Origin of the sequence: Pseudomonas sp. L7 (assembly GCF_046605565.1) — a bacterium.
In the GTDB taxonomy this organism is placed as follows: domain Bacteria; phylum Pseudomonadota; class Gammaproteobacteria; order Pseudomonadales; family Pseudomonadaceae; genus Aquipseudomonas; species Aquipseudomonas wayambapalatensis.
The window spans coordinates 113,168-169,049 of sequence record NZ_CP176784.1 but is presented as its reverse complement, the minus strand read 5'-3'; the positions used below and the strand labels follow the sequence as shown (position 1 = coordinate 169,049).

The window sequence follows — 55,882 nt, the reverse complement described above, 5'->3', positions numbered from 1 at the left end:
AGGCGGTGCGCGCCAGCAGGTAGACATAGGGATAGAACACCAGCACCAGCACGATGATGACCCCACCGGTCGAACGTACCCGGGGCAGGCGCATCGGCCCGAACACCTCGCGCAAGGCACTCTGCACCGGGCCGGAGAAGTCCAGCAGGCCGACGAAGACGAAGGCCAGTACATAGGCGGGAATGGCAAAGGGCAGCATCAGTGCCCAGTCGAGCCAGCGTCGGCCGGGAAACTCGCAGAGACTGGTGAGCCAGGCCAGGCTGACCCCCAGCACGGTGACGCCGACACCCACGCCCAGCACCAGGGTCAGGGTGTTGCCCAGCAGGCGGCTCATCTGGGTGTCGAGCAGGTGCGACCAGATCTGCGTGTCGATCGACTGCCACGACAGCACCAGTACGCTCAGGGGCAGGAGCACCAGGGCGGCGACAAGGCTGACCGGAAGGTACCAGCGGCGTTGGGGGGAGTGGGGCAAGACAGGTATCTCGGTTGCAGGTTGCGACCGCTGTGCGGTCGTTCGCGGCCAAAGCCACTCTCACTGTGTGGGAGTGGCTTCAACTGCGAAGGGGCCTTGAACGGCCCCGAAAGGATAAGCGCTGAAACTCAGTTCCAGCCAGCCCGATCCATCAGGCGAATGGCTTCGGCCTGGCGCTTGCCCGCCACTTCCACCGGCAGGCTGTCGGCCTTGAAGCTGCCCCAGGCCGCGACTTCATCCGACGGTTTGACCTTGGGGTTGGCCGGGAACTCCTGGTTGATATCGGCAAACAGTTTCTGCGCTTCCTCGCCCGTCATCCACTCGACCAGTTTCTTCGCCGCTTCCGGGTGCGGGGCATGCTTGGTCAGGCCGATGCCCGAGAGGTTGACGTGCACGCCACGGTCGCCCTGGTTGGGCCAGAAGATCTTCACCGGCAGCTTCGGGTCGGCCTTGTGCAGGCGCCCGTAGTAGTAGGTGTTGACCACACCCACGTCGCATTGCCCTGCGGCAACGGCCTGAATCACGGCGTTGTCGTCGGAGAACACGTCGGTGGACAGGTTGCTGACCCAGCCCTTGACCAGCTTCTCGGTCTCGGCCTCGCCGTGGGTCTCGATCAGGGTGGCGGTCAGCGACTGGTTGTAGACCTTCTTCGCGGTGCGCAGGCACAGGCGGCCTTCCCACTGCTTGTCGGCCAGGGCTTCGTAGGTGCTCAGCTCCGAGGGCTTGACCCGCTCGGTAGAGTAGATGATGGTCCGCGCACGCAGGCTCAGGCCGGTCCAGTCGTGGGACGAAGCGCGGTACTGCGGCGGAATGTTCTTGTCGATGATGTCCGACTTGATCGGCTGCAGAATGCCCATCTGCTCGGCCTGCCAGAGGTTGCCGGCATCCACGGTGAGCAGCAGGTCGGCGACGCCGTTCTGGCCCTCGGCCTTGATGCGCTGCATCAGCGGCGCTTCCTTGTCGGTGATGAACTTGATCTTCACCCCGGTCTTGGCGGTGTAGGCATCGAATACCGGCTTGATCAGCTCGTCGATGCGCGAGGAGTACACCACCACTTCATCATCTGCCGCCTGGACGGAACCGGCAAACAAGGTCAGGGCCAGGGCGGCCAGTAGGGGCTTGCGGGGCGACATGGTGGATGCTCCTCGGGGTTAGAGAGGTGCAAATGGTAGTGAATCCCATTTTCCCACTCACCCTTGGAGCCGTTACCAGATGTTGCAAAGCAATCGCGGGGCAAGCCTGCCCCTCTAGGACCACCCCGCTCTTCAGGAAGGTGATGTACCTGCAGGAGCGGGCTTGCCCCGCGATAGGGCCCTCAAGCCTTGGCCAGGTCTGGCAGGTCGCCGCTCAAACCCAAGGCCTGGCGCACGAACACCGCCTTGGCCTCGGGCATCCCTTCCACCAGCTTCAACCCGGTATTGCGCAGCCAACGCAGCGGCAGCGGATTAGCCTGGAACAGGCGCTCGAAGCCCTCCATCGCCGCCATCAGGGCAAGGTTGTGCGGCATGCGTCGGCGCTCGTAGCGACTCAACACCCTCACATCCGCCAGGCGCTCGCCACGCTCGCACGCGTGCACCAGCTCCTCGGCGAGCACTGCCGCATCGAGAAAGCCCAGGTTGACGCCCTGCCCCGCCAGGGGGTGGATGGTGTGGGCAGCATCGCCGATCAACACCAGGCCTTCTTCCACATAGCGCTTGGCATGACGCTGGCGCAGCGGCACGCAGACGCGGCGGTCGGCATGCAGCACCTGGCCCAGGCGGCCTTCGAAGGCGCGCTCCAGTGCCTGGCAGAACGCCGCATCATCCAGCGCCATGGCCTGCTCGGCCTGCTCCGGCGTGGTGGACCAGACGATCGAACACCAGTGCTGGCCGTCATCGCGCGACAACGGCAGAAAGGCCAGCGGACCTTCGTCGGTGAAGCGCTGCCATGCCGTGGCGCGGTGCGCCTCGCTGCAGCGCACGCTGGTGACGATGGCGTGGTGCAGGTAATCCCACTCGCGCGTCTCGCAGCCCGCCAGGCGCCGCACCGCCGAATTGGCGCCATCGGCAGCGACCACCAGCGGCGCACGCAGGCGACGGCCATCGGACAGGGTCACCAGCCACTCATCGCCAGAGCGGCGCAGCTGTTCCAGCCGCGCATTGGGCAGCAGCCCGACGTCACTGTCGTGCAGACGGTCCAGCAGGCCGTCCTGCACCACACGGTTCTCGACGATGTGGCCGAGCACCTGGGCATGCACACTGGCGGCTGAAAAATGAATCTGACCGGTGCCGCTACCGTCCCAGACCTGCATGTCCGAATAGGGCGTCACGCGGCGCCCGGCAATGCCGTCCCAGGCGCCAAGACGCTCGAGAATGCGCTGGCTGGCGGCCGACAGGGCACTGACCCGCGGCTCGAAGGGCGCGGCGTCATCGAAAGGCTTGACCGACAGCGGCCCGCCATCGAGCAGCAGCACCTGCAGGCCACTGTGGCGCAACGCCAGGGCCAGGGCGCTGCCGACCATACCGGCACCGACAATCAACAGATCCGCGCGCATGTCCATGCCTTACGCCTGCCTCGCTTGCGGCTTGAGCCGCACGTATAGGGTTTTGTCGACCCGCGCCACCAGCTCGCCGGCGCCGTCGCGGATATCGACCTGCAGACGCGGCAGGCACTTCTTGCCACCGGCCGTCTGCTGGCGGATGTCGTCCAGCAGTGCGTCGTCGATGTGGAATTCGGCGAACACCGGGCCCTTGCCCGGTGCGATGAAGTCGATACTGGCGGCCTTGTCCCAGACGATGTACTCGCGGCCCAGCTGCTCGATCAGCAACAGCATGTAGAACGGATCGACCATCGAGTAGAGGCTGCCACCGAACTGGGTGCCGACGTAGTTGCGGTTCCAGCGGGTCAGGTTCATGCGCACCTTGACGCTGCGCATGTCGGGGCTGATGTGCTGCACGCGGATACCGGCCCCCAGGTAGGGCGGGTAGAAATTCAGCAACCAGCGCAGCATGCGGGCCCGGCGCGCGAGCTTGCGGGCGTCTTTCATGCGCGGCCTCGCGGGTCGGGGCGGGTTCCCAGGCCCATGGCCTGGCGGGCGAACCAGCTCTTTGCCGGCGGCAGCAGGTCCAGCCCCAGCAGGCCGAGGTTGCGCCCGGCGGCCAACAGCGGTTGGGCGCTGCCGAACAGGCGGGTGACCTGGTCGGAGAAGCCGATGGTCAGACTCTGGTCCAGGCGCTGGCGCTGGCGATAGCCCTGCAGCGTTGCCAGGTCGCCCGGCTGCTGCGGGCCTGCGAGCAGGGCCTCGGCCAGCGCCTGCACGTCACGCAGCGACAGGTTGAAGCCCTGGCCTGCGATCGGATGCAGGCTGTGCGCCGCGTTGCCTAGCACCACCAGGTGCGGGCGTACCTGCTCCTCGGCTTCGACCAGCGCCAACGGGTAGAGATGCCGTGCGCCGACCTGGCGCAGAGCGCCGAGGCGGTAGCCGAACGCGTCCTGCAGTTCGCGCAGGAAGGCGCGCTCGTCGATATCGGCCAGACGCCGCGCGTCCATGCCCTGGCGGGTCCAGACCAGCGCGCAGCGGTTTTCCGGCAGTGGCAGCAAGGCCATCGGGCCTTGTTCGGTGAATCGTTCGAAGGCCTGGCCACGGTGGGCCTCGCCTGGAGAGATGTTGGCGATCAGCGCGCTCTGGTCATAGGGCGTGCGGCGCACATGAATGCCCAACTGCTCGCGCAGGCCGGAGCGGCCACCATCGGCGAGAATCGCCAGGTCGCACTCAAGGCTGGTGTCATCGTCGAGTTGCAGGCGATAACCGCCCTCGACGGGCTGCATGGCCCTGACTTCGGCCGGGCAGCGCCAGCTCACCACCTCGCTGTCCAGCCCCTGCCACAGGCACTGGCCGAGCCAGGCGTTCTCCACCACATAACCCAGCGCAGGCACACCTTCTTCCTGGGCATCCAGCCGGGTGGCGCCAAAGCGGCCGCGGTCGGACACCTGGATCTGCCGGATCGGCTCGGCGCGGCGCTCGATGCCCTGCCACAGGCCAAGCTGGTCGTAGATCTGCCGAGTGCCGAAGGACAGCGCCGAGGAACGTGCGTCGTAGCTGGGCTGGAAGCTGTCGCCGGGGGCGAACGGCTCGATCAGCAGGATCTTCCAGCCACGCACCTTGGCCCCGGCCTGCAGCGCCAGCGCGAGGCTGGCACCGACCAGGCCGCCGCCGATGATCGCCAGGTTGACCCGGCTCATGCCACGTCCTTGCGCGCGTCGAGCATCAGTGCCTCGATTTCGTCGACTGTCTTCGGCACACCCGAAGTGAGAATTTCACAGCCCTTTCTGGTGACCACCACGTCGTCCTCGATCCGCACCCCGATGCCGCGCCACTTCTTCGCCACGCTCTGGTTGTCGGCGGCGATGTAGATACCTGGCTCTACAGTCAGCGCCATGCCCGGTTCGAGCACCCGCCACTGACCGCCGACCTTGTATTCACCCACATCGTGCACATCCATGCCCAGCCAGTGTCCGGCGCGGTGCATGTAGAACGCGCGGTAGGCTTCGCTGTCGATCAGCGCCTGCACCTCACCCTTGAGCAGCCCCAGCTCGACCAGCCCTTGGGTGATCACGCGCACCGTCGCTTCATGGGCGTGATTCCAGTGTTTGCCCGGCGCGATCTCGGCAAAGGCGGCTTCCTGGGCCTTGAGCACCAGTTCGTAGATCGCCTTCTGCTCGGGCGAGAACCGCCCGCTGACCGGGAAGGTGCGGGTGATGTCGCTGGCGTAGCAGTCGATCTCGCAACCGGCGTCGATCAGCACCAGGTCACCATCCTTGAGCGGCGCATCGTTCTGCTGATAGTGCAGGATGCAGGCATTGCGCCCGGCGGCGACGATCGAGCCGTACGCTGGCATCTTCGCGCCACCCTTGCGGAACTCGTAGTCCAGTTCGGCCTCCAGGCTGTATTCGTGCAGACCGGCGCGACAGGCCTGCATGGCCCGCACATGGGCGCGCGCGGAAATTGCCGCAGCCTCGCGCATTACCTTCACTTCCGCTGCCGACTTATACAGGCGCATGTCGTGCAGCAGATGATCCAGGGCAACGAACTCGTTCGGCGGTTGCGCACCGAGGCGCGCCTTGGAGCGGATCACATTGATCCAGTCCATCAGCCGGCGATCGAACTCGGGGTTGCTGCCCATGGCGCTGTAGACCCGCTCGCGACCTTCGATCAGGCCAGGGAGGATCTCGTCGATGTCGGTGATCGGGAAGGCATCGTCGGCGCCGAAGTCGCGTATCGCGCCCTCCTGGCCGGCACGCAGACCCTCCCAGAGCTCACGCTCGGGGTTGCGCTCGCGGCAGAACAGCACGTATTCGCCGTGCTCGCGGCCGGGGATCAGGGCGATCACCGCCTCGGGTTCCGGGAAGCCGCTCAGGTACTGGAAGTCGCTGTCCTGGCGATAGACGTGCTCGACGTCGCGGTTACGAATCGCGACCGCCGCCGCCGGCAGGATGGCGATGCTGTCGGGGACCATCTGCGCCATCAGCGCCTTGCGCCGACGGGCGTACTCCGCCTTGGGTATGTGGCTCATGGGCAAACGACCCCCGGGTCGATCAATGCAGCGATGGTTTTGGCGCCGGCGCGACAGGCGCGGCCAGTTCCGTGTACAGCAGCAGCGGTGCGACGCGCAGGTACTCCATGACTTCCATGTAGTCGCTCTCGCCGTCCTCGGACTCTTCCAGCGCTTCTTGCACCTGGGAGATGGCGACCAGGTCCTGGAGCACTTCCTTGGCATCGGTGGACAGGTCCTTGCCACCGGCGTTCAAGCCAAAACCGGTAATGAAGCCCTGGCACCATTGGCCCAGCGCCGTGGCGCGATCGCTCAGGGCGGCATCGTCGGTCGGCAGCAGCAGCACGATGGCGACGTCTTCGCCGGTCAGCTCGGCCTTGACCATCTCCTGCAGGCCGATCAGGGCGTTGCGGACAGTGTCACCGGGCTCGGTCTCAAGCAGTTGGGCGGCGTCGGCCAGCCAGGCATCGGCATCGAAGCCGGCACCGGCGCAACTGCGACCGATCAGCAGGCCGTGCAGCTCGGCAGGAGTGGCGGGATGGCCATTGCTGGAGAGCAGCATGGCGAAGGCGATGTAAGGCGATTGGGTATTGGGCATGGGCGGCTAGGCGCCAGACGGCGCATATGACTAGAATGAAGACCTTGTATCCTAGCACCGGCAGGCGCGCCAAGACCATCTGCGCTGGCCGTCGCGGCTCGGGCAGAGGCATGATCGCCAGGCGATCGACGAAGGAGCGGATCGAGTGCAACCCATGCAAGACAATGACCTGCAAGCGCTGATGAGCCGATTCGAGTTGCTGATCGAGCGCGTCGAGCAACTAAAACGGCAAAATGCACTCCTAGTAGCTCAGGAAAAATCCTGGCGCGAAGAGCGCGCCCACCTCATCGAAAAGAACGAGATCGCCCGGCACAAGATCGAGTCGATGATCTTGCGTCTGAAGGCCCTGGAGCAAGACTCATGAGTTCAAGCAATAGCGTCACCGTCCAGATTCTCGACAAGGAATACTCGATCATCTGCCCGCCGGAAGAACGCAACAACCTGGTGGGTGCCGCGCGCTACCTGGACGGCAAGATGCGCGAGATCCGCAGCAGCGGCAAGGTGATCGGCGCCGACCGCATCGCGGTGATGGCGGCGTTGAACATCACCCATGAACTGCTGCACCGCCAGGAGCGCCCTGACGTCGCCAGCGGCGGCACCACCCGCGAACAGGTGCGCGACCTGCTCGAGCGCGTCGACCAGGCGCTGTCCGACGACGCGGTTAGCAAAAACGATTGAGATTGGTATACTGGCGCGACTCCCTGGGGGATGCGCCAGTCGGTTATGTCCCTGAGCCGATACGCACAACCACGGGGGTTGCACGTGGGGCAGGTGTGCATGTCCGCTCGACGGAAAGCCTTAACGCCTCCTGCAATCTCCACCTTGAACTTTCGGGTTCAAGGGCTACACCGATAGCGGTCTTGTCGGGGAGCCTGAATTCTCAATGCCCGCCTTTACCGGCGGGCATTTCGTTTGTGCCGCCGTCGGCGGCCAGCATCCGGGATCGCCTGTGCCATGACCGACACCGTGCCGCTCACCCGTCCGCAACTTCGCCGCGTGCTGCGCAACGCACGACGCGCGTTGACGCCCGCCCAGCAACGCCAGGCCGCCGTCGGGCTGTACCGGCAACTGGCCCAGCACCCGCTGTTTCGCCGCGCGCGGCATATCGCCCTGTACCTGCCCAACGACGGTGAGATCGACCCGCGCCTGTTGCTGCGCGAAGCCCAGCGGCGCGGCAAGCGCACCTACCTGCCAGTGCTGCATGCCTGGCCACGCACGCGCATGGTGTTCCAACGCTTCGAACAGGGCGAAAAACTGCGACGTAATCGCTTCCGCATCCCTGAACCAGTCATCGAGCGCAAGCGTCAGCGGCCGGTCTGGTCGCTCGATCTGATCCTGCTGCCACTGGTGGGTTTCGATGAAGTGGGCGGACGGCTGGGGATGGGCGGCGGCTTCTATGATCGCAGCCTGGCCTATCAGGGGCGGCGCAAGGCGTGGAAGAAACCGCTGCTGCTGGGGCTGGCACATGAATGCCAGAAGGTGGAACGACTGGCGCAGGCCAGTTGGGACGTACCCTTGCGCGGAACGGTCTCGGACCGTGACTGGTACCTGGCGCCGGCCTGAACGTTAGGCCGCGCGCCGCGAAACTTCAGCGCTGCTGTTGGGCGGATACGGCCGGCGCCTGATAGGCGGCGTCGAGCTTTCGCTCCCACAGACCCTGCGCATAACCGGTGGTGACGACACCCAGACCGAAGATGAAGGCCAGGATCCACAGCAGGTCCGGTTTGCGTTTGTTCATCGTTGCCCCCCTAGGCAAACTGTTCAGGCTCGGCAGCCTTCTTGGTGCTACCGGAGCGTATAGCTTTAAAATCGGCGCATTTTCCGACAACGTGACGCGCCACGCAAATGTTGACGCCAACCGGCTGTCGGTTTGATGCAACATCTTATTTCAAACCTTGTCAGGAGCAGCATCCATGGCCTATTGGCTGATGAAATCCGAGCCCGACGAACTTTCCATCGAAGGCTTGGCCCGCCTCGGCCAGGCGCGCTGGGACGGGGTGCGCAACTACCAGGCACGCAATTTCCTGCGGGATATGAGCGTAGGCGACGAATTCTTCTTCTACCACTCCAGTTGCCCGCAACCGGGTATCGCCGGGATCGCCCGGATCAAGGCCGGCGCCTACCCCGACCCGACGGCGCTGGACCCGCAAAGCCACTACTTCGACGCCAAGGCCAGTGCCGAGAAGAACCCTTGGAGCGCAGTGGATGTCGAGCATGTGCGCACGTTCGGTCAGGTGCTTGGACTCGGCTTGCTCAAGCAGCAGACGGCGCTCGAAGCACTTGCACTGGTGCAGAAAGGCAGCCGCCTGTCGGTGATGCCAGTGACCCCGGAGCAATGGCAGGCAATCTGCGCGCTGGCGAGGTGATCCAGACAGCCGCTGTGCGGGAGCGCGCCGAGGAACTCACTGCACGATCAGGTTGTTGAACAGCAGGTCCTCGACGATCGGCTTGCCTTCTTCGGTTTCCATCACCTGCTGAACCTGCTTCAAGGCTTCCTGACGCAACGCCTCCTTGGCTTCGACATTGCTCATGTTATCCACGCCTTGCTGGGTGAACAGCGCCACCAGCTGGTTGCGGATCAGCGGCTCATGGTGCTTGACCGCCGCGGCAGCAGCATCGCCGGTCACGCGCAGGGCCACGTCGGCCTTGTAGACGCGCAGCCTGGGGCCGCCATCGAGGGCATAGTTGCCGACCAGAGGCGGGGTCAGGTTGATGTAGGCAACCTTTGGCTCGCCTTCCTTGCCCTCTTCGGCCATGGCCGCCACCGGCAGCATCAAGGCCAGCACCATCAAGATCCACGCTTTCACGAAATCGCTCCTCAATACAATTGGCGCCAGCTTACCCAGCGCGTCGCTCAAACCCAAGCCCGGGCTTATGCCGGCTTATCAGAGCAGGCCATGCTCGTTGACCCGCCCCTTCGCCCTCCTACACTTATCGGCCATCACCCGCAAAGGAATAGCCCGATGAAAGCTGTGTTGTGCAAAACCCTGGGCCCGGCACGGGACCTGGTGCTGGAAGAGGTCGCAGACCCCGTGCCGAAGAAGAACGAGATCCTACTCGAGGTGCATGCCGCCGGGGTCAACTTCCCCGACACCCTGATCATCGAGGGCAAGTACCAGTTCCAACCGCCTCTGCCCTTCTCGCCCGGCGGCGAAGCGGCCGGTGTGGTGGCGGCAGTCGGCGAGAAGGCCGGGGCTTTCAAGGTCGGCGACCGGGTCATGGCCCTCACCGGCTGGGGCGCCTTCGCCGAGCAGGTCGCGGTGCCTCACTACAATGTGCTGCCCATTCCGGCAGGTATGGATTTCACCACGGCAGCCGCCTTCGGCATGACCTACGGCACCTCGATGCACGCACTTACCCAGCGTGGCCAGCTCAAGGCGGGCGAAACCCTGCTGGTGCTCGGTGCATCAGGCGGCGTCGGGCTGGCAGCGGTGGAAATCGGCAAGGCGTTGGGTGCACGGGTCATCGCGGCGGCCAGCAGCGCCGAAAAGCTCGCCGTGGCCAAGGCAGCCGGCGCGGATGAGTTGATCGACTACAGCCAGGCCAGCCTCAAGGAAGAGATCAAGCGCCTGACCAACGGCCAGGGTGTGGACGTGATCTACGACCCGGTCGGCGGCGAGCTGTTCGACCAGGCAGTGCGAGGCCTGGCCTGGAACGGTCGGCTGCTGGTGGTGGGCTTTGCCAGCGGCAGCATTCCGCAGATGGCGGCCAACCTGGTGCTGCTCAAGGGCGCTGCAGTGCTGGGGGTGTTCTGGGGCGCGTTCGCCCAGCGCCAGCCAGAAGACAACGTTGCCAACTTCCGTCAGCTGTTTGCGTGGCATGCCGAGGGCAAGTTGAAACCGCTGGTGTCGCAGACCTACGCGCTGGGCGAGGCCGGGGCGGCTATCGAACGGCTGGGGCAGCGGCAGGCGGTGGGCAAGCTGGTGGTGTTGGCCAGGTGATTCGGTGATGACTTCTTCGCAGGCAAGCCCGCTCCTACAAACTGTACCGTCTCTGCAGGAGCGGGCTTGCCCGCGAAGAGGCCAGCGCAGTCAAACCTCGCGCAGGTTATGGCAGCGCTGAAACCGCGCCTCCAGCCCCCGATCAGGCATCTGGTGGCTGCGCAAGGCGTTGAGCGTCTGCTCCACATACTCCCGCGTGGTGCCGTAACGCCCCTTGGCACTGGCCAGAATCTGGCTGAACAGGGTGTCCGGCAGGTTGCCGGCATAGCACGGCAAGTGACGCTCGAGCACAAAGCCCAAGGCCTGCACCTTGCTGCCGTCATCGAGTCGGCAGGTCAGCCAATGCGGGCGATAGGCCGGATAGGGCATCTCCCGCTGCCACAGAGCCATCAGCGAGTCGTCCAGGCAGCTCTCGTCCAGGCGGTAAGCAAAGCCGCTGCACGACCCTCCACGATCCAGGCCGAACACCAGCCCCGGGCATTCCGGTGTACCGCGGTGCTCATGGGACCACAGGTAAAGCCCACGATGATAACCGTGCACCCGCGCACGCTGGCGCTCTACCGAGTTGCACTCCGGACGCCAGATCAACGAACCATAGGCGAACAACCACACAGGCCCACCGTCATGACGGGACATGGTCGTTGTCATGGAGTGCTGCAATTGCTCAGGGGTCAGTTGTTGACCGAAGTCGAGCGACGGAGGATAGGAAACCTGCCACGAAGAACTTTCAAGTGCCGACATAGGCTGCCGCCATTATTTCCTGTGTAACTACCGGAGAGCTGTGTTGCGATCGACGCCTTCGCCTGCGAGCCCGCACCCAATGCTGCGGGGCCTGTACCGCAAGAGGTTGAAGACGATGTGCCTACCGTAAGACATATGACGGCGAAACCTCAACCCCTTTTGGCAAAGTTTCACGCGCGATACCGACGACTGGAAAGTGTTGTTATAAGCATAGTAAAAGTTATTAACCCGGCGAGTAATAATTCACCGCTTATAATCGACGACGATAACTTTGGTTATTAATCACGGCGCGCCATTGCAGCGCGCCGCAGGCGCTCATGAAGACCTAGTTACTCAGCCGCGTGGAGCGTAGGCAAACACGTCGGCGCGCATGCGGTGTGCATCCATGCCCGCCTCGACCAGCGCATCGAGCGTGCCATAGACCATGTTCGGTGAACCGCTGGCATAGACATGCACACTGTTCAGGTCGGCGATATCCTCGCACACTGCCTCGTGCAAAAGGCCGCAACGCCCCTCCCAGCCACACAGGTCGCTGACCACCTTGTGCAGGAACAGGTTGGGCAGACGCTCCCATTCGGCCCAGTGCTCGAGGGTGTAGAACTCCTCGGGCCGACGCACACCCCAGTACAGGTGCACCGGATGCTTGAAGCCGTTGGCGCGGCAATGCTCGACCAGGCTGTGCATCTGGCCCATGCCGGTCCCGGCAGCAATCAGCACCAGCGGCCCGTCCGGCAGCTCGGCCAGGTGTGCGTCACCGAATGGTAGCTCGATGCGGGCCATACCGTTGCGCTGCAACTGCTCGATCAGCTTTACCGCGCTGCTTTCGCGGGCCAGCACATGCAGCTCGAGATCACGGCCCGAATGCGGGGCAGACGCCAGCGAAAAGGCTGCCTTGTCGGCGCCCTCACGCTCGATCATCAGGTATTGCCCGGCGTGGTAGCGCGGCGGCTTGCCGGCGGGCGCGCGCAGACGCACGCGCCAGACATCCCCGCCGACCTCGACGCACTCGCTGACGGTGCAGGCCAGCTTGCGCACGGGCAACTCGCCCAGGGCCAGCACGCCATCCCACAGCAGCACGCAGTCTTCCAGCGGTTCGGCGATGCAGGTGAACAGTTCGCCGTGATCGCGGACCTCACCGTCCTGCCGCACCCGCCCCTCCACCAGCAACGCCGCACACACATGGCAATTGCCGTTGCGACAGCTGCTCGGGCACTCGTAGCCCAGGCGCCGCGCGGCATCCAGAATCCTCTCGCCCGGCTCGATGGACAGCACCGCGCCGGACGGCTGCAAGGTCACCTGCATCAATCTATTCCCAACTGGTCCCACAGCTCATCGATACGGCGGGTAACGGCCTCGTCCTTGACGATGACCCGGCCCCATTCGCGTGTAGTCTCGCCCGGCCACTTGTGCGTGGCGTCCAGGCCCATCTTCGACCCCAGGCCCGATACCGGCGACGCGAAGTCGAGGTAGTCGATCGGCGTGTTGTCGATCATCACCGTATCACGCTTGGGATCCATGCGCGTGGTGATGGCCCAGATCACGTCGTTCCAGTCGCGGGCGTTGACGTCGTCGTCGGTGACGATAACGAACTTGGTGTACATGAACTGTCGCAGGAACGACCACACACCCAGCATCACGCGCTTGGCGTGCCCCGGATATTGCTTTTTCATGGTCACCACCGCCATGCGGTAGGAACAGCCTTCCGGTGGCAGGTAGAAGTCGACGATCTCGGGGAACTGCTTCTGCAGGATCGGCACGAACACTTCGTTCAGCGCCACGCCGAGGATCGCCGGCTCATCTGGCGGCCGGCCGGTGTAAGTGCTGTGGTAGATCGGCTTTTGCCGATGGGTGATGCGTTCGATGGTGAACACCGGAAAGCTGTCCACCTCGTTGTAGTAGCCAGTGTGGTCGCCGTAAGGGCCTTCCGGGGCCATTTCACCCGGATGGATCACACCTTCGAGGATGATTTCGGCGGTGGCCGGCACCTGCAGGTCGCTGCCGCGGCACTTGACCAGCTCGGTGCGGTTGCCGCGCAGAAGCCCTGCGAAAGCGTACTCGGAGAGGGTGTCGGGCACCGGCGTCACGGCGCCAAGGATGGTGGCCGGGTCTGCACCCAGCGCGACGGCCACCGGGAACGGCTGGCCCGGGTGCTTCTCGCACCATTCGCGGTAATCCAGCGCGCCGCCACGATGGCTCAGCCAGCGCATGATGACCTTGTTGCGGCCGATGACCTGCTGGCGATAGATGCCCAGGTTCTGGCGATCCTTGTTCGGACCACGGGTGACCGTCAGGCCCCAGGTAATCAGTGGCGCCACGTCACCTGGCCAGCAGTGCTGGATCGGCAATTGCGAAAGGTCGACATCGTCACCCTCGACCACCACCTCCTGGCACACCGCATCCTTGACCACCTTGGGTGCCATTGACACGACCTTCTTGAAGATCGGCAGTTTCGACCAGGCATCCTTCAGGCCCTTCGGCGGCTCGGGCTCCTTGAGGAAGGCCAGCAACTTGCCGATTTCACGCAGTTCGCCGACCGACTCGGCCCCCATGCCCATGGCCACACGCTCGGGAGTACCGAACAGGTTGCCCAGTACCGGAATGTCGAAACCCGTGGGTTTTTCGAACAGCAGCGCCGGGCCCTTGGCCCGCAGGGTGCGGTCGCAGACTTCGGTCATTTCCAGGACGGGCGAGATAGGAACCTGGATGCGCTTGAGTTCACCGCGCTGCTCCAGGCCACGGATAAAGTCGCGCAAATCGCGATACTGCATGCGTGAGCCTCGTGTTGGCTGTATCGGTCGGGGTGCAGAGTGTAGCGCCGATCGGGCTTTGATAGCCAAATGGCAGAGTGCAATGCGCTCTTTACTGGCGCGTATCAATGAGTTGGGGCCGCTTCGCGCCCCTTCGCGGGCAAGCCCGCTCCTACAGGATCTGTGCGATATCTGTGGGAGCGGGCTTGCCCGCGAAGGGGCGCGAAGCGGCCCCAAATGCTTCCTGAAAGTTGCGCTTACTTGCGCTTCATCGACAGGAAGAACTCATCGTTGGTCTTGGTCTGCTTGAGCTTGTCGATGAGGAACTCGATGGCCGCCACTTCATCCATCGGGTGCAGCAGCTTGCGCAGGATCCACATGCGCTGCAGCTCGTCGTCGGCAGTCAGCAGCTCTTCGCGACGGGTGCCGGACTTGTTGATGTTGATGGCCGGGAACACACGCTTCTCGGCGATGCGGCGGTCCAGCGGCAGCTCCATGTTGCCGGTACCCTTGAACTCTTCGTAGATGACCTCGTCCATCTTCGAGCCGGTCTCGACCAGCGCGGTGGCGATGATGGTCAGCGAGCCGCCTTCCTCGATGTTACGGGCAGCACCGAAGAAACGCTTGGGCTTTTCCAGGGCGTGGGCGTCGACACCACCGGTCAGGACCTTGCCGGAGCTCGGGATCACGGTGTTGTAGGCACGCGCCAGACGGGTGATGGAGTCGAGCAGGATGACCACGTCCTTCTTGTGCTCGACCAGGCGCTTGGCCTTTTCGATCACCATTTCGGCAACCTGCACGTGGCGGGTCGGCGGCTCGTCGAAGGTCGAGGCGACCACTTCGCCGCGCACGGTGCGCTGCATCTCGGTCACTTCTTCCGGGCGCTCGTCGATCAGCAGGACGATCAGGTGGCACTCGGGGTTGTTACGGGTGATGTTGGCCGCAATGTTCTGCAGCATGATGGTCTTGCCCGCTTTCGGCGGAGCGACGATCAGGCCGCGCTGGCCTTTGCCGATAGGCGCGCACAGGTCGATGACACGGCCGGTGAGGTCTTCGGTGGAACCGTTACCGGCTTCCATCTTCAGGCGATGGTTCGGGAACAGCGGCGTCAGGTTTTCGAACAGGATCTTGTTCTTCGCGTTTTCCGGACGGTCGAAGTTGATGGTATCGACCTTCAGCAGGGCGAAGTAACGCTCCCCTTCCTTCGGCGGGCGGATCTTGCCGACGATGGTGTCGCCGGTGCGCAGGTTGAAGCGGCGGATCTGGCTGGGCGAGACGTAGATATCGTCAGGGCCGGCCAGATACGAGGCATCTGCCGAACGCAGGAAACCGAATCCATCCTGGAGAATCTCCAGCACGCCGTCACCCGAGATCTCTTCGCCGCTCTTCGCGTGTTTTTTCAACAGGGCGAAAATCACGTCCTGCTTGCGCGAACGGGCCATGTTTTCGATGCCCATCTGTTCGGCCATTTCCAGCAGATCGGTAATCGGCTTTTGCTTGAGTTCTGTCAGGTTCATAAGGGGAGTGACGTAATCATGTAAGAAGGGGGGAATTAAGCTTCTGGCTTAATGAGGTCGCGCCGCTAGATTGGCGACAGGATCGCGTACTGATTCGAATTGGGAGTGCGTCGCGACGGCGTGCAGAGGGCACTGGAGAAGCAGTGCGAGGCCGAATGTAACACTTGCTTTTTTCGACGTCTAGTGGTTTTGACAGGGGAAATCGAGCCTCAGGGGCAAAAAAAGCCCCGCATTCGCGGGGCTTTTTCACATCACAGGTGGGCGTCGAGGAACGCAGCCAGCTGGGACTTGGACAGCGCGCCGACCTTGGTGGCCTCGACGTTGCCGTTCTTGAACAGCATCAGCGTCGGGATGCCGCGCACGCCGTGCTTGGCCGGGGTTTCCTGGTTATCGTCGATGTTCAGCTTGGCGACGGTCAGCTTGCCTTCGTAGGTGGAGGCGATGTCGTCCAGGACCGGAGCGATCATCTTGCATGGACCGCACCATTCAGCCCAGTAGTCGACCAGCACCGGGCCTTGAGCCTGCAGCACTTCGGCTTCGAAGGTGGCGTCGGTGACGTGTTTGATCAGATCGCTGCTCATGGAGTTCTCCAGGTCGTAAGCATAAAAAACGTTGCCCATCATAGCCGCACCCACGCCCTACAGGAAGCCACGGCCGATTGAGTGTAACTATAGTTGTGCAAGACGCCACGAATCGAAACCGTCATACAAGCGTCATAGGATTTGTCCGAGGCCTTTGTTGATCAGTCATCAAGGCCACCCGCACATTGCCCTGCATCAATCCTCGCCATGTCGCGCGTTGGCGTATGCCCGCGATCATGGCAGGATTGCCGGGTTATCGACCGAGAACATCCAGATCATGCCGCAAACCACCGCGAAGAACCTGTCTCTGATCGCCGCCATCGACCTTGGCTCCAACAGCTTCCACATGGTCGTGGCCAAGGCCCACCATACCGAGATCCGCATTCTCGAACGGCTGGGGGAGAAGGTTCAACTGGCTGCGGGCATCAACGAAGACCGCCAGCTCAGCGAAGAAGCCATGCAGCGGGGCCTCGAATGCCTCAAGCGTTTCGCCCAGCTGATCAACGGCATGCCGGCCGGCGCAGTGCGCATCGTCGGCACCAACGCCCTGCGTGAAGCGCGCAACCGCAATGACTTCATCCTGCGTGCCGAAGCCATCCTCGGCCATCCGGTCGAGGTCATTTCAGGCCGTGAAGAGGCGCGCCTGATCTACCTGGGTGTGTCGCACACCCTCGCCGACACGCCCGGCAAACGCCTGGTCGCCGATATCGGCGGCGGCAGCACCGAGTTCATCATCGGTCAACGCTTCGAGCCACTGCTGCGCGAGAGCCTGCAGATGGGCTGCGTAAGCTTCACCCAGCGCTATTTCCGCGACGGCAAGATCACCCCGGCACGCTACGCCCAGGCCTACACCGCCGCACGCCTTGAGCTGATGAGCATCGAGAACGCCCTGCACCGCCTGACCTGGGACGAGGCCATCGGCTCGTCGGGCACCATCCGCGCCATCGGCGCCGCGATCAAAGCCAACGGCCATGGCAACGGCGAAGTCAACGCCGAAGGCCTGGCCGTGCTCAAGCGCAAGCTGTTCAAGCTGGGCGAAGTCGACAAGATCGACTTCGACGGCGTCAAACCGGACCGGCGCACCATCTTCCCTGCAGGGCTGGCGATTCTCGAGGCGATCTTCGACGCCCTCGAACTGCAGCGCATGGACCACTGTGACGGCGCCCTGCGTGAAGGCGTGCTGTTCGACCTGCTCGGCCGCCATCATCACGAGGACGTGCGTGAGCGCACGCTGAACTCGCTGATGGAGCGCTATCACGTCGACCAGGGCCAGGCCGCACGGGTGGAGCGCAAGGCGCTGCACGCCTTCGACCAGGTGGCCAAGGCGTGGGATCTGGAAAACGGCAACTGGCGCGACCTGCTGGGCTGGGCGGCGAAGGTGCATGAGGTCGGGCTGGACATCGCCCACTACCACTACCACAAGCACGGCGCCTACCTGATCGAGCACTCCGACCTGTCGGGCTTCTCCCGCGAGGACCAGCAGATGCTGGCCCTGCTGGTACGCGGCCATCGCCGCAACATCCCCAAGGACAAGTTCGCCGAGTTCGGCGACGAAGGCGTCAAGCTGATCCGCCTGTGCGTGCTGCTGCGCTTCGCCATCCTCTTCCACCACATCCGCGGCACCCAGCAAATGCCCAAGGTCGAGCTCAAGGCTGCCGACGACAGTCTGGAAGTGGTGTTCCCTGAAGGCTGGCTGGAGCAGAACCAGCTGACCCAGGCCGACTTCGCCAACGAGGCTGAGTGGCTGGCGCGGGTCGGGTTCGTGCTGAGCGTGCGTTGAAGGTTTGAGTGTGCTGGGGCTGTTTTGCAGCCCCAGCAATCTGACTACCGTACGTTCAGCACCGGGTTGCTCAGGCGCTCCAGCAGGGTCGCCTGGGCGCTGCGCGGGTTCTGGTTGCCGGTCGGCGTGCTGCGCACATAACGACCATCAGGCTGCAAGGTCCAGGCCTGGGTATTGTCGGTCAGGTAGCCTTCGAGCTCCTTCTTCACCCGCAGCAGCAACTTCTTGCCCTCTACCGGGAAGCAGGTCTCGACACGCTTGTCGAGGTTGCGCTCCATCCAGTCGGCGCTGGACAGGTAGATCTGCTCCTCGCCGCCGTTGAGGAAGTAGAACACCCGCGTGTGCTCGAGGAAACGGCCGATGATCGAGCGCACATTGATGTTGTGCGACACCCCCGGGATGCCCGGGCGCAGGCAGCACATGCCACGCACCACCAGGTCGATGCGCACGCCCGACTGGCTCGCCTTGTACAGGGCCTTGATGACCTTGGCATCGGTCAGCGAGTTGAACTTGGCGATGATGTGCGCCGGCTTGCCGTCGAGCGCGAACTGCGTCTCGCGGGCGATCATGTCGAGCATGCCCTTCTTGAGGGTGAAGGGTGCATGCAGCAGCTTCTTCATGCGCAGGGTCTTGCCCATGCCGATCAGCTGGCTGAACAGCTTGCCGACGTCCTCGGTGAGTGCGTCATCGGAGGTCAGCAGGCTGTAGTCGGTGTACAGGCGGGCGTTGCCGGCGTGGTAGTTACCGGTACCCAGGTGCGCGTAGCGGACGATCTCGCCCTGCTCGCGGCGCAGGATCAGCATCATCTTGGCGTGGGTCTTGAAGCCGACCACGCCATAGATCACCACCGCGCCGGCTGCCTGCAGGCGGCTGGCCATCTGCAGGTTGGACTCTTCGTCGAAACGCGCACGCAGTTCGATCACCGCAGTGACCTCCTTGCCGTTACGCGCCGCATCGACCAACGCGTCGACGATCTCCGAGTTGGCCCCGGAGCGGTACAAGGTCTGGCGCACAGCGAGCACGTGCGGGTCCTTGGCGGCCTGGCGCAGCAGGTCGACCACCGGGGTGAAGGATTCGAACGGGTGCATCAGCAGCACATCCTGCTTGCTGATGACGCTGAAAATGTTGTCGGCGTTCTGCAGGATCTTCGGGATCGCCGGGGTGAACGGGGTGTACTGCAGCTCCGGGTGGCTGTCCAGGCCGGTGATGCTGAACAGACGGGTCAGGTTGACCGGGCCATTGACCTGGTAAAGCTCGCTCTCGCTCAGGCTGAACTGCTTGAGCAGGTAGTCGGAGAGGTGCTTCGGACAGGTGTCGGCAACCTCCAGGCGCACAGCATCGCCGTAGCGGCGCGAGAACAGCTCGCCACGCAGGGCGCGGGCAAGGTCGTCGACCTCTTCGGAGTCCAGCGCCAGGTCGGCGTTTCGGGTCAGGCGGAACTGATAGCAGCCCTTGACCTTCATGCCCTGGAACAGGTCGTCGGCGTGAGCGTGGATCATCGACGACAGGAATACATAGTTGTCGCCGGGGCCGCCAACCTCTTCCGGCACACGGATCACCCGCGGCAGCAGGCGTGGCGCCGGAATGATCGCCAGGCCCGAGTCGCGACCGAAGGCATCGACGCCCTCGAGCTCGACGATGAAGTTCAGGCTCTTGTTCACCAGCAGCGGGAACGGGTGGGTCGGGTCGAGGCCGATCGGGGTGATGATCGGGGCGATCTCGTCGCGGAAGAAGCGACGCACCCAGGTCTTGAGCTTGGGCGTCCAGTGGCGGCGGCGGATGAAGCGAATCGCATGCTTCTCCAGCTCCGGCAGCAGCACGTCGTTGAGGATCGCGTACTGGCGGTCCACCTCCAGGTGCACCAGCTCGCTGATCCGCGCCAGCGCCTGATGCGGCTGCAGGCCGTCGGCGCCGGCCTGTTCGCGGGCGAAATTGATCTGCTTCTTAAGCCCGGCGACGCGGATCTCGAAGAACTCGTCGAGGTTGCTGGAGAAGATCAGCAGGAACTTCAGACGCTCCAGCAGCGGGTAGGACTCATCCAGCGCCTGTTCCAGCACGCGGATGTTGAACTGCAGCTGCGAAAGTTCACGATGAATGTACAGGCTGCTGTCGTCCAGGCCCGGCACCGGAATCGCCGGGGCCGGCGCCGGGGCGGCGGCCTCGACGACAGGCACCGGCTCAGGTGCAGGCGTCGCTGGGAGGTCCGGCGGGGTCTGCATCAGTTCCTCCGGGAGGGCCTTGGCTTCCTTGATCTCGACAGCAGTGAGCACTTCGTTATTCATCTGACGTTCCTGTGAGGGCGTTACTGCCCTCTCAACAATTGAGCGGCACGCACGGCGAAATAGGTGAGGATGCCATCGGCGCCGGCCCGTTTGAAAGCGGTGAGGGATTCGAGAATCACGGCCTCGCTGAGCCAGCCGTTCTGGATGGCCGCCATGTGCATGGCGTATTCGCCGCTGACCTGATACACGAAGGTCGGCACGCGGAATTCGGTTTTGACGCGGTGAACGATGTCCAGGTACGGCATGCCCGGCTTGACCATGACCATGTCGGCGCCTTCGGCGAGGTCGGTGGCCACTTCATGCAGGGCCTCGTCACTGTTGGCCGGGTCCATCTGGTAGGAGGCCTTGTTGGCCTTGCCCAGGTTCAGCGCCGAGCCGACCGCATCGCGGAACGGGCCGTAGTAGGCGCTGGCATACTTGGCGGAGTAAGCCATGATGCGCACGTTGACGTGACCGGCCAGCTCCAGGGCTTCGCGGATCGCCTGCAGACGACCGTCCATCATGTCGGACGGTGCCACCACCTGGGCACCCGCTTCGGCGTGCGACAGCGCCTGACGCACCAGGGCGTCGACGGTGATGTCGTTCTGCACGTAGCCCTCTTCGTCGAGGATGCCGTCCTGGCCGTGGGTGGTGAAGGGGTCGAGCGCAACGTCGGTGATCACCCCCAGGTCCGGGAAGCGCGCACGCAAGGCGCGGGTGGCACGCTGGGCGATGCCGTCCGGGTTCCAGGCCTCGGCACCGTCGAGGGACTTTTTCTCCACCGGGGTGACCGGGAACAGCGCCAGCGCCGGAATCCCCAGCTCCACCCAACCCTGTGCGGCTTCGAGCAGCAGGTCGATCGACAGGCGCTCGACGCCCGGCATCGACGGCACTTCCTCGCGGCGATTTTCGCCGTCCAGCACGAATACCGGCAGAATCAGGTCATCGACGGTCAGGGTGTTCTCGCGAACCAGACGACGGGAGAATTCGTCCCGGCGGTTGCGACGCAGGCGGGTAGCAGGAAACAGGCGGTTGGCGGGGGTAAAGCTCACGGCAGACTCCTGAGCCCGCGCAGGCGGGCTAGCGCGACAGTTATAAGCGCCCATTATGACGCCTAGGTTACAGGGAAGGGCAACCCTGCGACTTGTGGCCGCAGGCATTGTCCTTGTAGGAAATGTTCACGTCGAGACACATTTGGACACTTTCCCCCAGGCGCGCGAAGGGGTAGGCTGCGCGTTCATTTCGCCAGCACCTCAGAAAATGCTTCAACAATTCCTGCAGGATTTCGGCTATTTCGCCCTCTTTCTAGGCACCTTCTTCGAAGGCGAGACCATCCTGGTACTTGCAGGATTCCTCGCGTTCCGTGGATACATGGACATTAGCCTGGTCGTGGTGGTGGCGTTCTTCGGCAGCTATGCCGGTGACCAGCTCTGGTATTTCATGGGCCGTCGCCACGGGCGCAAGATCCTTGCGCGCAAACCGCGCTGGCAGGCGATGGGCGACCGCGCGCTGGAGCATATCCGCCGCCATCCCGACATCTGGGTGCTGAGCTTCCGTTTCGTCTATGGGCTGCGCACCGTGATGCCGGTGGCCATCGGCCTGTCCGGCTATCCTCCGCGGCGCTACCTGCTGCTCAACGGCATCGGCGCGGCAATCTGGGCCCTGGCCCTGGGCGCGGCGGCCTATCACTTCGGCGCCATCCTCGAAGGCCTGCTGGGCAACGTGAAGAAATACGAGCTATGGGTGCTCGGTGGCCTGCTGGTGCTGGGCGGACTGCTCTGGCTGCGCCGACGTTTCCGCAACCTGCGTGCGGAGCGCAAGGCGGCGGCAGAAGGCCAATCCCCACAGGCTGAGCAGGCTGTAGAGCCCGAGCAGAAGCCAGGCCAAGGGCGTAACCGTCCCTAGGCCCAGCGCCCCGCCCAGGTAAAGCGCCGGGCCGTTGGACACCAGCCGCAGCAGCTCAAGGCGCGCGGCCCGAGGCCGGTTCTCCAGCGCCATCCCAAGCACGAACAAGCCAAACGCCATCAGTGTCCAGCCCAGCACCAGCGCCACTGGCGGCACGCGGTCGGCCACCTCCATCAGGTAACTGCCCAAGCCCGCATACACGGCGAACTGCAGCGCCACGTACAGCTGCTGGGCCCGGCCCAGCGGTATCTCGAACTTGCGAAACTGCGCCAGATCGGCCTTGGCCTGTGGATAACCCAGCGCCACATCCGCCGGTCGCCAACCGGTGGGCATGAACCAGGTCCGCAGCTTGTCCCACAGACTGCGAGTGCGCCGCGCATCGCGCCAGAGCTGGGCATAGAACTGCAGGTTGGCCCACAACGGGTTCCAGCTCGCCAGCGGCGTGGTCACGCCGAACACCACGGGCTCGCGCGGGTCTTCCTCCTGGAAAGTGCCGAACAGGCGATCCCAGAGAATGAACACGCCGCCGTAGTTGCGATCCAAGTACAAAGGATTCTGCGCATGGTGGACGCGATGGTTGGACGGCGTGATCAGCACCCACTCGAGCCAGCCCAGCTTGGGCACGTGGCGGGTATGCACCCAGAACTGGTACAGCAGGTTCAGCGATGCCACGGTGACGAACACCAGCGGCGGTACGCCAACCACGGCCAGCGGCAGGTAGAAGATCCACGAGAAGAGAAAGCCGCTGCTGGTCTGGCGCAGGGCGGTGGTGAGGTTGTACTCCTCGCTCTGGTGATGCACCGAATGCGCCGCCCACAGCACGTTGCGCTCATGACCCAGGCGGTGCAGCCAGTAATAGCAGAAGTCGTAGAGCACGAACGCCAGCAGCCAGACCCAAACCGCACTGTCCGGCAGGCGCAGCAGGGCCAGGTGCTCCCAGACCAACGCGTAGCTGACAAGCCCCACGCCCTTGGTCAGCAGCCCCGTGCTGGTCGACAGCACCCCGGTGCTCAGGCTGTTGATCGAATCGGCCAGACGATAGTTGCGCTGCCCGCGCAGCCGGTCGGCGACCAGCTCCACAGCAATCAGCACGAAGAAGAACGGCACGGCCAGCAGAATCAGGTCCATGGTGACGATCCCAAGCGTTATCCACAGAGATTAGGGTCTGTCTGAAAAGTCTTGAGACGAAGGTCAGGCAAGGCGAAAACAGCCGAGGAAGCGGAGTTTACGGGTTGTAAATGAGCATTCCGAGGCTGTTTTCAACGCAGCATCACCGAGTATCAAGGCTTTTCATACAGAGCCTAGGCCGCGTCGGGCACAACCCCTATGGCCACATCTGCCAAACTAGAGGACATTTAGCGCCTCGACACTGGAGTAATGAGCATGACGAAAAAGGTAGCGGTGATTCTTTCCGGCTGTGGCGTCTATGACGGCGCCGAAATCCACGAAAGCGTGATCACCCTGCTGCGCCTCGACCAGCGCGGCGCCCAGGTGCAGTGTTTCGCGCCGAACATCGCGCAGATGCACGTGATCGACCACCTGACCGGCGAAGAAATGCCCGAGTCGCGCAATGTGCTGGTGGAGTCGGCGCGCATCGCCCGCGGTGAAGTGAAGGACATTCGCGAAGCCAAGGCCGAGGACTTCGACGCGCTGATCGTGCCCGGCGGTTTCGGCGCAGCCAAGAACCTGTCCAACTTCGCCGTCGAAGGCGCCAACTGCAGCGTGAACCCCGATGTGCTGGCGCTGGCCGAGGCTTTCGCGGCGGCGTGCAAGCCGGTCGGCCTGATCTGCATCTCGCCGGCGTTGGCCGCGAAGATCTACGGCCCGGGCGTGGTCTGCACCATCGGCAACGATGCCGGCACCAGCGCAGCCGTGGTGAAGATGGGCGGCACCCATGAAGAGTGCGATGTACATGACATCGTCGAAGACACCCAGCGCAAGCTGGTGACCACCCCGGCCTACATGCTGGCCAAGTCGATCAGCGAAGCGGCGGGTGGGATCTACAAACTGGTGGACCGGGTGCTGGAGCTGACTCACGAGAAGGACTGAAACGCATCAGGGCGAGCCTTTTCGCGGGCAAGGCCGCGAAAAGGTCAACGCGTCAACCGCGTGAGGATCCGATCCAGCGAATTGGCAAACGCCTGCTTCTCCCGCTCGCCATAGGGCGCCTGCCCGCCGCCGACCTGCCCCTGTTCACGCAACTCGGTGAACAGGTTGCGCACCGCCAGACGATCGCCCATGTTGCGCTCGTCGAACTCGCGACCACGCGGGTCCAGCGCCGCCACACCCTTCTTGATCAGGCGATCGGCCAGCGGCACATCGCTGCAGATCACCAGCTCGCCGGGCTCGGCATGCTCCACCAGGTAGTCGTCGGCGGCATCCATGCCGCTGGGCACCACGATCAGCCGCACGATCGCGAAGGCCGGCTTGGCCACGGCCTGGCCGGCCACCATCACCACTTCCAGCTTGCGCTTGAGGGCGAACTTGACGATCAGGTCCTTGGCCGCCTTGGGGCAGGCGTCGGCGTCGATCCATATGCGCATGACGATGTTTCCGTAATTCGAAAAGAGATAGTGTGCCAGCCCCGACCTCAGTTCGCTGCTACCCTGCGCTTCTCGGCAATCCGCGAGCGCCCGTAAAGCGCCACGATAGCCAGCAACGCCACCGCCTGCGCACTCAGCGAATAGGCGTCGGCGTGAATCCCCAGCCAATCGAACTCGAAGAACGGCACCGGCCGCGTGCCCAGCACTCCAGCTTCCTGCAGTGCCTTGACGCCGTGCCCGGCGAACACCACCGACAGGGCGCACAACAACGCGGCGTTGATGCTGAAGAACAGCGACAGCGGCAGCTTCGCCGACCCGCGCAGGATCACCCAGGCCAACCCCACCAGCAACACCAGCGCAGTGGCACCACCGGCCAGCACCGCCTGGTGCCCGGCAGGCCCGGCCTGCAGCCACAGAGTTTCGTAGAACAGGATCACCTCGAACAGCTCGCGGTACACCGAGAAGAACGCCAGCATGGCGAAGCCGAAGCGCCCGCCGCCACTGAGCAGGCTGCTCTTGATGTAGTCCTGCCAGGCTGCGGCGTGGCGCCGGTCATGCATCCACACCCCCAGCCACAGCACCATGACCGCGGCGAACAGCGCCGTGCAGCCCTCGAGCAACTCGCGCTGGGCGCCGCCGACATCGATCACGTAGGCCGCCAGGGCCCAGGTGGCGAAACCTGCAACCAGGGCCAGGCCCCAACCGATGTTGACGCTGCGTACCGCCGACTGCTGCCCGGTATTGCGCAGGAAGGCGAGGATCGCCGCCAGCACCAGGATCGCCTCCAGGCCCTCGCGCAGCAGGATCAGCAGCCCGGAGATGTAGCTCAGCGACCAGCTCAGGCCGTCGCTGCCAAGCAGTTTCGCAGCCTGCTCCAGCTTGACCTTGGCCTCGGCCAGGCGCTGCGCGGCCTGCTCGGCAGGCAGGCCATCCTGCAGCGACTGCCGGTAGGCCATCAACGACCTCTCGGTATCCTTGCGCACCTGCGCGTCGATGTTGTCGAGCGAGCTCTCCACCAGCTCGAAACCTTCGAGATAAGCGGCCACCGACAGGTCGTAGGCCTGGTCGTGATCACCCTCGCGGTAGGCCGCCAGGCTCTTGTCCAGGGTGCTGGAGGTGTATTCGAGCAGCTGTGCCGGGCCACGCTTGACCTGCGGTGGCTGGGCGCGCTGGGCACGGAATGCAGCAACGGCGTCGGCGCCTTCATTGGCGCCGACTTCGGCCGGGGTCTGGCGGGCCAGGTCGGCGATGTTCCAGGTCTTGTCGCCCTTGGCCGCCTGCGGGTCGGCGGTGAAGCTGGCAATGTAGGCGGCCACGTCCCAGCGCTGGCGCTCGTCGAGCTGATCGGCGAATGACGGCATCTCGGTGCCCTCGATACCCAGGCCGAGGGTGTTGTACAGGTCGAACAGGCTCAACTGGTCAAGGCGCTGGGCGTCGCGCAGGTTGGCCGGCGCAGGCTCCAGGCCGACACCCGCCGGGCCGTCACCGGCACCGCTGTCACCGTGGCAGATCGAGCAGTTCTGCGCATACAGCGCGGCACCGCGAGCCGGATCCGGCGTGATCACCGGCGCCTGGCTGACCTCATAGGCCACCGCCAGCCGCGCACCCAACTGCCGAGCCTGGTGCGCCACGGCGCCACCGTCCTGGCGTTGCTCGATGGCCTGGCGCAGCGCCTGCACACCCTGCTCGAGGGCGTCGCGCTCGGGGTTGGCGGGCAAGCCCTTGACCAGCTCGGCCAGCACCCCGCTGAACTCCTGCTGTTCGCGATATTCACCCTCATCCACCACCTTGCCGTCATGCACGGTCGGCGGGTAGTCGGCACCGATATAGTCCAGCAGGTGCAACGCCTTGGTGGCCTCGGCGGGGGCTTCGGCCTGCGCCAGGGTGCTGCACAGCGCCAGCACCGGACCGAGCAACAAGGCCGGCAACCAGGCGAGCGGACGGGAACGGGGAATCATGGGGCGATCTCGGCGAGAATACGAAAGCGAACATTGTTCACTTCCACTTCGACTTGCTCAAGGTTCGCGGGCGGATTTCATGAAAAATCTTGCAACGAATACGTTCTGAGTCGGCCCGCTCAAGACGCTCCCAGGATCTCCACCTCAGGCAAATCCATCGCCGCCGCTTCCTCCTGCAAGAAGGCACTCAAGCGCCGCAGTCGCTCGCCCCCCGGCCGGGTGCGCGGCCACACCAGGTAATAGTCAAGGCCGCTGGCCACCGCCGTCGGCCATGGCAGGCTCAGGCGCCCCTGGGCGACGTCTTCGGCGACCATCAGCAGGTCACCCATCGACACCCCATAACCCCGGGCGGCGGCGATCATGCCCAGCTCCAGGGTGTCGAACACCTGCCCGCCCTTGAGCGACACCGTTTCGCTCAGGCCCATGCGCGCCAGCCAACTGCGCCAGTCGCGACGATCGGGCGTCGGGTGCAGCAGCTCGACGCTGGCCAGCCTGCGCGCGTCCCAGGGCGCCTCGGCCTGCAGGTCCGGGGCGCCCACCGGGATCAGCAGCTCGGCGAACAGCCGGCGCACCTCCCAATCCACCGGAAAGCTGCCATCGCTGAGCATTACCGCGCAATCGAAGGGCTCTTGATTGAAGTCCACATGGTCGACGTCCATCCAGGCGCTGGTCAGTTGCACATCGTTGCCCGGCTGCAAGTGGCGGAAACGGCTCAGGCGCGCCAGCAGCCATCGCATGGTCAGGGTCGAGGGGGCTTTCATGCGCAGGATGTCGTCCTCACCGCGCAAGGTATTGCAGGCCCGCTCCAGTGCCGCGAAACCGTCGCGCACGCCAGGCAGCAGCATCCGCGCCGCCTCGGTGGGCTGCAGGTTGCGGCCGTTGCGCACGAACAGCCGGCAGGCAAAGTGCTCTTCGAGGGTGCGGATATGGCGGCTGACCGCGCTCTGGGTGATGGACAACTCCTCCCCGGCGCGGGTGAAGGAGCTCAGCCGCGCGGCCGCTTCAAATGCGCGCAGGGCATACAGCGGTGGTAGCTGACGGGACATGGGACACCTGTCATACGTGGGCATGAGGCGAATCATCGAAATCATACATCCATGAGTTGAACTCATGCCAACGATCGCTTTTATCCTTTTGTGGAATGCTGACCGAAGCCTCAGAATCCCCAATTCTCGCTGTAGGACTCATACTCAAGGACTTCGCCCCATGCATGTCGCGCCCACCACCGAACTCAAGGCTCTGCTGCGCCTGGCCGGGCCCCTGGTCGCCTCGCAATTGGCGCACATGCTGATGGTGCTCACCGACACCCTGATGATGGCGCGCATCAGCCCACAGGCGCTGGCAGGGGGCGGCCTGGGTGCGGCGAGCTACTCGTTCGTGTCGATCTTCTGCCTGGGCGTGATCGCTGCGGTCGGCACCCTGGTGGCCTTCCGCAAGGGCGCAGGTGACATCGCCGGGGCCACGCGCCTGGCGCAGAACGGCCTGTGGCTGGCCTGGGGCCTGGCGCTGGGCGCGGCCCTGGTGTTGTGGAACCTCAAACCTGTGTTGCTGCTGTTCGGCCAACGCCCGGACAACGTCGATATGGCCATGCAGTTCCTCACCCTGCTGCCCCTGGCGCTGCCCGGCTACCTGACCTTCATGGCCCTGCGCGGCTTTACCAGTGCCCTGGGCCATTCGACCCCGGTGATGATCATCAGCCTGGTGGGCACGGTGCTCAACTACCTGTTCAACCACGCGTTGATCGAAGGCATGTTCGGCCTGCCCAAGCTGGGCCTGATGGGCATCGGCCTGGTCACTGCCGTGGTGTCGCTGGGCATGGCCATCGCCCTGGCGCTGTACATCCACTGGCACCGCGCATACGACGCCTATCCGCTGCGCAAGGGCCTGTCACGCCCCTCGCTCGATGCACTGCGCGAGCTGTGGCGGCTGGGCCTGCCGATCGGCGGCACTTACATCGTCGAGGTCGGCCTGTTCGCCTTCGCCGCCCTGTGCATGGGTGTACTGGGCGATACCGAGCTGGCCGCGCACCAGATCGCCCTGCCGATCATTTCCGCGGCGTTCATGGTGCCGACCGGGCTGTCCTACGCGGTGACCATGCGGGTCGGGCTGTACTACGGTGCAGGCAACCTGCTGGCCGCGCGCAGCGCCGGGCGCATCGGAATCGGCCTGGGCGCGGTAGTGATGTTCGCCTTCGCGGTGCTGTTCTGGCTGTTTCCGGAAACCTTCGTGGGGCTGCTGGTCGACCGCAATGACCCGGCGTTCGCCGCCATCTTCGCGCTCGCCGTGCAGTTGGTGATGGTGGCCGCCTGGTTCGAGCTGTTCGACGGCACGCAGACCATCGCCATGGGCTCGATCCGCGGCCTGAAGGACGCCAAGACCACGTTCGTGATCGGCCTGCTGTGCTATTGGCTGGTGGGCGCACCCTGCGCCTGGGTGTTCGCCTTCACCCTCGGCGGGGGTGCGGTGGGTATCTGGTGGGGCTTGGCGCTGGGGCTGGCGTGCGCGGCGGTGGCGCTGACACTGGCGTTCGAATGGCGGATGAAGCGGCTGCTGGGCAAGGCGGCCGTGGGGGTGGCGGTTTCGGCCTGAAATCAGTGGCGGCCCTATTGCGGGCCACTCCCTCCCATAGATACCCCGCTGGCTCTGGATTGAGCGGGGTATTTGTGGGAGCGGGCTTGCCCCGCGATAGGGCCGCTACAGGTTAAACACTCACCAACTGCGGCTTGGCCGCCTGGAACAGGTAGACGATCAGCTCATCGATCGGCAACGGCCGGCTCACCAGGAACCCCTGCACCTGGTCGCAACCGAAGTCACGCAGCAGCCCCAGTTGCTCGTCGCTTTCCACCCCCTCGGCGACCACTTCCAGGTTGAGGTTGTGCGCCAGGTTGATCATCGCATGCACCAGCTTGCGGTTCTCTTCGCGCTGCTCCATGCCAGCGACGAAGCTGCGATCGACCTTGAGCAAGGTGATGGGCAGGCTGTTCAGGTGCACGAACGACGAAAAACCAGTGCCGAAGTCATCCAGCGAGAAACGCACACCCAGGCGCCCCAGTGCATCCATGGTCTGGCGCACCACTTCGTTGCGGCGCATCACCGCGGTCTCGGTCAGCTCGAACTCCAGCCAGCGCGCATCGACACCGTGCTCGACGATCAGCCGACTCAGGGTCGCCAACAGCTGGCTGTCCTGGAACTGGCGGAAGCTCAGGTTCACCGCCATGTGCAACGGCGCCAGGCCGTGCTCGCCCAGAGCCTGCATGTCACGCAGGGCGCGGGAGATGACCCAGTAGCCCAGCGGTACGATCAGCCCGCTCTGCTCGGCCAGCGGCACGAACTCGCTCGGCGGCAGCAGGCCACGCTCGGCATGGCGCCAGCGCACCAGCGCCTCGAGGCCGACGATGGTGCCGTCCCTGAGGTTCAGGCGCGGTTGGTAGTGCAGTTCCAGCTCGTCACGACGCAGGGCCCGGCGCAGCTCGCTTTCCAGGTCGGCGAGGCTGCGGGCGTTGCTGTTTATCCGCTCGTTGAACACGTGATACGTGCAGCCCTGGCTGCCCTTGGCCTGGCGCATGGCGATGTGTGCATGCCACATCAACGGATCGGCACCCGCTTGCGCACGGGCATGGGCCAGGCCCAGGCTGCAGCCGAGCAGCAGGCTTTCGCCATCGATCCAGTAGGGCTCGGCGAGGGCCTCGACGATTCGCTCGGCAGTGCGCTCGGCGCGGCTGGGGTCGCGGCGGGTGTCGATCAACAGCGCAAACTCATCGCTGCCCAGGCGGGCCAACTGGTCGCCGGCCTCCAGTTGCTGCTTGAGACGGTTGACCACCTGCAGGATCAGGCGGTCACCGCCCTGGTGCCCCAGGGCGTCGTTGACGTGGCGGAAGTTGTCCAGGTCCAGGTGGCCGAGGGCCAGGCCGCGGCCTGCGTTCTCCGCCAGGCGGGCGGTGAGCAGTGCCTGGAAGCCCTGGCGATTGGCGATGCCGGTGAGCGGGTCCTGCTCGGCCAGGCGTTGCAAGGTGGCGACCAGCACACCGCGTTCGCGTACATGGCGCAACGAGCGGCGCAGCGCATCACTGTTCAGCTGCCCGCGCACCAGCCAGTCGCTCACCCCCACCGGAGGCGCCTCGGGCTCGTGCTCCAGCAGCAGGATGGTCGGCAGGTCGCAGCGCCCGGGTGCCGGCTGCAGGTCGGGCGTGGCCAGCACCACAGCCTGGCGATCGTGAACGAACAGGCTGTCCACCGCCTCCCAGCTCGGCGCAGTCAACAGCACCGCGCTGCCGGCCAGCGGCTGGACACATTCGCGCAGCAATGCAGCCCATTCCGGCTCATCGGCCAACAGCAGCAAGCGCAACGGTTCGACGGGCGTGGACAAGCGGGCTCCTTAGGGCTTGAACGATGTGACCGAGGATGCGCCGTATCCTAACCGACAAGTAGAAATGATTCTCACTTTTACATGTGGCGTTCCCTGCCCCGCATCTCGACGGATTTTGCCGTGCATCCTGCGCGAAAGTCGCAACGCCCGCAAATCTGAATGGTGCGCTGCATCACACTGTCAGACGGTCGCGCCATAACCGACCCATGCCTGCTAGAATGCGCGGCTATTTTCTGGTTACTCCCGGTTTCTAGCATGTCCCGACTCAATCCCCGGCAACAGGAAGCCCGAGACTATGTCGGCGGCCCTCTATTGGTGCTCGCCGGTGCAGGCTCCGGCAAGACCAGCGTGATCACGCGCAAGATTGCCCACCTCATCCAGAACTGCGGCATCCGTGCCCAGTACATCGTCGCCATGACCTTCACCAACAAGGCCGCGCGCGAGATGAAGGAGCGGGTCGGCACCCTGCTGCGTCCGGGCGAAGGCCGGGGCCTGACGGTGTGCACCTTTCACAACCTGGGCCTGAACATCATCCGCCGGGAACACCAGCGCCTGGGCTACAAGCCAGGCTTCTCTATCTTCGACGAATCCGACATCAAGGCGCTGCTGTCGGACATCATGCAGAAGGAATACTCCGGCGACGACGGGCTGGACGAGATCAAGAACATGATCGGCTCGTGGAAGAACGACTTGATCCTGCCCGCCGAAGCCCTGGAGAAAGCGCGCAACCCGCGCGAGCAGACCGCCGCCATCGTCTACACCCACTACCAGCGCACGCTCAAGGCGTACAACGCGGTGGACTTCGACGACCTGATCCTGCTGCCGGTCAAGCTGTTCCAGGAGCACACCGACGTGCTCGAGCGCTGGCAGAACCGCGTGCGCTACCTGCTGGTCGACGAATACCAGGACACCAACGCCAGCCAGTACCTGCTGGTGAAGATGCTCATCGGCATGCGCAACCAGTTCACCGTGGTGGGCGACGACGATCAGTCGATCTACGCCTGGCGTGGCGCGCGCCCGGAAAACCTGATGCTGCTCAAGGAGGACTACCCCTCCCTGAAAGTGGTGATGCTCGAGCAGAACTATCGCTCCACCAGCCGTATCCTGCGCTGCGCCAACGTGCTGATCGCCAACAATCCCCACGACTTCGAGAAGCAGCTGTGGAGCGAGATGGGCGTGGGCGACGAAATCCGCGTGATCCGCTGCAAGAACGAGGAAGCCGAGGCCGAGCGCGTGGCCATGGAAATCCTTACCTTGCACCTGCGCACCAATCGCCCGTACAGCGACTTCGCCATCCTCTACCGCGGCAACTACCAGGCCAAGCTGATCGAGCTGAAGCTGCAGCACCACCAGGTGCCCTATCGCCTGTCGGGCGGCAACAGCTTCTTCGGTCGCCAGGAGGTCAAGGACCTCATGGCCTACCTGCGCCTGCTGGTCAACCCGGACGACGACAACGCCTACCTGCGGGTAATCAACGTGCCGCGCCGCGAGATCGGCTCGACCACGCTCGAAAAACTCGGCAACTACGCCACCGAGCGTGGCGTGTCGATGTATGCCGCCAGCGAGGAACTGGGCCTGGGCGAGCACCTGGATGCGCGCTACACCGAACGCCTGCAGCGCTTCAAGCACTGGCTCGACGGCGTGCGCCACAAGGTCGCCCTGGAAGACCCGATCGCTGCGCTGCACGAGATGGTCAAGGATATCGACTACGAGAACTGGATCCGCCAGAACACCGCCAGCGACAAGGCGGCGGATTTTCGCATCGGCAACGTCTGGTTCCTGATCGATGCGCTGAAGAACACCCTCGAGAAGGACGAAGAGGGTGACATGACCATCGAGGACGCCATCGGCAAGCTGGTGCTGCGCGACATGCTCGAGCGCCAGCAGGAAGAGGAAGAAAACGCCGAAGGTGTGCAGATGATGACCCTTCACGCCTCCAAGGGCCTGGAGTTCCCCTACGTGTTCATCATGGGCATGGAGGAGGAAATCCTCCCCCACCGCTCGAGCATCGAAGCCGACACCATCGAGGAAGAGCGCCGCCTGGCCTACGTGGGCATCACCCGCGCCCGTCAGACCCTGGCGTTCACCTTCGCCGCCAAGCGCAAGCAGTACGGCGAAATCATCGATTGCACGCCCAGCCGGTTCCTCGACGAACTGCCGCCGGACGACCTGGCCTGGGAAGGCCTGGAGGATGCGCCTGTGGAGGTGAAGGCGGCGCGGGGCAACAACGCGCTGGCCGACATCCGGGCCATGCTCAAACGCTGATCAACCATTACTCTTTCAACCTTTGCCGCTACCTTCTGGATGCGGCCACTCTTGCTACATCGAGGAATACACAGTGGAAGCACTGCATCAGAAGATTCGCGAAGAAGGCATCGTGCTTTCCGATCAGGTTCTCAAAGTCGACGCGTTTCTCAACCACCAGATCGATCCTGCACTGATGCAACTGATCGGTGACGAGTTCGCCCGCCTGTTCGCAGACTCCGGCGTGACCAAGATCGTCACCATCGAGGCGTCGGGTATCGCTCCGGCAGTGATGACCGGCCTGAAGCTGGGCGTGCCGGTGATCTTCGCCCGCAAGCACCAGTCGCTGACCCTGACCGAGAACCTGCTGACCGCTTCGGTGTATTCCTTCACCAAGCAGACCGAGAACACCGTGGCCATCTCGCCGCGTCACCTCAACAGCAGCGACCGCGTGCTGGTGATCGATGACTTCCTGGCCAACGGCAAGGCTTCCCAGGCGCTGATCTCGATCATCAAGCAGGCCGGCGCCACGGTGGCGGGCCTTGGGATCGTCATCGAGAAGTCGTTCCAGGGCGGCCGCGCCGAGCTGGACAGCCAGGGCTATCGCGTCGAATCGCTGGCTCGGGTGAAGTCGCTGGAAGGTGGGGTCGTGACCTTCATCGAGTAAGGCAGCGCCACACTCACTCGATTGTGGCCATTCAATGACGGCCTCTTCGCGGGCAAGCCCGCTCCCACAGGTCAGCGCTGTACCTGTGGGAGCGGCGGTTCGCCGCTGCGACTTGCCCGCGAAGAGGTCGGCACTGACAGCCCCACGGGGCCTCGTTTGCTCCTAGCTTTTTTGACTCGCCTGCAACCCCGCCAGCAGCAACCGCTGGTAAAGCTCTTCCTTCAGTCCCTGCGGCTGATCCAGTTGCATCCGCGCAAGATGCCTCGCATAACCCTCTGGCCCCGGCGCATCCAGCGCAGCCTTGCCCAACTCCAGCACCTCGCTCAGCTTGAACTTGCTCTTGAGCCAGTTCAGCGCCCGCAGCAGGTCCTGCTCCTCAGGCGTGAAGTCGCTGCCCAATGGATACTCGGGGAACAACCCCGCATGCCGCGCCTTGATCGCCTCCAGGCGCTCGGGCGTGTTGTCGGTGAAACGTGCCGATAGCTCGAAGTCCCGCGCCAGCTTGCCGGCCTGCTTGGCCTGCTCCATCAAACGCTTCTGGAAACGTGAGTCGCTGATCGCCAGCAGCCGTGCGATCACCTCGCTGTCGGTCTGCCCACGCAGGTCGGCGATGCCGTATTCGGTGATCACGATGTCGCGCAGGTGCCGGGGAATGGTGCAATGGCCGTACTGCCAGAACACATTCGACGTCACCTCGCCACCCGCCTCGCGCCAGCTGCGCAGCAGCAGGATCGAACGCGCGCCCTCCAGCGCATGGCCCTGGGCGACGAAGTTGTACTGCCCGCCCACGCCACTGAGTACCCGGCCATCCTCCAGTTGATCGGCCACCCCGGCGCCGAGCAGGGTCATGCCGAACACCGTGTTGACGAAGCGCGCATCGCGGCGCTGGCGACGTTTGAGCGCTTCGTCGCCATACAGCTCGTTGATGAAGCTGATGGCGGTCATGGCGAAGCGCTTGCGCTGTTCAAGAGGCATCTGCCGCAAGCGCCGGTAGAAATCCGCGCTACCGAGGAAGAATCCGCCATGCACCAGCACGCCCTGCTCGTCGGCCGGACGCCGCACCACGCCTGCTTCGGCCAGCGCCAGCAGGCCGTTGACGAACATCTCGCTGCAGCCGTAGAGCCCCTGAGCAAAGGCATCCATACCACCCTCACGCTCGATCAGCGTTTTCCAGGGGTTCAGGTCCAGGTCTTCGAGCAGCGCGCGGTAGCTGTCGTTGTCGCCCTGACGCGCGAGCAACGCAGCAGCCACGGCATCGCCCATGGCGCCGATGCCGATCTGCAGGGTGCCACCATCGCGCACCAGGGTGCTGGCGTGCAGGCCGATGCAATGATCCTGGAGGGTGACCGGCATGTTCGGCGTGGAAAACAGCCGACGCTGCTCGGGAGTGTCGATCAGCAGGTCGAAATCCTGGGCCGCAAGCTCGGCATCGCCCGGCATGTAGGGCAGTTCGGCATGCACCTGGCCAAGCAGCAGGATGGTTTCGCCGGCGGCGCGGCGCTTGGCGATCATCGGCAGCAGGTCGAGGGTGATATCGGGGTTGCAGGCCAGGCTCAGGTGATCCGGACGCTCGGGCGTAGCGGCGACGATCTGGGCGATGAGGTTCAGGCCCTTGGCGTTGATATCGCGCGCAGCGTGGCTGTAGTTGCTACTGACGTAGTCCTGCTGGGCGGTCTCGCTGTGCAGCAGCGAACCGGGCTGCATGAAGAACTGCTCGACACGGATGTTGGCCGGGAGGGTGTCGTTGCGCAGGTCGGCGAGGTAGTCGAGCTCTTCGTAGTCGGCGAACACGCGCTCGACGAAGGGTTCGAGGAAACGCCGCTGCAGGCCGTCACCCAGCGGCGGTCGGCCCAGGCTGAGGGCGGTGTAGATCGTCAGGCGGCGCTCGGGCAGGTCTCGGATGCGCGCATAGAGGGCGTTGACGAAGGCATTGGGTTTGCCCAGGCCAAGGGGCAGGCCCATGTGGATATGGGCGGGGAGACGGGCCAGGACCTGGTCGACGGCCTGGTCGATCGAGCAGCGGTGGGGCATGGGGGGCTCCTGTGGCTTTTTCGGGGCGTACAGGCTGTGACCATTACCCTAGCTGATTTGCTGAGCGGGCCGGCGCTTTCGCGGGCAAGCCCGCTCCTACGGGCAGATTCCCCCGCAAATGCAAAGCCCGCCATCGATGGCGGGCTTTGCGCAAATCCGGTCCGGCCTACAGCCCCGACATTTTCTTGATCGCACCCTTGAGCTCGTCGTCCGAGCAATCCGCACAGGTCCCCTTGGGCGGCATGGCGTTGATGCCAGTAATGGCCTTGGCCAGGATGCCGTCGAGGCCGCCCTGGTGATCGGCGCGCTCTTTCCAGGCGGCCGTGTCGCCGATTTTCGGCGCGTTCAGCAGGCCCGTGCCATGGCAGGCATTGCAGTGCTTGGCGATGATTTCATCGGGCGTCTTGGCGCCACCGCCACCGGCCGATACGGCCACTTCCATGCCCTTGCACTCCTGGCCCTGAACGCACACCTGCCCCACCGGTTCCAGGCGCTTGGCGATGTCGTCATTGGTCGCAGCGGTTGCATTGAGTGCCCAGAGGGCGAATACGGCTGCTGGTACGGCCAGCATCTTCTTGATTTGGTTCACGCGTACACCCTCATGGTGGCTAATCACGCCCGCGGCCACGGTTGGCGAGCGTTGAAAAGTATAGCGGCTACCCGGAAGGCGTGAAACGACCCCACACAGGAAAGGGGTATTGGCGAAACAATACGCTGCGCTGGATCAAAAGTTCGAAGGCGTGGCAGCACTGATCAAGCGGGCAGGTTCTTCGAAAGGGTTGCGGAAGCGGTGCGGGCGGGTGCTCTCGAAGTAGTAGCTGTCGCCCGCTTCGAGGATGAAGGTCTCCGCCCCGACCACCAGTTCCAGGCGGCCTTCGAGCAGGATTCCGGTCTCTTCGCCATCGTGGGTGAGCATCTCCTCCCCCGTGTCGGCGCCCGGTGGATAGACCTCGTTGAGAAAGGCGATGGCACGGTTGGGGTGCGATTTGCCGACCAGCTTCATGGTCACCGCGCCGTCGGAAATGTCGATCAGCTCGTGGGCCTTGTAGACGATCTGGGTAGGGCTTTCAGGGGCCAGCTCGACGGAAAAGAACTCGACCATCGACATGGGAATGCCGCTGAGCACCTTGCGCAGGGAGCTGATCGACGGGCTCACGCTGTTCTTCTCGATCATCGAGATGGTGCTGTTGGTTACGCCCGCCCGTTTGGCGAGTTCGCGCTGGGACAGGCCCTTGAGCTTGCGGATGGCTTGCAGTCGTTCGCCGACGTCCAAAGCTTGCGCCTCCAGAAACGGTCGAGGTGGGGTCAAATGTGAACGATATCATGGCAATGCCGTTCAGTATTTACAACACGCAAGACCCCAGCCTGTCCGCTTCAGCGCCTCATTCGCCGTAATAATCCAGCGGTACGCGCCGCAGATTGCAGAAGATCTGGTAGGGAATGGTGCCCGCCTGCTGGGCCACGTCACTGGCCAGGACCTGCTTGCCCCACAGTTCGACCGGGCTGCCGACACCCGCCTCGGGCACTTCGGTGAGGTCAACGCAGAGCATGTCCATCGAGACCCGGCCAATCAGTTGAGTCCGCTTGCCGGCGACCAACACCGGGGTGCCAGTGGGCGCGTGACGTGGGTAGCCATCGGCGTAACCCATCGCGACCACGCCAACCCGGGTCGGGCGCGGGCTGGTGAACTTGGCACCGTAGCCGACCGGCTCACCGGTTGGCAGTTCGCGCACGCTGATGATGCGCGATTGCAGGGTCATCACCGGTTGCAGGCGCGCGGCTGCGGCCTGCGCGACCTCGAACGGCGTGGCGCCGTACAGCATGATGCCTGGGCGTACCCAGTCGCTCGGCACCTGCGGCCAGCCCAGCACGCCGGGGGAGTTGCGCAGGCTGCACTCGGCGGCCAGCCCCTGGCGGGCGGCCTCGAACACCGCGACCTGCTGCTCGGTGGTCGAGGCATCGAGTTCGTCGGCGCGGGCGAAGTGGCTCATCAGCACGATGCGCGCGACCTTGCCGCTGGCCAGCAGGCGCTGGTAGGCCTCGTGGTAGTCCTTGGGGTGCAGGCCGACGCGGTGCATGCCGCTGTCGAGCTTGAGCCAGATGTTCAGCGGCTTGCGCACGGCGGTCTGCTCGATCGCTTCGAGCTGCCACAGCGAGTGCACCACGCACCACAGATCGTGCTCGGCGATCAGCGCCAGCTCGCTGGCCTCGAAGAAGCCTTCGAGCAGCAGCACCGGAGCCTTGATCCCTGCGGCACGCAGCTCCAGGGCCTCTTCGATGCAGGCAACGGCGAAACCGTCAGCCTCGGTTTCCAGCGCCAGGGCGCAACGTACCGCACCGTGGCCATAGGCATCGGCCTTGACCACGGCAAGGGCCTTGGCACCGGACAGTTCACGGGCCAGACGGTAGTTGTGACGGAGGGCTTGGAGGTCGATCAGGGCACGGGCGGGGCGCATGGAGGGCAGCCTTCTGGTGGATCTGTTTATGACGGAGGAACGGTGCTGGCCTTTTCGCGGGCAAACCCGCTCCCACAAGTCCTCATCCTGCCGTGGGAGCGGGCTCGCTCGTGAGGAAGCCAGCGCTGAAATTACTGGTGAGCCGACACCGGGCTACCTTGGCCAGCACTCTCGCGGCTGTTGCCATAGCGCGAGATATCCAGCCCTTCGGCACTGATCTGCGGCTTCTTGCGCGCGATCAGGTCGGCCAGCAGGCGACCGGAACCGCAAGCCATGGTCCAGCCAAGGGTGCCGTGACCCGTATTCAGGAACAGGTTGCGGAACGCAGTACCGCCGACGATCGGGGTGCCATCCGGAGTGGCCGGGCGCAGGCCGGTCCAGAAACTGGCCTGGCTCAGGTCGCCGCCGCGAGGATAAAGGTCGTTGACGATCATCTCCAGCGTTTCGCGTCGACGCGGGTTCAGCGACAGGTCAAAACCGGCGATTTCAGCCATGCCACCGACACGGATACGGTTGTCGAAACGGGTGATGGCGACTTTGTAGGTTTCGTCGAGAATGGTCGAGGTCGGCGCCATGTCGGCATCGGTGATCGGCACGGTCAGCGAGTAGCCTTTGAGCGGATACACCGGTGCCTTGATGCCCAGCGGCTTGAGCAATTGCGGCGAATAGCTGCCCAGCGCCAGCACGTAGCGATCGGCGGTTTCCAGCTTGCCGTCGATCCACACGCCATTGATCCGGTCACCGGCATGGTCCAGGCGCTGGATGTTCTGGCCGAAACGGAACTCGACGCCCAACTTGATGGCCATATCGGCCAGCTTGGTGGTGAACAGCTGGCAGTCGCCGGTCTGGTCGTTGGGCAGGCGCAGGGCGCCGGCGAGAATATCCTTCACACCCGCCAGCGCAGGCTCGACGCGGGCGATGCCGTCGCGGTCGAGCAGCTCGTAGGGCACGCCGGACTGCTCGAGCACCGCGATATCCTTGGCTGCGGCATCGACCTGGGCCTGGGTGCGGAACAGCTGGGTGGTGCCCAGGGTGCGGCTTTCGTAGGCGATACCGGTTTCGGCACGCAGCTCGTCGAGGCAGTCGCGGCTGTACTCGGACAGGCGCACCATGCGCTCCTTGTTCACCGCATAGCGATTGGCGGTGCAGTTGCGCAGCATCTGCGCCATCCAAAGATACTGGTCGACGTCACCGGTCAGCTTGATGGCGAGCGGTGCGTGGCGCTCGAGCAGCCACTTGATGGCCTTGAGCGGCACGCCGGGCGCGGCCCAGGGCGAGGCATAGCCGGGCGAGATCTGGCCAGCGTTGGCAAAGCTGGTTTCCATGGCCACCGCCGGCTGGCGATCGACCACTGTCACTTCGAAACCTTGCCGGGCCAGGTAGTAGGCACTGGCGGTTCCGATCACACCGCTACCAAGTACCAGAACTCGCATTGTCTATCCCTCGCACGCGGTACACCGCAGTCTTTTGTTGAAATGGCATGGATGCGCGCAGTATAAGAATCTCCGCCCAGTGCATTTCACTATATAAAAACCTATATTTGGCGAGAATTCTCGGCAAAAACGCCTTTCACGGAGGGGCATCCCCTATGAGAACCCAACACCAGAGCAAACGTGAACTGGACAAGATCGACCGCAACATCCTGCGCATCCTGCAGAACGACGGGCGTATCTCCTTCACCGAACTGGGCGAGAAAGTCGGGTTGTCGACCACCCCCTGCACCGAGCGTGTCCGCCGCCTGGAACGTGAGGGCATCATCATGGGCTACAACGCCCGCCTCAATCCGCAACACCTCAAGGGTAGCCTGCTGGTGTTCGTCGAGATCAGCCTGGACTACAAGTCCGGCGATACCTTCGAAGAGTTCCGCCGCGCCGTCCTCAAGCTGCCCCATGTACTGGAGTGCCATCTGGTGTCGGGCGACTTCGACTACCTGGTGAAGGCGCGCATTTCCGAGATGGCCTCGTACCGCAAGCTGTTGGGCGACATCCTGCTCAAGCTGCCGCATGTGCGCGAATCGAAGAGCTACATCGTGATGGAAGAGGTCAAGGAGAGCCTCTGCCTGCCGATTCCGGACTGAACCGTCAGACCAGCACCTGGCGGGTACTGGCGATATAGCCATGGATCAGCCGCTCGGCCTCGGGCTCGATCGGCTGCTGCGGACCACGGCCACGGGGGCAGGCCATGCGCGGCGTGGTGCCGAACAGGCGGCAGATCAGCGGGCGCTCTTCATAGACAGTGCAGCCTTGCGGGCCGAGGTGCACGCAGTCCAGGCGCTCCAGCGCGGCATCCTGCTCGGCCTGGGTCTTGCGCGGCAGACGGGCCATCTCTTCGCTGGACGTGGTGACCGGGCCGCAGCAGTCGTGGCAGCCCGGCTCGCATTCGAAGGACGGGATGAGTTCGCGCAGGAACTGGATCTTGTGGTTGCAGGGCATGGGCGGTGTGTCATCGGGGTTTGTGAGGATTATAGGGCCATTCGTGGAACAAGCCTTCGCCCGGTTGCCCAACCGCGAAACCCCGGCTTATCCTCGCCCCCTTCGCACCGACTCCAGGGCCTCTCCAGATGATCCACAGCGCGCAGCACGCCGCCTCCTACTATGCCGCCAGCAGCGCGCCGCAACCGGATTACCCAAGCCTGGAAGGCGAGCACAGCGCTGACGTGTGCATCGTCGGCGGTGGATATTCGGGCTTGAATACCGCCATCGAACTGGCCGAGCGCGGCTTTTCGGTGATCCTGCTCGAAGCCCGCAAGATCGGCTGGGGCGCCAGCGGTCGCAATGGCGGGCAGTTGATCCGCGGCGTCGGCCACGATGTCGAGCAGTTCCTGCCGGTGCTTGGCGAGGATGGCGTACGCAGCCTCAAGTTGATGGGCCTGGAGGCCGTGGAGATCGCGCGTCAACGTATCGAGCGCCACGCCATCGCCTGCGACCTGACCTGGGGTTACTGCGACCTGGCATACAAGCCCGCCGAGCTGGACGGTTTCGCTGAAAACGCCGAAGAACTGCGCAGCCTGGGCTACCGCCACGAGGTCCGCGTGGTGCCGGCCTCCGAGATCCGCAGCGTGGTCGGCTCCGACAGCTTCGTCGGCGGCCTGGTCGACATGGGCTCGGGCCACCTGCACCCACTCAACCTGGCCCTGGGCGAAGCGGCCGCCGCCGAGCGCCTGGGCGTGAAGCTGCACGAGGGTTCGGCAGTAACCCGTATCGACTACGGCCCGCAAGTTCAGGTGCACACGGCGCGGGGCCGGGTGCGCGCCAGTACGCTGGTGCTGTGCACCAACGCCTACCACAACGACCTCAACCGCGAACTGGGCGGCAAGGTGCTGCCCGCCGGCAGCTACATCATCGCCACCGAACCCCTGGGCGAAGCACGTGCCCGCCAGTTGCTGCCACAGAACATGGCCGTGTGCGACCAGCGCGTGGCACTGGATTACTTCCGCCTGTCCGCCGATCACCGTCTGCTGTTCGGCGGCGCCTGCCACTACTCCGGGCGCGACCCGAAGGACATTGGCGCCTACATGAGCCCGAAGATGCTCAAGGTGTTCCCGCAGCTGGCCGGTGTGCGCATCGACTATCAGTGGGGCGGCATGATCGGCATCGGCGCCAATCGCCTGCCGCAGGTGGGGCGCCTGGCCAGCCAGCCCAACGTCTATTACGCCCAGGCCTACTCCGGCCATGGCCTGAACGCCACGCACCTGGCCGGACGCCTGCTGGGCGAGGCCATCAGCGGCCAGCAGGCGGGGCGCTTCGACCTGTTCGCCAAGGTGCCGCACGCGACCTTCCCTGGCGGCAAGCACCTGCGCTCGCCGCTGCTGGCGCTGGGGATGCTCTGGTACCGGTTGAAGGAACTGCTCTGATCACGCTCGCCAGAATGGCTTGCACCCTTCCTCCCGGGCCTGCTGGCGGCTGATGCCGATATCCAGCAGTTGCTGATCGCTCAACTCGCGCAGCGCCCTGCGCGAGCGCCAGCGATGCACCATCAGCCCCAGGCGCCCCAAGCCCACAGGGGCGCTGGAAACCTTGGGCCACTGCCCTGCGCGCAGTTCTTCCGCCAACAGTTGCAGCCGTACATCGCTCAAGCCGTTCATTGCCATGTCTCCTGATTACCTCGAAAGCTGGAGAAAGCATGCGCTCGGCAGCCATGTACGATACAGATTCAACCCAGCGTTATTATTTCCATACAGAATTGGCAAAGCGGCGGCTGAATGCAGTATTTTTGGCCAATCTGTATCGCTCACCTTGCCCCCTGTGTGCAGGAGTATGCCGTGACCCTCTACATGAACCTCGCCGAATTGCTCGGTGCCCGGATCGAACAAGGCCTGTATCGTCCTGGCGAACGCCTGCCCTCGGTGCGCTCATTGAGCCTTGAGCACGGCGTCAGCCTGAGCACCGTACAGCAGGCCTATCGTCAGCTGGAGGACAACGGCCTGGTGGCTCCGCGCCCCAAGTCCGGCTACTTCGTCACGGAAAATCGCAGCCTGCCGGCCCTGCCCGCCATCAGCCGCCCCGCCCAACGCCCTGTGGATATCTCCCAGTGGGAGCAGGTGCTCGAGCTGGTACGCGCCAGCCCCCACCCGGACGTGATCCAGCTCGGCCGCGGCATGCCCGACATCGAAAGCCCGACGCTCAAGCCCCTGCTGCGCAGCCTTGCCCAGCTCAGCCGACGCCTGGACATGCCAGGGCTGTACTACGACAACATCCACGGCAACGACGCCCTGCGCGAGCAGATCGCCCGCCTGACGCTCGACTCAGGCTGCAACCTCGGGCCGGGCGACCTGGTGGTGACCACCGGCTGTCATGAAGCACTGTCGACCAGCATTCGCGCAGTGTGCGAGCCGGGCGACATCGTCGCGGTGGATTCGCCCAGCTTCCACGGCGCCATGCAGACGCTCAAGGGCCTGGGCATGAAGGCGCTGGAGATCCCCACCGACCCGACCACCGGCATCAGCCTGGAGGCGTTGGAACTGGCGCTGGAGCAGTGGCCGATCAAGCTCATCCAGATCACCCCCAGCTGCAACAACCCGCTGGGCTACATCATGCCCGAGGCGCGCAAGAAGGCCCTGCTGACACTGGCCCAGCGCTACGACGTGGCGATCCTCGAAGACGATGTGTACGGCGACCTGGCCTACACCTACCCACGCCCACGCACCATCAAATCGTTCGACGAGGATGGCCGCGTGCTGCTTTGCAGCTCGTTCTCCAAGACCCTGGCGCCGGGCCTGCGGGTCGGCTGGGTGGCGCCCGGTCGCTACCTGGAGCGGGTGCTGCACATGAAGTACATCAGCACCGGCAGCACCGCCTGCCAGCCCCAACTGGCGATCGCCGACTTCATCGCCGAAGGCCACTACCAGCCGCACCTGCGCCGGGTCCGGGCGCAGTACCAGCGCGCCCGCGACCAGATGAGCGACTGGGTGACCCGCTACTTCCCGCCCGGCACCCGCGCCAGCCGGCCCCAGGGCGGCTTCATGCTGTGGGTGGAACTGCCCGAGAGCTTCGACACCCTGCGACTGAACCGTGCGCTGCTGGAACAGGGCGTACAGATTGCCGTGGGCAGCATTTTTTCGGCGTCGGGCAAGTACCGCCACTGCCTGCGCATGAACTTCGCCACCCGCGCCACCCCGGAAATCGAGGCGGCGGTACGCAAGGTGGGTGAAACTGCCTATCGCCTACTGGCGCAGGACAGCGGCGCCGGGTAACTTTGCAGCGCCTTCCACGGTCCAACCTTCCAGTGACCTGTCGTACAGGACGATTCGCCCTTGAGACTCCAGCGCGTTCTGCCTCTGCAGCTGGTGCTGCTGCTCGGCCTGAGCGGCTGCGCCAGCATCGATACACCTCGCGACGTGAGCCAGGCGCTGCCGGCCAGCGACTCGGCGTTCGGCCGCTCGGTCCAGCGCCAGGCTGCGCCCTATGAGGGGCGCTCCGGCTTTCGCCTGCTGCCCAACAGCAACGAAGCCTTCCGCGCCCGTGCCGAGCTGATCCGCAACGCCCAGACCAGCATCGACCTGCAGTATTACATCGTCCACGATGGCCTGAGCACCCGCGCCCTCGTGCACGAGCTGCTGCGCGCCGCCGACCGCGGCGTGCGGGTACGCATCCTGCTCGACGACACCACCAGCGATGGCCTGGACAGCCTGATCGGCACCCTTGCTGCCCACCCCCATATCCAGATCCGCGTGTTCAACCCGCTGCACCTGGGCCGCAGCACCGGCCTGACGCGTGCCATGGGGCGGCTGTTCAACCTGTCGCTGCAGCACCGGCGCATGCACAACAAGCTGTTCCTGGTCGACAACAGCATGGCCATCGTCGGCGGGCGCAACCTGGGCGACGAGTACTTCGACGCCGAGCCCAACCTGAACTTCACTGACATCGACCTGCTGGGTGTAGGGCCTGTGGCCGAGCAGCTCGGGCATAGCTTCGACCAGTACTGGAACAGCGCCCTGAGCCGGCCGATCGGCGACTTCCTGTGGAGCACGCCGGACGCCAGCGACCTGCGCGCCAGCCGCCAGCGCCTGGAAACCTGGCTGGCGCAGGCCAGGGTGCAGCGCAAGGCTTTGTACGACCGACTGATGGCCTATCAGAGCGAGCCACGCCTGGACATCTGGCGTAACGAGCTGATCTGGGCGCACAGCCAGGCGCTGTGGGATGCGCCGAGCAAGGTGCTGGCCCGCGGCGAGCCAGACCCGCAGTTGCTGATGACCCAGCAACTGGCGCCCGACCTGAAGAACGTACACCGCGAGCTGATCCTGGTCTCGGCCTACTTCGTGCCGGGCGAGCCGGGCCTGCTGTACCTCACCAGCCGCGCCGACGCCGGCACCTCGGTCAAGCTGCTGACCAACTCGCTCGAAGCCACCGATGTGCCGGCCGTGCACGGCGGCTATGCGCCCTACCGCCGCGCCCTGCTCGAGCATGGCGTGGAGCTGTTCGAGCTGCGTCGCCAGCCCGGAGACCCCAGCGCCGCGCGCGGCGTGCTCAGCTTCAAGGGTCAGTCCGATTCGAGCCTGCACAGCAAGGCGATGGTCTTCGACCGGCGCAAGACCTTCATTGGTTCTTTCAATTTCGACCCGCGTTCGGTGCTGTGGAACACCGAGGTCGGGGTAATGGTCGACAGCCCGGAGCTGGCCGAGTACACCCGCGCACTGGCTGAACAGGGCATGGCGCCTGCGTTGAGCTACCAACCGAAGCTGGTGGACGGGAAGATGGTCTGGGTGACCGAAGACAATGGCCAGATACATACCCTGACCGCTGAGCCGGGCGGGATATGGCGCCGGTTCAATGCCTGGGTGGCCAAGGCGGTGGGATTGGAGAAGATGCTGTAGTAGCGGGCCGTATAACGGCCCGCGCCCTTCAGGCAGACGCCGGCTCGAACGCGCCGGGACGCCGGGTCAGCAGCACCAGCCCTGCAGCCCCTGCAGCCATCAGGAACAGCAAGGCATGCCCACTGACCCACTGGCTCCCTGCCCCCGCCAGCAAAGGCCCGAGCAAACAACCGATACCCCACAATTGCGCCACGTGGGCGTTGGCACGCACCAATGCGTCATCGCGATAACGCTCGCCGATCAGGATCAGCGACAGGGTGAACAAGCCCCCCGCGCTCGCACCGAACAGTACCCACAGCGGCCACACCGCCGGGGTGTGCAGCAGCAGCGGAATCGCCAGACTCGAACCCAGCAGACTCACAGCACAGCCACTGAACAAGGCTTGCCGGGACATGCGATCGGCAAGGGCGCCGATCGGCAGTTGCAGTACGGCATCGCCGACCACGACGGTGCTGACCATGAACAACGCCACTTCGGCGGTGAAGCCCTGCTGCAATACATACACCGGCAAGAGCGTCAGGATCATCGCCTCGAATGCCGCGAACAACGCAATGGCCCAGGCGATTACCGGCAAGCGCCGGCAGAAGGCGAACAGGTCGCGGAAGGTCACGCTGCACGCCTCGGTCGACGGTGCACCACCGCGGCCAAGCAACAGCAAGGGCGCGAGCAACAGCAGGCCGGTCGCGGCCCAAAAACCGAAATCATCCTCCGTGCCGAGAAAGCCCAGCACCAGCGGCCCGGCCAGCTGGCTCAGGGCATAGCTGCTGCCATACAGCGCCACCAGCCGCCCCCGCCACTGCTCGACCACCAACTGGTTGATCCAGCTTTCGCCGAGGATGAACACCACCGTCAGCGACATGCCGATCAGCAGGCGCAGCGCCAGCCACAGCGCATAGCTGGGGAGCACCGCCACCAGCGCGATCGACAACGCCCCGCCCCACAGGCACAGGCGCATCGCCGAAGGCACGCCGACCCAGCCGGCCAGGCGACTGGCCAGGCTGGCGCCGAGCAGTACGCCGATTGCCGGCATCGCCGCCATCACGCCAATGGCGAACCCACCGTAGCCCCAGCCTTCCAGGCGCAGGGACACCAGCGGCATGCTCACGCCGAGCGCAAGCCCGACACTGAGCACCGACGCCAGCACGGCAAAGTAGGTTCCCCAACGCATTGCAGCCTCCCAGGCATATTTGTTCAGCCCCATTCGCGGGCAAGCCCGCTCCCACAGGTACGCCGCCGCTCTCAAGGACGGCGCTGGGCCTGTAGGAGCGGGCTTGCCCGCGAAGAAGACGACCGGATTACAGCTTGATCCAGGTCGCCTTCAGCTCGGTGTACTTCTCCAGTGCATGAAGCGACTTGTCACGGCCGTTGCCCGACTGCTTGAAGCCGCCGAACGGTGCGGTCATGTCGCCGCCATCGTACTGGTTGACCCACACACTGCCGGCACGCACGGCGCGGGCAGTCTTGTGCGCCTTGGAAATGTCGGCGGTCCAGATGCCGGCTGCCAGGCCATACGGGGTGTCGTTGGCGATGGCGATGGCTTCTTCGGCGGTGTCGAAGGCGATCACCGACAGCACCGGGCCGAAAATTTCTTCCTGGGCGATCTTCATGGCGTTGGTCACGCCGTCGAAGATGGTCGGCTCGACGTAGGTGCCGCCGGTCTCTTCGAGGATGCGCTTGCCGCCCGCGAGCAGCTTGGCGCCGTCCTGATGACCAGCGTCGATGTACGACAGCACGGTATTCATCTGCTGGGTATCGACCAGCGCACCGACGGTGGTAGCCGGATCCAGTGGGTTGCCGGGCTTCCAGGCCTTGAGGGCCTCGACCACCAGCGGCAGGAACTTGTCCTTGATCGAGCGCTCGACCAGCAGACGCGAGCCAGCGGTGCAGACCTCGCCCTGGTTGAAGGCGATGGCACTGGCAGCGGCTTCGGCAGCGGCCTGCAGGTCGGGGGCGTCGGCGAAGACGATGTTCGGGCTCTTGCCACCGGCTTCCAGCCAGATACGCTTCATGTTCGATTCGCCGGCGTACACCATCAGTTGCTTGGCGATCTTGGTCGAACCGGTGAACACCAGGGTATCGACATCCATGTGCAGGGCCAGGGCCTTGCCGACGGTGTGGCCGTAGCCAGGCAGCACGTTCAGCACGCCTGCCGGGATGCCGGCCTCGATGGCCAGTTGAGCGATGCGGATGGCGGTCAGCGGGGACTTCTCGGAAGGCTTGAGCACCACCGAGTTGCCGGTGGCCAGCGCCGGGCCGAGTTTCCAGCAGGCCATCAGCAGCGGGAAGTTCCAAGGGACGATGGCGCCCACGACGCCTACCGGCTCGCGGGTGACCAGGCCGAGCTGGTCATGCGGGGTCGGTGCGACCTCGTCGTAGACCTTGTCGATGGCTTCGGCGGTCCAGTGGATGGCCTGGGCAGCGCCCGGGATGTCGATGGTGGAGGAGTCGCCGATCGGCTTGCCCATGTCCAGGGTTTCCAGCAGCGCCAGTTCCTCGACATGCTTGCGCAGCAGGTCGGCGAAGCGGATCAGCTTGGCCTTGCGCTTGGCGGGAGCCAGTTGCGACCAGACGCCGGAGTCGAAGGTGGCGCGGGCGTTTTCCACGGCGCGGTTGGCGTCAGCCAGGTCGCAACTGGCAACCTTGGCCAGGAAGCGTCCGTCGACCGGGCTCAGGCACTCGAAAGTTTCGCCGGAGGCGGCGTCGGTGTATTCGCCGTTGATGAAGGCACGGCCTTCGATCTTCAGTTGCTGGGCACGCTGTTCCCAATCCGCACGAGTCAGGGTGGTCATACGAAACTCCTCCTCTTGTTAAGGTGCAGCCCCGTATTGAGGACTCACGGGCACTGTCAGAAATTCTGGCCGGGCGACAAGCGCACACGGGCATCCGACACCCTAAACCAGGCCGGTTAAACTATCAATATATTTGACACGAATGGCTTAAAAGCCTACTGATGTGCATTTTATTAAACAACAACGGGGTATCCAGCATGAGCATCGACAGCATCATCGACTTCGCCCAGGTCCTCACCGAAGCCGAGCGCTACCGCCCGGCGGCCGAGAAGATCCTCAAGGGCGAGCCGGACCAGGCGGTTTACAACCACTATTCGAGCCCCTGCGGGCAGTTTGCCGCAGGCGTCTGGGAGGGTGAGGTCGGCCAGTGGACGGTGAACTACACCGAGCACGAGTATTGCGAGATCGTCCAGGGCGTATCGGTGCTGCGCGACCAGGACGGCGGCGCCAAGACCTTGCGGGCCGGTGACCGTTTCGTCATCCCGGCCGGCTTCAAGGGCACCTGGGAGGTGCTGGAGCCGTGCCGCAAGATCTATGTGATGTTCGAGCAGAAGTGACAGGGCTTGCGAGGATTAAGTACCGCATCCGTCGAACGAGGATTGCAACGATGGCAGCGTCCACTTCCGGACAGTCGACAAGGAACAGCATATGACTACCGACATCCTCGCCCCTGCACGCCACGTCATCGGTTCGCGCTACGTTGAAAGCGTGAACGCCTATGTTCTCGAGCTGACGGGCCTGGCAACCGTCCGGGTCGTTACCGGTGCAGACCTGCGGGACTTCAAGCACGACCAGGTCAGGATCGATGTAGACGAAGAAGGCTTCATAACCGGCCTGCGCAACTGCTGAAACCTGCGGCGCGCGCACTAGCCTGAACAGACAGCAATAAAAAAACCCGCTTCCTTTCGGTTGCGGGTTTTTTTGGTTGCCGGATCAATTACTTGATCTTGGCTTCCTTGTACACCACGTGCTTGCGAACGACCGGATCGTACTTCTTGATCTCGATCTTGTCCGGAGTGGTGCGCTTGTTCTTGTCAGTGGTGTAGAAGTGGCCGGTACCGGCACTCGAAACCAGACGGATCAATTCACGCATGATGTTCTCCCTTAAACCTTGGCGCCAGCTTTACGGATGTCGACCAGAACGGCATCGATGCCGCGCTTGTCGATGATACGCATGCCTTTGGCGGAAACGCGCAGACGCACGAAACGATTCTCGGATTCAACCCAGAAACGGTGGTGCTGCAGGTTCGGCAGGAAACGACGACGGGTTTTGTTGTTTGCGTGGGAAATGTTGTTCCCGGTTACCGGACCCTTACCGGTAACTTGACAGACTCTCGACATGCCTCAGCCCTCTAAAACCACATGCCCAACCCGGCATGGGTTGGCCGCTTAATCTCTCAGTCTATGGCGCCAAGGCGCCGTGTTTCCGGGGGTCTTATCGAACCGGCTCAAATGAGCGACAGACCGAGCCCCTAGAAAAGAGCGCTGCTTTATACCAGAAAGGGTCGGCCACAACAACAGAAGATGCACATTCCGATCGGGCCGATCGCGCCCGGCCAGCATAGCGACAAGGCCCGCGCACTGTCGACCGCTCGTCGCCGCACGGCATAAAAATCAGGTGGCCATTTCCCGACTGGCGCACTAGGGTAGGACGTTTCCTATTCCAGACTGCACTGGCAGATGGGCCCCTGACCAGCCGAGGATCCACCATGCGCGTCGCCGCCCTTTCCGTTCTATTCACTTCCCTGCTCGCCGCAGGTCTTGCCCAGGCAGCGCCGCTGTCGGTGTGCACCGAGGCCAGCCCGGAAGGTTTCGACGTGGTTCAGTACAACTCGCTGACCACCACCAACGCCTCGGCCGACGTGCTGATGAACCGCCTGGTCGAGTTCGACGCCGCCCAGGGCAAGGTGGTGCCGAGCCTTGCCCAAAGCTGGACGGTCTCCAAAGACGGCCTGGTCTATGACTTCACGCTGCGCAATGGCGTGAAGTTCCACAGCACCGACTACTTCAAGCCGACCCGCGAGCTGAATGCCGACGACGTGCTGTTCAGCTTCCAGCGCATGCTCTACCCCGCCCATGCCTGGCACAAGACCGCACTTGGTGGTTATCCGCACGCCCAGTCGCTGCAGCTGGGCAGCCTGATCAAGTCGATCGAGGCGCCCGACCCGCAGAGCGTGCGCTTTACCCTCACCCACCCGGACGCGACCTTCCTGGCCACCCTGAGCATGGGTTTCGCCTCGATCTACTCGGCCGAGTACGCCGACAAGCTGATGAAGGACGGCACGCCCGAAAAACTCAACAGCCAGCCCATCGGCACCGGCCCGTTCGTGTTCCAGCGCTTCCAGAAGGACGCCCTGGTGCGCTACCGCGCCAACCCTGACTACTTCGACGGCAAGCCTGCGGTCGACCCGCTGGTGTTCGCCATCACCACCGACCCGAACGTGCGCCTGCAGAAGCTCAAGCGCAACGAATGCCAGGTGGCCCTGTCGCCCAAGCCGCTGGACATCGCCGAAGCTGCCCAGAACGACAAACTCAAGGTCGCCTCCACCCCGGCCTTCATGACCGCCTTCGTCGCCATCAACAGCGAGCACCCGCCGCTGGACAAACCCGAAGTGCGCCAGGCGATCAACCTGGCCTTCGACAAACCGGCCTACCTCAAGGCGGTGTTCGAAGGCACCGCCACCGCCGCCAACGGCCCCTACCCGCCCACCACCTGGAGTTACGCCAAGGACCTGCCCGGCTACGCGCTGGACCTGAAGAAAGCCAAGGCGTTGCTGACCAAGGCCGGCCTTGCCGACGGCTTCAGCACCACGATCTGGACCCGTCCGTCGGGCAGCCTGCTCAACCCCAACCCGAGCCTCGGCGCCCAGATGCTCCAGGCCGACCTGGCGAAAGTCGGCATCAAGGCCGAGATCCGCGTGATCGAATGGGGCGAGTTGATCCGCCGCGCCAAGGCCGGCGAGCACGACCTGCTGTTCATGGGCTGGGCGGGTGACAACGGCGACCCGGACAACTTCCTCAGCCCGCAATTCTCGTGCGCGGCGGTCAAGTCGGGGACCAACTTCGCGCGGTTCTGCGACAGCCGTCTCGACCAGTTGATCAATGCCGGGCGTACCACCAACGACCAGAGCGTGCGCAGCAGGCTGTACCAGCAGGCACAGACGCTGATCCAGCAGCAGGCGCTGTGGCTGCCGCTGGCCCATCCGAAAGCCTCGACCTTGCTCAGCAATCGCGTGAAGGGGTATCAGGTGAGCCCGTTCGGGCGGGTGGACTTCAGCAAGGTATCGGTGGAGCGCTGACTGACGTCCGGTGTCGGCCTTTTCGCGGGCAAGCCCGCTCCTACAGGGGTTGGGCTGGCCTTTGGATTTTGAGCAAGACAGTTGCTCCTATGCTCCGATCCATCCCTGCTCGACCATCGACAACGGCTCGCCATCGCCGACGATCACATGATCGAGCACGCGCACATCGATCAGCGCCAGTGCTTGCTTCAAGGTGCGGGTCAAATGCACGTCATCCTGGCTGGGCTCGCTGTTGCCCGACGGGTGGTTGTGGCACAGGATAAGCGCCGCCGCGTTGTGCGCCAGGGCTCGACGCACGACCTCGCGAGGATAGACGACCGCTCGATTGATCGTGCCTCTGAACAGGATCTCGAACGCCAGCGGCCTGTGCTTGTTGTCCAGAAACAGACACCCGAACACCTCGCTGCTCTCATGCCGCAGCATGGACTTCAGGTAGCGCCGCACTACCGTCGGACTGTCCATGGCCGATTCTCGCTCGATGGTGGTCGCCAGGTGCCGGCGCCCTATCTCCAACACCGCCTGTAACTGGCTGTACCTGACCGGCCCCAGCCCAAGTTCGCCCAGGAAAGCTTCCCGGTCGGCCTCAAGCAACTGACGCAGGCTGCCGAACTTCGCCAGCAACCCCCGCGCCAGCTCCACGACATTGCGACCACGCACGCCAGACCCTAGAAACACGGCCAGCAGTTCCGCATCCGACAGACTGCTCGCCCCACGCGCCAGCAACTTCTCCCTCGGCCGCTCGTCCAGCGGCCATTCCCTGATGTTCATACCCCTCCTTGCGTTGTACTGCGGCGCCTTCAAGCCCTGTGTTAATCTATTTCGCCTCGTTAAATGCGACGTTCTGCCGCAGGCAATTTCAAACGTCGCCGCCCGCTTTCACTGGAAAAAGGCAAGCCTATGCAGCGGCTGTATCGCAAGCGCATCGTTCTCGGCGTGGGTGGCGGCATTGCCGCCTACAAGAGCGCCGAGCTGATTCGCCGACTCCTGGAACACGGCGCGCAGGTGCGTGTCGTCATGACCCGCGGGGGGGCCGAGTTCATCACTCCGCTGACCCTGCAGGCGCTCTCCGGCCACCCGGTGCACATGGACCTGCTCGACCCCGCCGCCGAGGCTGCGATGGGTCATATCGAACTGGCCAAGTGGGCCGACCTGGTGCTGATCGCCCCGGCCACCGCCGACCTCATGGCGCGCATGGCCCAGGGCATGGCCGATGACCTGCTGACCACGCTGGTACTGGCCACCGACGCCACCGTCGCCGTCGCCCCGGCCATGAACCAGGCCATGTGGCGCGACCCGGCCACCCAGGACAACCTAGAGCTGCTCAAGCGCCGTGGCATCCAGGTGTTCGGCCCCGCCTCCGGCAGCCAGGCCTGCGGCGACGTCGGCCTGGGCCGCATGCTCGAAGCCACCGACCTTGCCTGGTGCGCCGCCGAGAGCTTCAAGCGCCAGGCCCTGACCGGCAAGCACGTGCTGATCACCGCCGGCCCCACCCAAGAGAACATCGATCCGGTGCGCTACATCACCAATCATAGTTCCGGGAAGATGGGCTTTGCCCTGGCCGAAGCGGCCGCCGAGGCCGGGGCCCGGGTGACCCTCGTCACTGGCCCTGTGCACCTGGCAACGCCTGACCGGGTCAACCGCATCGACGTGGTGAGCGCGCGGGACATGCTCGCGGCCTGTGAAGCCGCCATGCCGTGCGACCTGTTCATCGCCTCGGCAGCAGTCGCGGACTACCGCCCCGAGGTGGTCGCCCCGCAAAAGCTCAAGAAAGACCCTACGACTGGCGACGGCATGCTGCTGCAGATGGTGCGCAATCCGGATATCCTTGCCACCCTCGCTGGCCGCGCCGACCGCCCGTTCAGCGTCGGTTTCGCTGCCGAGACCGAGCACCTGCTCGATTACGCCACGCGCAAGCTCAAGGACAAGAACCTCGACCTGATCGTCGCCAATGATGTGGCCAACCCCAGCATCGGCTTCAACAGCGAGGAAAACGCCCTGACCGTGATCGACCGCCAGCAGCACCAGACCCTCTTCGCGCAGACCAGCAAGGGCAAGATCGCCCGGCAACTGGTCGCCTTCATCGCCGAACGGCTCAATCAGGTTCAATAAGTTCCATGCACGCTCTTCAAGCCAAGATCCTCGACCCACGCCTGGGTACCGAATTCCCCCTGCCGCAATACGCCACCCCCGGCTCCGCCGGCCTGGACCTGCGCGCCCTGCTCAAGGAGGACACCGTCCTCGAGCCGGGCCAGACCCTGCTGATCCCCACTGGCCTGTCGATCTACATCGGCGATCCGGGGCTGGCGGCGATGATCCTGCCGCGCTCGGGCCTTGGCCATAAGCACGGTGTAGTGCTGGGCAACCTGGTCGGCCTGATCGACTCGGACTACCAGGGCGAGCTGATGGTCTCGTGCTGGAACCGCGGCAACACCCCGTTCACCATCAGCATCGGCGAACGCATCGCCCAGTTGATCCTGGTACCGGTGGTGCAGGCGCATTTCGACATCGTCGAAGCCTTCGACGAAACCCAGCGTGGCAGCGGTGGTTTCGGCCACTCCGGCACCCGCTGAGCCGACCGTCGGGGCCATGGACGGCGAACTCTCGGGGCTATCTACCGTCCAAGCGTTCAGTTTGCGCTTACCCAGAAGCCTTTGACCCTTGGAGTCCCCAGAGATGAACGACATGGCCCAACTGGTACCCGCATTGCCGGACAGCATCTTCCGTGCCTATGACATCCGCGGCATCGTCGGCAAGACACTGCACGCCGAAACCGCCTACTGGATCGGCCGCGCCATCGGTGCCCAGACCCGAGCCCAGGGCGAGCCGAAAATCTCCGTGGGCCGTGACGGCCGCCTGTCCGGCCCGATGCTGGTCGAGCAACTGATCCAGGGCCTGGTCGATGCCGGTTGCCAGGTCAGCGACGTCGGCCTGGTGCCCACCCCCGCGCTGTACTACGCCGCCAACGTGCTGGCCGGTACTTCAGGCGTGATGCTCACCGGCAGCCACAACCCGTCGGACTACAACGGCTTCAAGATCGTCATCGCTGGCGATACGCTGGCCAATGAACAGATCCAGGCCCTGTTGACCCGCCTCAAGACCAACGACGTACCGCGCGGCGAAGGCCGTGTGGAAAAGGTCGAGATCCTCGAGCGCTACTTCCAGCAGATCGTCGGTGACGTGAAACTGGCCAAGCGCCTGAAGGTGGTGGTCGACTGCGGCAACGGCGCCGCTGGCGTGATCGCCCCGCAACTGATCGAAGCGCTGAACTGCGAGGTGATCCCGCTGTTCTGCGAGGTCGACGGCAACTTCCCCAACCACCACCCGGACCCGGGCAAGCCCGAGAACCTCGAAGACCTGATCGCCAAGGTCAGGGAGACCGGCGCCGACCTCGGCCTGGCCTTCGACGGCGACGGTGACCGCGTTGGCGTGGTGACCAACACCGGCAGCATCGTCTACCCCGACCGCCTGCTGATGCTCTTCGCCCAGGACGTGCTGTCGCGCAACCCCGGCGCCGAGATCATCTTCGACGTCAAATGCACCCGTCGCCTGACGCCGCTGATCGAACAGCACGGCGGCCGCGCCCTGATGTGGAAGACCGGTCATTCGTTGATCAAGAAGAAGATGAAACTGACCGGCTCGCTGCTGGCCGGCGAGATGAGCGGACACATCTTCATCAAGGAACGCTGGTACGGTTTCGACGATGGCATCTACAGTGCCGCGCGCCTGCTGGAAATCCTCAGCAAGGCCGACCAGGATGCCGAAAACCTGTTCGCCGCGTTCCCGAACGATATTTCCACGCCGGAAATCAACATCGATGTGACCGACGAGAGTAAATTCAGCATCATTGATGCACTGCAACGCGACGCCGACTGGGGCGAAGCCAACCTGACCACCATCGATGGTGTGCGGGTCGACTACCCACACGGCTGGGGCCTGGTCCGCGCCTCCAACACCACACCGGTGCTGGTGCTGCGCTTCGAGGCCGACAGCGAGGCAGAACTCGACCGTATCAAGGCTGTATTCCGCACGCAGTTGCTGCGGGCCGAACCTGGCCTGCAACTGCCGTTCTGACCGACTATCTGTTCCTCACTGGAGCCCTGCATGACCCTCGATCGCGATGCCGCTTCCCATGTAGCCGAAGTT

The 55,882-nt window shown here is 64.3% G+C and carries 53 protein-coding genes, 1 other RNA gene and 2 pseudogenes (2 of these 56 cut by a window edge); 23 read left to right on the top strand and 33 right to left on the bottom strand.

Translation table 11 applies throughout. The features are described from left to right. The 7 genes from ACK3BK_RS00830 to ACK3BK_RS00800 form a co-directional block, all read right to left on the bottom strand. Positions 1-472: the 5' portion of an ABC transporter permease gene (locus tag ACK3BK_RS00830; protein WP_411383571.1), read on the bottom strand. It extends 1,151 nt beyond the left edge of the window; only the first 472 of its 1,623 coding nucleotides appear in the window; the start codon lies at positions 470-472; its stop codon lies beyond the left edge, outside the window. A gap of 128 nt (positions 473-600) precedes the next feature. Beyond that, positions 601-1,605, bottom strand: a complete 1,005-nt coding sequence (locus tag ACK3BK_RS00825) for an extracellular solute-binding protein (protein WP_186669871.1) — start codon at positions 1,603-1,605, stop codon at positions 601-603. 182 nt (positions 1,606-1,787) lie between these two features. Then, positions 1,788-3,005 (bottom strand): 2-octaprenyl-3-methyl-6-methoxy-1,4-benzoquinol hydroxylase, encoded by a 1,218-nt coding sequence (locus ACK3BK_RS00820; RefSeq protein WP_411384432.1) that lies wholly within the window; start codon positions 3,003-3,005, stop codon positions 1,788-1,790. A 9-nt stretch (positions 3,006-3,014) separates the two neighbouring features. Continuing rightward, complete coding sequence (locus ACK3BK_RS00815) at positions 3,015-3,497, bottom strand: DUF4442 domain-containing protein (RefSeq protein WP_054894080.1); 483 nt, start codon at positions 3,495-3,497, stop codon at positions 3,015-3,017. Next, on the bottom strand, positions 3,494-4,693 hold the full coding sequence (gene ubiH / locus ACK3BK_RS00810; RefSeq protein ID WP_186709954.1) for a 2-octaprenyl-6-methoxyphenyl hydroxylase: 1,200 nt from the start codon (positions 4,691-4,693) through the stop codon (positions 3,494-3,496). The genes ACK3BK_RS00815 and ubiH overlap by 4 nt, the downstream gene beginning before the upstream one ends. Beyond that, positions 4,690-6,024, bottom strand: coding sequence for a Xaa-Pro aminopeptidase (gene pepP, locus ACK3BK_RS00805; protein ID WP_411383570.1), 1,335 nt, complete (start codon positions 6,022-6,024; stop codon positions 4,690-4,692). Before pepP ends, ubiH begins: the two co-directional genes overlap by 4 nt. Positions 6,025-6,046: 22 nt before the next feature. Then, positions 6,047-6,601 (bottom strand): YecA family protein, encoded by a 555-nt coding sequence (locus tag ACK3BK_RS00800; RefSeq protein ID WP_186669875.1) that lies wholly within the window; start codon positions 6,599-6,601, stop codon positions 6,047-6,049. 154 nt (positions 6,602-6,755) lie between these two features. Between ACK3BK_RS00800 and ACK3BK_RS00795 the strand changes: the two genes are divergently transcribed. The 4 genes from ACK3BK_RS00795 (at position 6,756) to ACK3BK_RS00780 (ending at position 8,164) form a co-directional block, all read left to right on the top strand. After that, positions 6,756-6,965: a TIGR02449 family protein gene (locus ACK3BK_RS00795; protein WP_054894084.1), complete on the top strand. Its 210-nt coding sequence runs from the start codon at positions 6,756-6,758 to the stop codon at positions 6,963-6,965. Beyond that, positions 6,962-7,279 carry a cell division protein ZapA gene (locus ACK3BK_RS00790; protein ID WP_054894085.1) on the top strand — a complete coding sequence of 106 codons (318 nt, stop codon included), beginning with the start codon at positions 6,962-6,964 and terminating at the stop codon, positions 7,277-7,279. The genes ACK3BK_RS00795 and ACK3BK_RS00790 overlap by 4 nt, the downstream gene beginning before the upstream one ends. Positions 7,280-7,296: 17 nt before the next feature. After that, a non-coding RNA gene (gene ssrS, locus ACK3BK_RS00785) (6S RNA) lies at positions 7,297-7,475 on the top strand. A gap of 80 nt (positions 7,476-7,555) precedes the next feature. Beyond that, positions 7,556-8,164: a 5-formyltetrahydrofolate cyclo-ligase gene (locus ACK3BK_RS00780; RefSeq protein ID WP_063542056.1), complete on the top strand. Its 609-nt coding sequence runs from the start codon at positions 7,556-7,558 to the stop codon at positions 8,162-8,164. A 25-nt stretch (positions 8,165-8,189) separates the two neighbouring features. Here ACK3BK_RS00780 and ACK3BK_RS00775 read toward each other — a convergent pair whose 3' ends face one another. Then, positions 8,190-8,339: a hypothetical protein gene (locus ACK3BK_RS00775; RefSeq protein ID WP_172964797.1), complete on the bottom strand. Its 150-nt coding sequence runs from the start codon at positions 8,337-8,339 to the stop codon at positions 8,190-8,192. Positions 8,340-8,514: 175 nt separating this feature from the next. Between ACK3BK_RS00775 and ACK3BK_RS00770 the strand changes: the two genes are divergently transcribed. Next, on the top strand, positions 8,515-8,967 hold the full coding sequence (locus ACK3BK_RS00770; protein WP_186669877.1) for an EVE domain-containing protein: 453 nt from the start codon (positions 8,515-8,517) through the stop codon (positions 8,965-8,967). A gap of 36 nt (positions 8,968-9,003) precedes the next feature. Here the strand turns inward: ACK3BK_RS00770 and ACK3BK_RS00765 are convergent, their stop codons facing one another. Beyond that, the gene (locus tag ACK3BK_RS00765) at positions 9,004-9,408 is read right to left on the bottom strand and encodes a flagellar basal body-associated protein FliL (RefSeq protein ID WP_186669879.1); all 405 of its coding nucleotides are present in this window, start codon (positions 9,406-9,408) and stop codon (positions 9,004-9,006) included. A 156-nt stretch (positions 9,409-9,564) separates the two neighbouring features. Between ACK3BK_RS00765 and ACK3BK_RS00760 the strand changes: the two genes are divergently transcribed. Continuing rightward, positions 9,565-10,542, top strand: a complete 978-nt coding sequence (locus tag ACK3BK_RS00760; RefSeq protein ID WP_288377595.1) for an NADPH:quinone oxidoreductase family protein — start codon at positions 9,565-9,567, stop codon at positions 10,540-10,542. Positions 10,543-10,632: 90 nt separating this feature from the next. Here ACK3BK_RS00760 and ACK3BK_RS00755 read toward each other — a convergent pair whose 3' ends face one another. From ACK3BK_RS00755 to trxA, 5 genes are all read right to left on the bottom strand, one after another. After that, the gene (locus tag ACK3BK_RS00755; RefSeq protein ID WP_065861755.1) at positions 10,633-11,283 is read right to left on the bottom strand and encodes a gamma-glutamylcyclotransferase; all 651 of its coding nucleotides are present in this window, start codon (positions 11,281-11,283) and stop codon (positions 10,633-10,635) included. 333 nt (positions 11,284-11,616) lie between these two features. Then, positions 11,617-12,585 carry a CDP-6-deoxy-delta-3,4-glucoseen reductase gene (locus ACK3BK_RS00750; protein ID WP_186669883.1) on the bottom strand — a complete coding sequence of 323 codons (969 nt, stop codon included), beginning with the start codon at positions 12,583-12,585 and terminating at the stop codon, positions 11,617-11,619. Next, complete coding sequence (gene ubiD, locus ACK3BK_RS00745; protein WP_186669884.1) at positions 12,585-14,051, bottom strand: 4-hydroxy-3-polyprenylbenzoate decarboxylase; 1,467 nt, start codon at positions 14,049-14,051, stop codon at positions 12,585-12,587. Before ubiD ends, ACK3BK_RS00750 begins: the two co-directional genes overlap by 1 nt. 236 nt (positions 14,052-14,287) lie before the next feature. Continuing rightward, a complete protein-coding gene (gene rho / locus ACK3BK_RS00740) occupies positions 14,288-15,547 on the bottom strand; it encodes a transcription termination factor Rho (protein ID WP_039581904.1) in 1,260 nt (419 codons plus the stop codon). Positions 15,548-15,798: 251 nt separating this feature from the next. Beyond that, on the bottom strand, positions 15,799-16,128 hold the full coding sequence (gene trxA / locus ACK3BK_RS00735; protein WP_009684153.1) for a thioredoxin TrxA: 330 nt from the start codon (positions 16,126-16,128) through the stop codon (positions 15,799-15,801). 277 nt (positions 16,129-16,405) lie between these two features. Here trxA and ppx point away from each other — a divergent pair, with 277 nt between their 5' ends. Beyond that, a complete protein-coding gene (ppx, locus tag ACK3BK_RS00730) occupies positions 16,406-17,908 on the top strand; it encodes an exopolyphosphatase (protein ID WP_186709989.1) in 1,503 nt (500 codons plus the stop codon). A gap of 44 nt (positions 17,909-17,952) precedes the next feature. Here ppx and ppk1 read toward each other — a convergent pair whose 3' ends face one another. Together ppk1 and hemB are read right to left on the bottom strand one after the other, a co-directional pair. Beyond that, positions 17,953-20,190, bottom strand: a complete 2,238-nt coding sequence (gene ppk1 / locus ACK3BK_RS00725) for a polyphosphate kinase 1 (protein WP_186709971.1) — start codon at positions 20,188-20,190, stop codon at positions 17,953-17,955. Between the two features lie 20 nt (positions 20,191-20,210). Then, positions 20,211-21,221, bottom strand: a complete 1,011-nt coding sequence (gene hemB, locus ACK3BK_RS00720) for a porphobilinogen synthase (protein WP_186669886.1) — start codon at positions 21,219-21,221, stop codon at positions 20,211-20,213. Between the two features lie 208 nt (positions 21,222-21,429). On the opposite strand from hemB, the gene ACK3BK_RS00715 reads away from it, so the two are divergent. Continuing rightward, positions 21,430-22,074 (top strand): DedA family protein, encoded by a 645-nt coding sequence (locus ACK3BK_RS00715; RefSeq protein WP_186669887.1) that lies wholly within the window; start codon positions 21,430-21,432, stop codon positions 22,072-22,074. Positions 22,075-22,623: 549 nt separating this feature from the next. Here ACK3BK_RS00715 and ACK3BK_RS00710 read toward each other — a convergent pair. Beyond that, positions 22,624-23,202 (bottom strand): annotated as a pseudogene (locus ACK3BK_RS00710) (sterol desaturase family protein); the annotation flags it as partial. Positions 23,203-23,457: 255 nt separating this feature from the next. Here ACK3BK_RS00710 and elbB point away from each other — a divergent pair. Then, on the top strand, positions 23,458-24,123 hold the full coding sequence (gene elbB, locus ACK3BK_RS00705; protein WP_186721040.1) for an isoprenoid biosynthesis glyoxalase ElbB: 666 nt from the start codon (positions 23,458-23,460) through the stop codon (positions 24,121-24,123). 44 nt (positions 24,124-24,167) lie between these two features. Here the strand turns inward: elbB and ACK3BK_RS00700 are convergent, their stop codons facing one another. The 3 genes from ACK3BK_RS00700 to ACK3BK_RS00690 form a co-directional block, all read right to left on the bottom strand. Next, a complete protein-coding gene (locus tag ACK3BK_RS00700; RefSeq protein WP_054894100.1) occupies positions 24,168-24,617 on the bottom strand; it encodes a YaiI/YqxD family protein in 450 nt (149 codons plus the stop codon). A gap of 47 nt (positions 24,618-24,664) precedes the next feature. Continuing rightward, positions 24,665-26,575 carry a cytochrome c/FTR1 family iron permease gene (locus ACK3BK_RS00695; protein ID WP_186669889.1) on the bottom strand — a complete coding sequence of 637 codons (1,911 nt, stop codon included), beginning with the start codon at positions 26,573-26,575 and terminating at the stop codon, positions 24,665-24,667. A 119-nt stretch (positions 26,576-26,694) separates the two neighbouring features. After that, entirely contained in the window at positions 26,695-27,621 is a 927-nt protein-coding gene (locus ACK3BK_RS00690) for a LysR substrate-binding domain-containing protein (protein WP_411383569.1), read from the bottom strand. A 160-nt stretch (positions 27,622-27,781) separates the two neighbouring features. On the opposite strand from ACK3BK_RS00690, the gene ACK3BK_RS00685 reads away from it, so the two are divergent. Continuing rightward, complete coding sequence (locus ACK3BK_RS00685) at positions 27,782-29,164, top strand: NorM family multidrug efflux MATE transporter (RefSeq protein ID WP_186669892.1); 1,383 nt, start codon at positions 27,782-27,784, stop codon at positions 29,162-29,164. A gap of 112 nt (positions 29,165-29,276) precedes the next feature. Here the strand turns inward: ACK3BK_RS00685 and ACK3BK_RS00680 are convergent, their stop codons facing one another. Next, a complete protein-coding gene (locus ACK3BK_RS00680; RefSeq protein ID WP_411383568.1) occupies positions 29,277-30,941 on the bottom strand; it encodes a putative bifunctional diguanylate cyclase/phosphodiesterase in 1,665 nt (554 codons plus the stop codon). Between the two features lie 255 nt (positions 30,942-31,196). Here ACK3BK_RS00680 and rep point away from each other — a divergent pair, with 255 nt between their 5' ends. After that, positions 31,197-33,206 carry a DNA helicase Rep gene (gene rep / locus ACK3BK_RS00675; RefSeq protein WP_054894105.1) on the top strand — a complete coding sequence of 670 codons (2,010 nt, stop codon included), beginning with the start codon at positions 31,197-31,199 and terminating at the stop codon, positions 33,204-33,206. A 73-nt stretch (positions 33,207-33,279) separates the two neighbouring features. Beyond that, positions 33,280-33,852, top strand: a complete 573-nt coding sequence (gene xpt, locus ACK3BK_RS00670) for a xanthine phosphoribosyltransferase (RefSeq protein ID WP_028689919.1) — start codon at positions 33,280-33,282, stop codon at positions 33,850-33,852. A gap of 162 nt (positions 33,853-34,014) precedes the next feature. Here the strand turns inward: xpt and ACK3BK_RS00665 are convergent, their stop codons facing one another. The 5 genes from ACK3BK_RS00665 to dadA form a co-directional block, all read right to left on the bottom strand. Beyond that, the gene (locus ACK3BK_RS00665) at positions 34,015-35,883 is read right to left on the bottom strand and encodes an acetyl-CoA hydrolase/transferase C-terminal domain-containing protein (protein WP_411383567.1); all 1,869 of its coding nucleotides are present in this window, start codon (positions 35,881-35,883) and stop codon (positions 34,015-34,017) included. Between the two features lie 166 nt (positions 35,884-36,049). Beyond that, positions 36,050-36,472, bottom strand: a complete 423-nt coding sequence (locus tag ACK3BK_RS00660; RefSeq protein ID WP_186669897.1) for a c-type cytochrome — start codon at positions 36,470-36,472, stop codon at positions 36,050-36,052. Positions 36,473-36,607: 135 nt separating this feature from the next. Then, positions 36,608-37,156 (bottom strand): cupin domain-containing protein, encoded by a 549-nt coding sequence (locus ACK3BK_RS00655; RefSeq protein ID WP_186669898.1) that lies wholly within the window; start codon positions 37,154-37,156, stop codon positions 36,608-36,610. A gap of 109 nt (positions 37,157-37,265) precedes the next feature. Next, positions 37,266-38,339 carry an alanine racemase gene (alr, locus tag ACK3BK_RS00650; RefSeq protein WP_186669899.1) on the bottom strand — a complete coding sequence of 358 codons (1,074 nt, stop codon included), beginning with the start codon at positions 38,337-38,339 and terminating at the stop codon, positions 37,266-37,268. A 131-nt stretch (positions 38,340-38,470) separates the two neighbouring features. Further along, positions 38,471-39,772 (bottom strand): D-amino acid dehydrogenase, encoded by a 1,302-nt coding sequence (gene dadA / locus ACK3BK_RS00645; RefSeq protein ID WP_186669900.1) that lies wholly within the window; start codon positions 39,770-39,772, stop codon positions 38,471-38,473. Between the two features lie 155 nt (positions 39,773-39,927). On the opposite strand from dadA, the gene dadR reads away from it, so the two are divergent. Continuing rightward, positions 39,928-40,416 carry a transcriptional regulator DadR gene (dadR, locus tag ACK3BK_RS00640; protein ID WP_003258963.1) on the top strand — a complete coding sequence of 163 codons (489 nt, stop codon included), beginning with the start codon at positions 39,928-39,930 and terminating at the stop codon, positions 40,414-40,416. A 4-nt stretch (positions 40,417-40,420) separates the two neighbouring features. On the opposite strand, the gene ACK3BK_RS00635 is transcribed toward dadR, so the two are convergent. Then, complete coding sequence (locus ACK3BK_RS00635; protein WP_054894110.1) at positions 40,421-40,771, bottom strand: YkgJ family cysteine cluster protein; 351 nt, start codon at positions 40,769-40,771, stop codon at positions 40,421-40,423. Positions 40,772-40,899: 128 nt separating this feature from the next. On the opposite strand from ACK3BK_RS00635, the gene ACK3BK_RS00630 reads away from it, so the two are divergent. Beyond that, complete coding sequence (locus ACK3BK_RS00630; RefSeq protein ID WP_411383566.1) at positions 40,900-42,192, top strand: NAD(P)/FAD-dependent oxidoreductase; 1,293 nt, start codon at positions 40,900-40,902, stop codon at positions 42,190-42,192. Here the strand turns inward: ACK3BK_RS00630 and ACK3BK_RS00625 are convergent, their stop codons facing one another. Further along, positions 42,193-42,423, bottom strand: coding sequence for a DUF1127 domain-containing protein (locus tag ACK3BK_RS00625; protein WP_186711306.1), 231 nt, complete (start codon positions 42,421-42,423; stop codon positions 42,193-42,195). Positions 42,424-42,600: 177 nt separating this feature from the next. On the opposite strand from ACK3BK_RS00625, the gene ACK3BK_RS00620 reads away from it, so the two are divergent. Both ACK3BK_RS00620 and ACK3BK_RS00615 read left to right on the top strand, forming a co-directional pair. Next, the gene (locus ACK3BK_RS00620; RefSeq protein WP_186669903.1) at positions 42,601-44,031 is read left to right on the top strand and encodes a PLP-dependent aminotransferase family protein; all 1,431 of its coding nucleotides are present in this window, start codon (positions 42,601-42,603) and stop codon (positions 44,029-44,031) included. Positions 44,032-44,091: 60 nt separating this feature from the next. Further along, on the top strand, positions 44,092-45,651 hold the full coding sequence (locus ACK3BK_RS00615; RefSeq protein ID WP_411383565.1) for a phospholipase D family protein: 1,560 nt from the start codon (positions 44,092-44,094) through the stop codon (positions 45,649-45,651). Positions 45,652-45,679: 28 nt separating this feature from the next. Here ACK3BK_RS00615 and ACK3BK_RS00610 read toward each other — a convergent pair whose 3' ends face one another. Next, entirely contained in the window at positions 45,680-46,819 is a 1,140-nt protein-coding gene (locus ACK3BK_RS00610; protein ID WP_411383564.1) for an MFS transporter, read from the bottom strand. 127 nt (positions 46,820-46,946) lie between these two features. Continuing rightward, positions 46,947-48,440 carry an aldehyde dehydrogenase gene (locus ACK3BK_RS00605; protein ID WP_054894116.1) on the bottom strand — a complete coding sequence of 498 codons (1,494 nt, stop codon included), beginning with the start codon at positions 48,438-48,440 and terminating at the stop codon, positions 46,947-46,949. 197 nt (positions 48,441-48,637) lie between these two features. On the opposite strand from ACK3BK_RS00605, the gene ACK3BK_RS00600 reads away from it, so the two are divergent. Together ACK3BK_RS00600 and ACK3BK_RS00595 are read left to right on the top strand one after the other, a co-directional pair. After that, on the top strand, positions 48,638-48,997 hold the full coding sequence (locus tag ACK3BK_RS00600) for a cupin domain-containing protein (RefSeq protein WP_003253509.1): 360 nt from the start codon (positions 48,638-48,640) through the stop codon (positions 48,995-48,997). Between the two features lie 91 nt (positions 48,998-49,088). Beyond that, positions 49,089-49,289 carry a hypothetical protein gene (locus tag ACK3BK_RS00595; protein ID WP_186669911.1) on the top strand — a complete coding sequence of 67 codons (201 nt, stop codon included), beginning with the start codon at positions 49,089-49,091 and terminating at the stop codon, positions 49,287-49,289. An 88-nt stretch (positions 49,290-49,377) separates the two neighbouring features. On the opposite strand, the gene rpmG is transcribed toward ACK3BK_RS00595, so the two are convergent. Together rpmG and rpmB are read right to left on the bottom strand one after the other, a co-directional pair. Next, positions 49,378-49,533 (bottom strand): 50S ribosomal protein L33, encoded by a 156-nt coding sequence (rpmG, locus tag ACK3BK_RS00590; RefSeq protein WP_003253507.1) that lies wholly within the window; start codon positions 49,531-49,533, stop codon positions 49,378-49,380. Positions 49,534-49,544: 11 nt separating this feature from the next. Beyond that, entirely contained in the window at positions 49,545-49,781 is a 237-nt protein-coding gene (rpmB, locus tag ACK3BK_RS00585; protein WP_054894119.1) for a 50S ribosomal protein L28, read from the bottom strand. Positions 49,782-50,149: 368 nt separating this feature from the next. Here rpmB and ACK3BK_RS00580 point away from each other — a divergent pair, with 368 nt between their 5' ends. Next, positions 50,150-51,739, top strand: a complete 1,590-nt coding sequence (locus ACK3BK_RS00580; RefSeq protein WP_411383563.1) for an ABC transporter substrate-binding protein — start codon at positions 50,150-50,152, stop codon at positions 51,737-51,739. Positions 51,740-51,826: 87 nt separating this feature from the next. Here the strand turns inward: ACK3BK_RS00580 and radC are convergent, their stop codons facing one another. Continuing rightward, on the bottom strand, positions 51,827-52,507 hold the full coding sequence (gene radC / locus ACK3BK_RS00575) for a RadC family protein (RefSeq protein WP_186669915.1): 681 nt from the start codon (positions 52,505-52,507) through the stop codon (positions 51,827-51,829). A 129-nt stretch (positions 52,508-52,636) separates the two neighbouring features. Between radC and coaBC the strand changes: the two genes are divergently transcribed. The 4 genes and pseudogenes from coaBC to argB all read left to right on the top strand — a co-directional run. Beyond that, positions 52,637-53,848, top strand: coding sequence for a bifunctional phosphopantothenoylcysteine decarboxylase/phosphopantothenate--cysteine ligase CoaBC (coaBC, locus tag ACK3BK_RS00570; RefSeq protein WP_186711310.1), 1,212 nt, complete (start codon positions 52,637-52,639; stop codon positions 53,846-53,848). A gap of 5 nt (positions 53,849-53,853) precedes the next feature. Beyond that, a complete protein-coding gene (gene dut, locus ACK3BK_RS00565; protein ID WP_063542034.1) occupies positions 53,854-54,309 on the top strand; it encodes a dUTP diphosphatase in 456 nt (151 codons plus the stop codon). 127 nt (positions 54,310-54,436) lie between these two features. Continuing rightward, positions 54,437-55,810 (top strand): annotated as a pseudogene (locus tag ACK3BK_RS00560) (phosphomannomutase/phosphoglucomutase); the annotation flags it as partial. Positions 55,811-55,840: 30 nt separating this feature from the next. Continuing rightward, a protein-coding gene (gene argB, locus ACK3BK_RS00555; RefSeq protein WP_063542032.1) for an acetylglutamate kinase crosses the window boundary here: on the top strand, positions 55,841-55,882 show its 5' end (the start). It continues 864 nt past the right edge of the window; only the first 42 of its 906 coding nucleotides appear in the window; it begins with the start codon at positions 55,841-55,843; the stop codon falls past the right edge of the window.

Bases quoted from the DNA above. Each gene is read 5' to 3' on its own strand.
- ACK3BK_RS00825 (WP_186669871.1), bottom strand. From the start codon at position 1,605: ATGTCGCCCCGCAAGCCCCTACTGGCCGCCCTGGCCCTGACCTTGTTT.
- ACK3BK_RS00820 (WP_411384432.1), bottom strand. From the start codon at position 3,005: ATGCGCGCGGATCTGTTGATTGTCGGTGCCGGTATGGTCGGCAGCGCC.
- ACK3BK_RS00815 (WP_054894080.1), bottom strand. From the start codon at position 3,497: ATGAAAGACGCCCGCAAGCTCGCGCGCCGGGCCCGCATGCTGCGCTGG.
- ubiH (WP_186709954.1), bottom strand. From the start codon at position 4,693: ATGAGCCGGGTCAACCTGGCGATCATCGGCGGCGGCCTGGTCGGTGCC.
- pepP (WP_411383570.1), bottom strand. From the start codon at position 6,024: ATGAGCCACATACCCAAGGCGGAGTACGCCCGTCGGCGCAAGGCGCTG.
- ACK3BK_RS00800 (WP_186669875.1), bottom strand. From the start codon at position 6,601: ATGCCCAATACCCAATCGCCTTACATCGCCTTCGCCATGCTGCTCTCC.
- ACK3BK_RS00795 (WP_054894084.1), top strand. From the start codon at position 6,756: ATGCAAGACAATGACCTGCAAGCGCTGATGAGCCGATTCGAGTTGCTG.
- ACK3BK_RS00790 (WP_054894085.1), top strand. From the start codon at position 6,962: ATGAGTTCAAGCAATAGCGTCACCGTCCAGATTCTCGACAAGGAATAC.
- ACK3BK_RS00780 (WP_063542056.1), top strand. From the start codon at position 7,556: ATGACCGACACCGTGCCGCTCACCCGTCCGCAACTTCGCCGCGTGCTG.
- ACK3BK_RS00775 (WP_172964797.1), bottom strand. From the start codon at position 8,339: ATGAACAAACGCAAACCGGACCTGCTGTGGATCCTGGCCTTCATCTTC.
- ACK3BK_RS00770 (WP_186669877.1), top strand. From the start codon at position 8,515: ATGGCCTATTGGCTGATGAAATCCGAGCCCGACGAACTTTCCATCGAA.
- ACK3BK_RS00760 (WP_288377595.1), top strand. From the start codon at position 9,565: ATGAAAGCTGTGTTGTGCAAAACCCTGGGCCCGGCACGGGACCTGGTG.
- ACK3BK_RS00755 (WP_065861755.1), bottom strand. From the start codon at position 11,283: ATGTCGGCACTTGAAAGTTCTTCGTGGCAGGTTTCCTATCCTCCGTCG.
- ACK3BK_RS00750 (WP_186669883.1), bottom strand. From the start codon at position 12,585: ATGCAGGTGACCTTGCAGCCGTCCGGCGCGGTGCTGTCCATCGAGCCG.
- ubiD (WP_186669884.1), bottom strand. From the start codon at position 14,051: ATGCAGTATCGCGATTTGCGCGACTTTATCCGTGGCCTGGAGCAGCGC.
- rho (WP_039581904.1), bottom strand. From the start codon at position 15,547: ATGAACCTGACAGAACTCAAGCAAAAGCCGATTACCGATCTGCTGGAA.
- trxA (WP_009684153.1), bottom strand. From the start codon at position 16,128: ATGAGCAGCGATCTGATCAAACACGTCACCGACGCCACCTTCGAAGCC.
- ppx (WP_186709989.1), top strand. From the start codon at position 16,406: ATGCCGCAAACCACCGCGAAGAACCTGTCTCTGATCGCCGCCATCGAC.
- ppk1 (WP_186709971.1), bottom strand. From the start codon at position 20,190: ATGAATAACGAAGTGCTCACTGCTGTCGAGATCAAGGAAGCCAAGGCC.
- ACK3BK_RS00715 (WP_186669887.1), top strand. From the start codon at position 21,430: ATGCTTCAACAATTCCTGCAGGATTTCGGCTATTTCGCCCTCTTTCTA.
- elbB (WP_186721040.1), top strand. From the start codon at position 23,458: ATGACGAAAAAGGTAGCGGTGATTCTTTCCGGCTGTGGCGTCTATGAC.
- ACK3BK_RS00700 (WP_054894100.1), bottom strand. From the start codon at position 24,617: ATGCGCATATGGATCGACGCCGACGCCTGCCCCAAGGCGGCCAAGGAC.
- ACK3BK_RS00695 (WP_186669889.1), bottom strand. From the start codon at position 26,575: ATGATTCCCCGTTCCCGTCCGCTCGCCTGGTTGCCGGCCTTGTTGCTC.
- ACK3BK_RS00690 (WP_411383569.1), bottom strand. From the start codon at position 27,621: ATGTCCCGTCAGCTACCACCGCTGTATGCCCTGCGCGCATTTGAAGCG.
- ACK3BK_RS00685 (WP_186669892.1), top strand. From the start codon at position 27,782: ATGCATGTCGCGCCCACCACCGAACTCAAGGCTCTGCTGCGCCTGGCC.
- rep (WP_054894105.1), top strand. From the start codon at position 31,197: ATGTCCCGACTCAATCCCCGGCAACAGGAAGCCCGAGACTATGTCGGC.
- ACK3BK_RS00665 (WP_411383567.1), bottom strand. From the start codon at position 35,883: ATGCCCCACCGCTGCTCGATCGACCAGGCCGTCGACCAGGTCCTGGCC.
- alr (WP_186669899.1), bottom strand. From the start codon at position 38,339: ATGCGCCCCGCCCGTGCCCTGATCGACCTCCAAGCCCTCCGTCACAAC.
- dadA (WP_186669900.1), bottom strand. From the start codon at position 39,772: ATGCGAGTTCTGGTACTTGGTAGCGGTGTGATCGGAACCGCCAGTGCC.
- dadR (WP_003258963.1), top strand. From the start codon at position 39,928: ATGAGAACCCAACACCAGAGCAAACGTGAACTGGACAAGATCGACCGC.
- ACK3BK_RS00635 (WP_054894110.1), bottom strand. From the start codon at position 40,771: ATGCCCTGCAACCACAAGATCCAGTTCCTGCGCGAACTCATCCCGTCC.
- ACK3BK_RS00630 (WP_411383566.1), top strand. From the start codon at position 40,900: ATGATCCACAGCGCGCAGCACGCCGCCTCCTACTATGCCGCCAGCAGC.
- ACK3BK_RS00625 (WP_186711306.1), bottom strand. From the start codon at position 42,423: ATGAACGGCTTGAGCGATGTACGGCTGCAACTGTTGGCGGAAGAACTG.
- ACK3BK_RS00610 (WP_411383564.1), bottom strand. From the start codon at position 46,819: ATGCGTTGGGGAACCTACTTTGCCGTGCTGGCGTCGGTGCTCAGTGTC.
- ACK3BK_RS00605 (WP_054894116.1), bottom strand. From the start codon at position 48,440: ATGACCACCCTGACTCGTGCGGATTGGGAACAGCGTGCCCAGCAACTG.
- ACK3BK_RS00600 (WP_003253509.1), top strand. From the start codon at position 48,638: ATGAGCATCGACAGCATCATCGACTTCGCCCAGGTCCTCACCGAAGCC.
- ACK3BK_RS00595 (WP_186669911.1), top strand. From the start codon at position 49,089: ATGACTACCGACATCCTCGCCCCTGCACGCCACGTCATCGGTTCGCGC.
- rpmG (WP_003253507.1), bottom strand. From the start codon at position 49,533: ATGCGTGAATTGATCCGTCTGGTTTCGAGTGCCGGTACCGGCCACTTC.
- rpmB (WP_054894119.1), bottom strand. From the start codon at position 49,781: ATGTCGAGAGTCTGTCAAGTTACCGGTAAGGGTCCGGTAACCGGGAAC.
- ACK3BK_RS00580 (WP_411383563.1), top strand. From the start codon at position 50,150: ATGCGCGTCGCCGCCCTTTCCGTTCTATTCACTTCCCTGCTCGCCGCA.
- radC (WP_186669915.1), bottom strand. From the start codon at position 52,507: ATGAACATCAGGGAATGGCCGCTGGACGAGCGGCCGAGGGAGAAGTTG.
- coaBC (WP_186711310.1), top strand. From the start codon at position 52,637: ATGCAGCGGCTGTATCGCAAGCGCATCGTTCTCGGCGTGGGTGGCGGC.
- dut (WP_063542034.1), top strand. From the start codon at position 53,854: ATGCACGCTCTTCAAGCCAAGATCCTCGACCCACGCCTGGGTACCGAA.